The organism is Clostridium sp. MT-14 (assembly GCF_042436595.1).
In the GTDB taxonomy this organism is placed as follows: Bacteria; Bacillota; Clostridia; order Clostridiales; family Clostridiaceae; genus Clostridium_B; species Clostridium_B aromativorans.
In genome coordinates, this window is record NZ_JBHMIY010000011.1 from 1 (window position 1) to 57,671 (window position 57,671).

A 57,671-nucleotide genomic window follows, 5' to 3' on the forward strand; every position below is an offset into this window, starting at 1 on the left:
ATTGACTAAGAAGCCATCCACTTCTATAAGTGGTGGTAGTTCACGTTCTGTGATTTTATCTGATGAATTCTATAAATGGGTGAGTTCTATAGTAATTATATCTTTTATTGGAGGGTTTCTTGTCAATATAGTTTTGGGATTGTCTCATTGGATTGGCACTGCGGCTTTTGTCCTTGGAATATTGTGTTTCCGTGGAAATATAGAGTTCGTTTAAAAAGCGTAGAAGCCAGAGTAAAACGCTGCAGTGATTCCTATAAAGCATTATGTGATAGAAAAGATATTATTATAAAAAAATAGATAAAGAGTCTGATGTTGTTGGAATGGTGCAAAAAATTGATAGTAACACCAGAGAAATTAACAGTTTAATTGAGGAGAAAAATAAGCGTATTGATGGTGTAAAAAGAGAAAAAGACATGAAGTGGAAAGAATCAAGCGGCGAACGTTCCAGAGAAATTGAAAGCGGAAAGAATGATCTAACCGGAAAATTTTCAGAAAAAATAAATGAACTGGAGAACAGATACAAAAATAATTCATTTTTTTTGGAAAATGAATGTGAAGTGACAGAAGAATATCAGAATGAAGAAATTCTTAAAAAACTTATATCATATTTAAAAAATGGCAGGGTTTTTAGTAAGAAAAGTGCAATTGATTTATATGAAGATGAAAAAAGAAGGGATATGGAATTTCAAGCAAAACTTGCTAGAGAAAGGGAGGTGTTTGAATTTAAAAAGCAAAGCAATGAGAGGAATATTGAGGAGGATTAATCAGCTGAATAGGGATCTTAAAGAAGGTGCTTGTACACGGGGAGAGTATGATTCTGCAGTGAAAAATCTTAGGAGTGAATATAGGAAAGAAAATGAAAGGCTGAAAAATTATTTTTAATGTACTTTGGGCCAAGGCTGCACTTTGACATAGGAATCATTTGATAATATATAACATAACGGGGTAATATAAAATATAGAAAACTCTATGATCATAAGGAGGAAACAAAGGTGAATACAAAAGTGGACAGATGTTTTGTAAGAAACTCGACTGCATCTTTGAAAAAAGTACTTATGTGCCCTCCTACCTATGCATATTTAAAGGAAAATGCAGGTAGAAATGGCAATAAGGCTAAAATAAACAGTGAGCTTTGCATGAAGGAACATGATGAACTGGTTGAGGCGTATAGGTCAAATGGAGTCGAAGTGGTTTTAATGACACCGAATCGCAATTTGCATGATCAGGTATTTGCCAGGGATTTTGGCGCCTGCGTAAAAGAAGGTTATATACTGGGGAATTTTAGAATACATCTCAGGGAGGGCGAGACAGAAGCCTACGAAAAGAAAATGAAGGAACTTGAAATTCCATGTATTGCAAGGTGCAGCAGAGGACATTTTGAGGGCGGCGACTTCTGGATGCTGGACGATAAGACCATGGCCATAGGCATATTGGAGCGTACTGATGAGACAGGAATTGATGAAATAAGGAAGCAGATAGGAAGTAGATATGGTTATGAAATAATATCCGTTAAATCTCCTGAAAAATGTCTTCATCTGGATATGTGCTTTAACATAGTGGCGGAAAAGCTTGCTGTAATATGCAGTGAAGTCCTTCCAGATGAATTTCTGAACATATTGAAGGACAGAAATTTCAAATTCATAGAAGTGGATAGAGAAAATTTGCTGAAATGCCACTGCAACCTTCAGGCACTGGGAAATGAAAAAGTAGTGTCCTTCAGGGATAATAGAGAAGTCAACAGTGCTCTGAGATCCTATGGAATTGAAGTAATAGAGACTCATATAAGCGAAATGTTTAAGCACGGCGGAGGAATACACTGTATGACTTTTCCTTTGAGCAGAGCATAATACATTCAAGGGCTGTTATTTGTATAAAATTTAAAAATTTTTTTCAATTTTTCTAGTGACTATCATAAAAAACATCATATATACAGTTTATATTTTAATATAATGTTTATACTAAAATATATAGCTGTTACTATTGATGACTGCTGGTTGCAAGTCAAAGCTGTATTTTTTAGACTTTGACTTTCTTTGACCTTTATTGTATTATAGTAACTGTAATAAGGATTGACAGACAATGAGATAATTGAAAACAGCAATTTATGATAATTTAGGAGGTTGTGTATTATGTTTGATATGATTCCATTTAGAAGAGATAATTCTTTAAGCAGGGGTGATGAATTTGAAAAATTCATGAGATCCTTTTTCAACCATGATTTTTTACCTGCTGGATTGAATGGTTTTGGTAGGGATTTTAAGGTTGATCTTAAAGAAAATGATGACTCCTATGTAGTTGAAGCAGATCTTCCGGGAATGAATAAAGATTCTATAGATTTGGGTTTTGAAAATAATTATCTGACTATATCTGCAAAGAGAGAAGATTCCAGGGAGGATAAGAGAGAGGATTTTGTAAGGCGTGAAAGAAGTTATGGAGAATTCAAAAGAAGTTTTTATATTGACAATGTAGATGACAAGAAAATCAGCGCTTCTTTTAAAGATGGAGTTTTGAAAGTAGATCTTCCAAAGTCCGAAAAGCACAAGAACAGAGGAAAGAGAATTGACATTAACTAAACTAATTGCTTTGGCACTGTGATTATTTCACAGTGCCATTTTATGTTATAATTAAATACTATAAAAGTATAATAATTAATTGGAAATCTGTTTTTCGGATTTTTTGTGTGAGTACAGGAGGAAATTTTATGAGTCAGTGGGAAATGATAATTAGGTTGGTTCTTTCGGGAGTGCTGGGAGGTTTAATAGGTTTTGAAAGAAGAAGTCACTTCAAGGAAGCAGGACTCAGGACGCATTTTGTTGTAGCAGTGGGCAGTGCCCTTATCATGTTAGTGTCCAAGTATGGTTTTACGGATCTGCTGTATACGAATGCCATATCGGTGGATCCGAGCAGAATAGCTGCCCAGGTAGTGAGCGGGATTGGATTTCTCGGGGCTGGTACTATAATAGTGGAGCATCAATTTGTAAGAGGGCTGACTACTGCGGCTGGATTGTGGGCTACAGCTGGAATTGGCATAGCAATTGGTGCAGGTATGTATATTCCCGGTATAAGTGCTACTTTGCTCATTCTCGTGGCACTTGAAATATTCAATAAATTTAAGAAGACTGTCTCTTATTCTATGGGCAGGGCAGATCTTTCACCGGATGGGATCAATCCTGCACTGGATGCTTTGAAAAATTCAAAAATAAAAATATCCGGCATTCAAGTGAATAGGCATTACAACAAAACTGACAAGAATTTGGAGGTAAGGCTTACCTTCAGAATTTATACCAAGAATCAAAATGAAACAAAAAAAATTATGGTAAGTCTTTTAAAAATACCTTATGTAAAAAACGTGAATATAGAATGATATAGTAGTAGAATATAGGAGAAAGTAATAATAATTATTAAGACGGGTGTTGCCATTTTATATGCCGGTTGGATGGAGAAGGTGTAAAATATATGATTATTAATTGTGATGAGCTATTAAAGGAACATAAGACTATAAAGACAAAAAAAGCGGCAAAAAGAGTGAAATTCATAGGAATATTTAACAAAGATGTGTATAATATAACAGCTCCTTTTTTAAATAATGGAAGGATTGTAATAGCTGGAAGAGTTGAGTCCAAAATGGGAAGAGATTCCATGGTATTGTTTTTTGAAAAATATAAGGACGCCTGGTGTCATGTAGTTGAATCACCTATTATGGAATTGGAAGATCCTTTTTTCACCAAGATAGGCGATGAGCTGGTGATAGGCGGCGTAGAAGTGTTTAACAGTATAAATAACCCTTATAATCTTATATGGAGAACCATAATGTATAAGGGAAAGGATATTTTTCATCTGAAGCTTTTTTTTGTAGGCCCTGACGGTATGAAGGATTTGCGTATAGCTGAGCTCAAGGATGGAAGTATAGGAGTTTTGACACGTCCACAGGGAGCCAAGGGAGGAAAGGGAAAAATAGGTTTTACAAAAATCAGGAGATTGAATGATCTGAGTATGGGAGTTATTGAGGATGCTCCAATTTTGAATGACTTCTTACATGATGATGAGTGGGGCGGAATAAACAGTATATATCCTATTGATGAAAATAACATTGGATTACTGGGACATATAGCTAAAATGGATGAGGACGGGATGAAGCATTATTATTCCATGACTTTTGTATTGGATATGAATTCTATGAGATACAAGGATGTAAAAATAATTGCAACCAGGGAGGATTTTTTGCCTGGACCAAGTAAGGACGGAAGTTTGTACGATGTTGTATTTAGCGGGGGGCTTGAATTTAAAGATAAAAAAGCGGTGTTGTATGCCGGAATAAGCGATATTGAAGCCCAGACTCTCGAGATAGATAATCCTTTTTATGAATATATGCGTAAAAAAGGAGAAGTGTCATGATGAATATAAAAAGGTGTAAATTTAATCCCATCGTAACCTGTAAAGATGTTGTTCCCTCCAGCAGGGATTTTGAAGTCATAGGTGTGTTCAATCCTGGTGCGGCCCTCTATAAAGGTGAAATAGTACTTGCCATGAGGGTTGCGGAGAGATTTAAGGACAATAATGATGGGCATATAAAAATTCCGTTTATAGACGGGCAGAGTGCTGCTCTGAAAACTGTAGATCTGGATAGGGAAGATGGCAGATATGACTTCAGTGATTCCAGGGTAATTAAAGGGAAAGGCAGTTGCTGTGATTTTATGTATCTCACTTCCATGTCCCATGTAAGGCTCGCCAGAAGTACGGATGGAGTGAATTTTAAAATAGAGGACAAACCTTTCATATTTCCGGAAAACAAATATGAAAGCTTTGGTATCGAGGATCCGAGAATAACTGAGATAGACGGCAGCTATTTTATAACCTACAGTTCAGTATCACAATATGGAATTGTAACTGGTCTGGCCGTAACTTCTGATTTTAAGAATTATAAGAAGCTCGGGAACATTTTTGAAACGGAAAACAAGGATGTAGTGATTTTTCCTGAAAAAATAAATGGCAGGTACTTTGCACTGAACAGGCCCGTATCAAAAAGTACAGGTGATCCTGTCATCTGGATATCTGAATCCTATGATCTTCTCCATTGGGGGAATCACAGAGTATTGGCATGTACTAGAAAGGGTCACTGGGATTCTGAAAAAATAGGTGCCGGGATACCTCCTGTCAAAACAGATGGGGGCTGGCTGGAATTGTATCACGGGGTGGATGATCAGGGACATTACAGCATGGGAGCTCTTCTGCTCGATATCCACTGCCCTTCAAAAATTATTGCCCGCAGTGAGGAACCGCTTCTTGATCCCAGGATGGATTATGAAACAGGTGGGTTTTTTTCAAATGTGATTTTTCCCTGTGGTGCAGTAAAAAAACATGAAAAATTGTATATATATTATGGTATATCGGATAATTCCATTGGGCTTGCAGCTGCAGCATTAGAAGATATCTTAAGCACCCTTGGCTAAGATCAAGGGTGGCTGGGTGGCTATCCCCCCGGTCAGGTTATCCCCGGCCAGGCTGCTCCTGCAGCTCAAGCTGTTGCCGGGGGTTGTAAATAAATTGTAAATAAATTGTAAACTGTGAATTGTCAATTGTGCATTGCCTAAAGTTCTGCTGTGATATTGCCCGTTTCTGAAAGATCATAGCCTCCTATACCTGCAAGCTCCTGCTTGAATTTATCCGACTTGAGTATTTTGGTTATTGAGTTAAAAGGAGGATTATCCATGTCATCTTTTTTTATGACAAGTTCATATCTCTCTTTTTGAAGTGGTATAAAATCTATGTTTTGAATTTGAAGGCTGGTTTTTTCATTTCCAATGCCGACATCTGCTTCTCCCCTGGCCACGGTGCTGGCTACGGCAAGGTGGGAAAGACATTCCCTGTTGTAGCCTGATATGTTTTTGCCCTTTATATTGAGCAGCCTTAGGTGCTCATCCAGGAGTATTCTGACGCCGCATCCCTTTTCCCTGTTTATTAAATTGATATCCGGTCTTTTAAAATCTTCCCAACTGTGAATATTTTTAGGATTGCCCTTCGCAACATAAAAACCTTCCATGCGGCAGGCCAGGTGGATTATAACGGTGGGAATACCGGGAATCAGCCTCCTTACAAAAGGTATATTGTATTTCCCGGAATCTCCATCCCATAAATGGGCGGTAGCTACCTGTACTTTTCCCATGTAAAGCCCCAGTAATCCCTTGTAACTTCCAACATATGAACGAAATGTCCTGGTTTCAGGATAGTACATCTCTATATAACGGGACAGTATATCCAAAAGCATATCCTGACCGCAGATTACAAAATCATCCTCTCTGGTATTTCCCGGGTAAAGAATATCTAAAAGTGAAGAATTGTCCTTTTTGCGCGTATTTGTTTGCCGCCTGCCAGTATTCTTTTTCCTGTTTTTATATTCCTCCACATCTCTCGTATCCACTCTGATTTTTTTACCTACTTTATAACCTTTTAACTCCCCTCTTTTTATCAATTCGTATACTGTGTTCTTGGCTATTTTCAACATATCTGCGACTTCCTGCGGAGTTAAAGCAGTGTTTCCTGACATAATATTCCTCCTCATACTATTCTAACGATAATTTTAGTACATATTTTTTAGAAATACAAATTGATATTAGAAACTGTGTTAAAATAAATTATGACAAGGAGTGAAACAATATGAAAATAGCAATTATTTCTGATATACACGGAAATCTGGAGGCACTCAGGGAGGCTTTTTCCAATATAGAAAAAAGGAAGGCGGATACTGTAATATGCCTTGGAGATTTGGTGGGCTATGGTCCTTATCCCAATGAAGTTGTGGAATTTATAAGAGAAAAGCGTATATTAAACATACTGGGCAACTACGATGCAGCGGTGCTGGAAAAAAAGTTCAACTACATAAGAAACAACAGGATCAATGAATTCTGCATGCCCTGGACAGCTGGTGAACTTAAGGAGGAAAACAGGGCCTATTTGAAATCACTTCCGGGGGAAATAGATCTTCAGTTTTTGGATAAAAAAATCTGTTTTGTACATGGAAGCACCAGATCCATAAATGAATATCTTCTGGAAAATTCAAGAGAAGCATCGGAAGTCATGGAGACTTTTGCAGGAGATGTGCTTGTGTGTGCACACACACATATACCCTGTGAAAGCAGATACGGTTCTAAAATACTTATAAATGACGGCAGTATCGGAAAGCCCAAGATAGGCAGGCCCAATGGCACTTATGTGCTCATGGATGTAAAAGACGGTGGTGTATATGCAGAACTGGTGGAGTTTACCTATGATTATGAGAAAACTGCAGCTGCCATGGAGCAGAAGGGCATAATAAAAGCCTGCATTGACAACATAAGAACCGGAATGGAATAAATTCAAAAAGTTCAAAGTTTAAATATGAAATGATAAAGGTTTTCGGCATATGCCGAAAACCAGCTAGATCTGATATTTGTTTTTTGTACTCTGAACTTTCTGTTAAAGGTTACTCCTTATTCAAGTTGTTCAGGGCATCTGTGAGTCTTACATATAGATCGTATATTCCGCTGTTGCTGTTTTGAACATCTGCAATATCGTTCATTTCATTGCTTAAGTTCTGTAATTTCTGCGATCCCGTCTCTATTTTGTTTTGATCCTTTTCAGCTATTCCATCTTTAATGGAATCCAGTATTTCTATGCAGCTGTTTGTATAGCCTATGGATTGATTTACAGCATTTATCTGTTTATTTATGCTGTCTATATACTGTTTGTTTAGGGGTTCCAGGCCTTCCGGAACGGATAACTTGGATACATCATCTCTAAATGTTGTCAGGTTATTTTTATAAGTTGTAAGATACGAACTTCCGGTGGTAAGCACCTGGATCATCTGATCAAGATACTGCTGCATCTCCTCGGCACTGCTGGCGGAATCTAGCTCTGACATTGTATTTGTGGCATTGGTATAGGTTTGATTTAGTTCGTCTGCAGTATTGTAAGTCTCATTTTCATAGGATTCACAATAATCTTTTAAATTATTTACATAATCTTTTTCAGACTGCGGCACTGCCGATGGAGATTTTAAAAGGTATTCCACAGGTAAATCTACAGAACCCAATCCTCCGAGAAGGTATATGTTCCTGTAATTTTTCTCATCTATAAAACTTTTTTGGTTTGATATATCGCTTCCATCGGTTAAAATTATAGGTGCATTCAATTTGGCGGCCAGTGCGCTCCCGGAAAGTGCATCGGGAAAGTTTTTTCCATTTGCAAGTATTGCTGTATTTGAGTCGAAGCTGAAGTTTTTGCATATGCTCATGGATGTATCATATCTTGTAGCTCCGCCTAGTCTTTCTATATTGTCATCATTTAGATACGGCAGCTGGGATTTTAACTCATCTACGACGGTTTCAGATACAGAAGCTTGTCCGCCAATCACGTACACTCTGGATGGTTCTATAGATGAAATCAGATCCCTGGTCTCTGAAGGCAGGCTGTCTGTATTTACCATGAATATAGGATATCCCTTTGAAGCAGCTATGCTGGATATGCTCAAGGCATCAGGAAAACCCCATCCATTTGCCAGAACTATTGGAGTTCCGGTTGAAACTTTCAGTGAATTGATTATATATTTGTTGGTGTCAAATCTGTTGGATCCGCCCAGTCTTGTAAAATTGGCATTTTCATAACCCATTTCCTTAATATGATCTAAAATGTCCTCGCTTATGGATGAATCGCCCCCGAGAACATAGATGTTTCCGGAAGAATTCAAATGATCCTTTATATATTCGAAGACATCTGAATTGTTATCTATGCTGTCGTTCAGTAAGAGTATGGGAGCGTTGTATTTTTTTGATAAAACGCTGCCGCTTAGAGCATCCGGGAAATCTTTCCCGCTTGCAAGTATTATGTTTTGAAGATTTCCGGTTTTAAAACTAGATGCAATTTTTATAGATGTTGCGTATCTGTCAGTACCTGCAAGTCTTGTTACATTGTACGTAGTCTTGGCGTAGGCTGGAGCTGCGGTACAGAATAACATGGTTAGACTTACAGCTAATCCTACTATTTTTTTCATTATATGTATTTTCCCTCCCTTAAAAGTATATACCTAAAGTTTAGCACAAATATGGGAAAAACTATATAGGGAAAACATGAAATTTACACTTGATATCATGTAAAATTATAGCTGTATCTATGGAAATGTATATGTAATTATGGTAAAATTAGTTCACTGGTAAGATATTGGTAATACGGATAGTTGCTTGGAATACCGCAAGAATGAGAAATTACTGTAGTGTGTGAAAGGGGGAAAATATGAACAAAATAAAAATATTTGCTGCAGCGGTTATAATTATATTTTGTACAGGCACCTCAGTTTTTGCCCAGGGAAATACCCTGGATATTGATGCTGCCATTGATGCTGCGGTAAAAGAGTCTTATGAAGTGAAAAGTGCTGATATTTCAACACAGCAGGCTCAAAATTCGTACAATCAGGCAGTTAAAAATGCTGCTAACTATGGAGATCAGCTGGATGAGGGCGGAGACAATTTGGATAGATATACCAGGCTTACACTTCTGCAGGGCATAGCAAATCCTCCGGCAGAAGCTAAATTTTCTATTTATAAATATTCTAATATGGGCAAAGTTGCTGAAAATCAGGTGAAATTGTCCGCTTACACCCAATACACGGCCCTTATGGATTTTAAGGATGCACTTGACCTCGAAAAGCAAAAATTTCAAAGTGCCAAAGATCAATATAATATTTCACAATTGAAACTAAAGCTGGGAACGGCTTCCCCGGCAGATGTAAAACAGGCAGAGGCAGATTACTACAGTGAAAATTTAAATCTGAATAAGGCCCAGAGACAATATGATCTTGCAGTTATGAAAATAAATCAGATTTTGGACAGGGACATATATACGAAGTACGATGTGCTTCTCAGGGATAAGATCACAGAGTCGCCTTACATAAGAAATTATGATGACTATGTAAGTGATGCGCTGAAAAACAGGGCGGAAATTTTAAATGCACAGGAAAATGTAAATCTGAAAAAATTTGAATACAATATTATAAAGGGAGTGTTTCCCTCTAAGTATGACACTATGAACCAGATTGGGCAGTATGGTGTAAATCAGGCACAGGATGCACTTGACATTGCTGAAATAAATATACCTGTTGAAATAAACAGTCTGTATAGTGATTTACAAAACAAGTCCAAGATGCTTGATTCCAAAAAAGATGCTTTTAATCTGGCGCAGAGAAATTATAATGTTGCCAGAGTCAAATATAATGCAGGTGTGATGAGCAAAGTGGATTTTGATGTTCAGGCAAGCGATTTAAAGGCAGCGCAGAATGATTTGAAATCCTTTCAAAGGGATATATGGATGGCACAGCTTAAATTGAATCTGGCCTGCGGTGTTGGAGATGACACGTCAAAGCTCAGCAATTGATATAAATTAAATTATGCAGGGGGGAAAAAAAGTTGAAAAAAAAGTTAAGCGTCATAGTTGGACTTGCTATGTTATTCAGTGTGGGAAGCACTTGTTTTGCAGAAACTAGCAGTGCTGCAGTTCCTGCTGATACCACGGCTGCAGTCAGCACTTCAGATACGGCAAGTACAACCCTTACCCTAGATCAGGTATTAAGCAGCATAGAAAAGAATAATATGGAAATTAACATGTACGATCAGAAAATACTTCTCTATCAGAGACAATTTGACCGGGACCATCAAAATGCAATGCTCAATGCTGATAAAAGTCCTGTCAATTATCCGGCAGGTCAGTATGCAGCTGTAAAAATTGCAATAGATGTAGTACCGAAGCAGGATGAACAGAATATCAAAGATGCCAAGCATGACAGGGACGATACACTGCAGAATTTGAAGTTTTCCGCAGAGCAGCAATATCTAAATGCCATAAATGCCCGGGATCAGATAACTACTATAAATGCCCAGATAGCAAATGTGGATAAGAAGATTGCACAGACAGAGGCTAAGATACAGCAGGGCCAGCTCACAAATGATGCCCTTCAGTCTCTTCAGGTTCAAAAGAGCCAGTTGGAGGCCTCTCTCAATACTCCCAAATCCCAGCTTCAGCAGTCTGAACTCAATATAAAACAGATCATAAATATGGATTTGAATACTGATGTAAATCTAGTTCTGCCTGCATCAAAGCAGTTTGTAAAATTTGATGACAGCAGTATCCAGTCAAAAATTGACAATGCAGTGAACAATTCCTATGATATGGCAAAGATAACTAATAATATTGCCATACTTAAAATTCAGGAAGATATATACAAGCAGTATTCCTACAATGACGCCACAGGAGAAGTGAATACCGGACTCAGCATACAGAACCTCCAGAACAGTCTTTACAGTACACAGCTCAATCTTAAAGTCAATTTGTGGAACAGTTATTATTCTTTGAAAAACAGTGAGGATCTGGTGAATACGGAAAATATAAAGGTTGAAAATGCACAGATGAATTATGACAACACTTTGACCAAGGTTAAAGCAGGGGTACTCACTGAAGTGGATCTTGATTCTGCCGCTCTTGCACTTCAAAGTGAAAAGATAAGTTTAAAGAGTGCCCAGGACAATTACATGATAGCTTCAGAGCAGTTCCAATACAATCTTTCCAAGTAAATTTTTTATGAATAACTTAAAGGACAGCTGTTAAATTGCAGCAGGTATGATAGAATATAATCTGTAAATCAATTATAGTTGTATAGGAGAGATAATTTGATGAGAGGAAAGATTAAATCACTGGGAATTACTGCAGTTATTATGATGCTGATTGTATCTTTTGCAGCTTGTTCTTTTGGAAATAACTCTGGACAGCAAAGTGACAATACCAAAAAAACTACACAGACTTCTAAAAATACAAAAGGACCTAAAATTACTGAGGATGCAGACAAAACTGCGCAGCTTAAGAAAGAAAAGCCTATACTGAATGGAAAAGTATATGTGCAGAGCAACAGGGCTATAGCGACTATGGTAATTAAAAGTGGTGTGAGTGATAAAGAGGCTAAGGATCTGGCACAAAAATATGCCAATGATTTAAAAAAGAAGTATAAAAATATGCAGGTCAGTGTAATGGCAGTAAGGGATAATAAAAACATAGCAAATATAACCGTGAAATGATTCAGCGGTTAAAAAATGGATGGTGTATAGTTAAAAGCGAGGAGGATTTCCGACAAATGCCGAAAATCAACCCTGATTATTAACTATGCACTTTTAATTTTTAACTGAAAAAGGTATTTTTATAATAGAAGGTTTTAAGGTGTTTCCGTCTTTATCTCTTATAGTGTATTTATTGTTGTTCAATATGGTGATGGTATAATTATGGGAGGTCTCATATCCATCATAGGGTGGGTTTACTGCTATGGTTTTTGGATCCTCCAGTTTGAATGAAGCATTTACGTATTTCCCGCTGCTGTCTGTCACCTTGATATTGTCTGTCATTGTCATGTCTATGTCATTTATCACGGTATCGTCATCTTCATTTTTGACTGTCTTGTCGTCAATTGGCTTGCTGAATTTTATTCTCCAGGTTTTAAGTGGATCTTTTGTAGTAAGAGCTGTCATTAATTTTACATCTGAATTCTTTATGATGCTGCATTTATTGTCCTTTAAAACTGCGGCAGTGCCGTCATTAAAGGATGAAGCATTGTCAAAATCATAGGATATAAAAGTAGATCCCAGTCTGTCAATATAGCCCCATTTTATATATTTCTTACTGAAATCTGTGTCCCCTGAATCCTCAATATTTGAAGAGCCTGTATTTTTTTTCACCGCTGCATAGCCTTCATTAAAATCCAGGGCATTGTCAAATATGGTATCTATCACGATATCTCCATTGCTGTTTATAAAACCCCATTTTTCCCCCTTTTGAACTCTGGCAAGTCCTTCACTGAAAGCATATATTTTGTCAAACTGGGACAGGTATTTTATTTCTCCCGATGAATTTACAAATCCGTATCTTCCATTGGATGTTATAATGGCTTTTCCTTCCTTATAATTGTCTATCCAGTCCAGCTGCGGCTGAAGGACTATTTTTCCGGAGGCATCTACAATGCCGCATTTTCCAGATCTGACTATTTGAGAGAAACCGCTGCCTATAGATGTGATGCTGTCGTAGCCCGTATCGAGGATCAGGCGGCCGTTTTTATCGATGAGTCCGTATTTATCACCGCTGGACACTTTTATCAGATTATTATTCAGATAGAATATGTCCTTGTATTTGGGTTCCAGTACTATTTTGCTGTTCATATCGGAGAGACCCCATTTGCCCCCGGATTTTACAGGTACGAGTCCCAGTATAGGTGATTTTATCTCGTCGAAGTTGAAAGCTTTGAAATTACCCTGGGTGTCTACCAGACTCCAGGAGTTATTCAACTTTACAGCAGCATAGCCCTCCTGAAAATCATAGGCATTGTCGTACTTGCAATCCAGGAATATATTTCCATGAGCATCTACAAATCCATATTTTCCATCTTTTCTCACTTTTGCGAAACCCTGCTGAAAACCATATATTACATCAAATTGGGGCTCTGTGACGACACTGCCTCTGGTGTTTATAAATCCCCACTTTGAATTTGCGCTCACTGCCGCCAGACCGTCTTCAGAAAAATCTCCTGCATCTTCATACTGAGGTTGTACTATAACTGTCCCATTTTCATCTACAAAGCCGAACTTTGTACCTTTGGAAACTTTTGCGCAGCCGTTTTTGAAAGAGCCGATGGAAGTAAATTCAGGTTTTGTTTTTACTGTGCCATTTTTATCCATTAACCCGTATAAACTGCCGCTCTGAAATTTGACCAGGCCATTTTGAAATGAATATATATTGTCTGCAGTTATGTCCGAATCTGAAACTGTGTATTTTCCGGCTGATGCACCAACTTTTGGTGAATTCCATATGAATGTACTGCTGAAAGTGAATAAGAAAACCAGTGCTAATCCAAAATATCTTTTAAAATACTTCTGCAAACCCCTTACCCTCCTATTATATATTTTTTAGATTATTATACCATCAATAGAAATGAATAACTATATTTTTGGCTTATAATCTGAAATTTTACCCGGGAAAAAGTTAATAAAAAGTAAACTTGAAACTTTTGGCTATATACTAGTAACTCTGCACTTATATATATTTGATTTTATAAAATCCTTATGATATATTAAGTTAAGATAATCAATAGTTGTATTGTGGATAAATGAGCTATTATAAAGAATTTTGGAGGTTTAATATGGTAAAGAAAACACAAGATGGCAAAAAAAATAACAAAAAAGAATATGTTTCTACTGTGCTTTCACTTTTGGATGAAGAGGAAAATGTAGTTTCAGATGTACAAAAAGAAATTTTTATAGATGAGATAAGGGAGCTGCCGCCTATAAAGGAAGGGGAGCTCAACGTGTCAGGTGTATATGCCTATGATCTGGGAGATAAGGTCGAAGTTAAGGTCTATGTGAGAAACGGACTTTCCACTAATTTGAATCTGCAGAAAATACCTTTTCTGATTGTAAATTCTAAGGGAGAAACTCTGGCATCCCAGACCTTCAACCTCTCGTCACTGGGAAAACTGCCCCCTCATTCTGCCAGACCTGTAAAGCTTTATTTTGAAAAGAAAAATCTTAAAGTGGATAAGATACCTGCAGATGACTGGAAGATTGTATTGAATGGTGAATTCAACATAACTTCAAAAGTGAGACCGAGATATGAAGGACTGCCTGAAGGAATATCCGTTAAGGACAAGCTTGTTTTCGATAAGTTTCTGGATGAGCTTCCTGAAATGGAAGAGGGAGAATTCAGTATATCTACTTTCAGTATAGGACTTCAGACAAATGGGAACATACTTATAACGACAGTTATGAGAAATGCTACAAACAAGCCGATTACCATCAATAAAATGCCTATGACCGTGCTTGATAAAAACAAGCGGGCGGTAAAATCACAGGACTTCAATTTGAAGGATTTCACAGTGAGCCCCTATAGAGCTAAATTGTGTAACTTTGCATTTCCGACAGATGTTCATCCAGAATATGATCAAGCTCTGGATGGGTGGTCGGTGATTTATAAACTGGTAAATATAAATGGCGGCAAAAATATAAAGAGAATATAATTTGTAAATATGTTAGGACTATGGAATTGCTTTAGTTGAAAAAGTTAATTCCATATTTTTTTTGTGAATTTCAGATAATGTCTAAAAAAATTTGGATTACAGACGAATACTAAATAATAAGAGGACTTATAGCAAATGAGTCATGAGCTATTGGAAATTATTTATTTTAATAGTATAATATAGATGTGTCAAATTTGTTAACAACAGGGGTATAAATTAAATGAGACGTTTGTTTATTTTAAGTTCTTAATTAAATATGAATGGAGGTAATACATATGCAAAAAAATGGCAAGAAAGTTTTATCGGTTTGTGGTGTGGCAACCTTGTTAATTGCAGGGACAGCATTACCATCAACTGTAAAAGCTGATTCATCCAGCAGGGTAAACAGACTTGGAGGTCAGGATAGATATGAGACAGCTGCAAAGGTTGCACAGGATGGATGGACTTCTTCAGATTATGCAATAGTGGCAAACGGTGAAGGCTATGCAGATGCACTTTGTGCAGCACCACTTGCGAAGGAAAAGAACGCACCTATACTTTTGACTGCCGGAAACAGTTTGAATCAGAATGCATTGAATCAATTAAAAGATTTGAATGTAAATCATGTAATTGTAGTAGGTGGTACAGGCGTGGTTCCTGAAAGTGTTCTAAATGAGATAAAAGCTCAGGTCCCAGATGTTCAGGATGTTCAAAGATTAGGTGGACAAGATAGGTATGAAACTTCTGTAAGAATAGCAGAGGCTCTTAAGACAAAGCCGGTAAAAGCAGTTGTAGCAAGTGGTGAAGGTTTTGCGGATGCACTGTCGGCAGGCCCTTCTGCAGCTATAAATGGTATGCCGATACTTTTGACGAAGCAAAACAGCCTTCCTGATGCTGAAGCAAATTATCTGAAAGCAAATTCAAGTATAACTGAAACTTATGTAATTGGTGGAACTGGATCTGTGAGTGATTCCGTTAAAAATCTGTTTACTTCACCAAAGAGACTTGGAGGAGCCGACAGGTACGAAACCAATACAGCTGTACTTAAGGAGTTTGTATCAAGCTTTAATTTTGGCAATATCTATGCAGCTCTTGGCAAGGGACCTATAGGTAATGAATTTGCAGATGCCCTTACAGGCAGTGCACTGGCAGCAAAGAACAAGAATCCTCTTATAATAACAGGATATACACTGAGTTCTTCTACAAAAGATTTTCTTGATGAAAATGTACCTAAGAACAGTACTCTTACAGTACTGGGCGGAACAGGCAACATATCCGATTCACTGGCTGACGAGATCAAAGACGCCTTTGGCAAAGCATCTAACGGCGGTGGCGGCGGTGGAAGCACTGAAACTAACCTTGCATCCACAATACAAAGTAATTATTCTTATAAAGACATTGTAGACAGCATAAACAACAGCCAGTATTTTAGAATTTTAAAAGATGGCGATAGTGGTTATAATGATAGTGTTATAACTGTACAATTGAAGAAAGCTGGTATAAATACTCCTAAGGGAATATCTACGGATGCTGAAACAAGGTATAAAAATGCAGATGGCACTTGGAACGAAACGCAAATAGAGGATGATATTTCTAAAATACAGTCTAAATTGGATATAATTAATAGTAAAAATATTCTTATAGGCGGTGAACATTTAAATAATTTCTTAGCTAAATTGGGATCGAGATATATTGATTCTACAGGTAAACTTAAGTCAGATGCCATAGTAACTGAAATAGAAACTAAAAATTCTGCTTCTTATGCATACGATGAGTTCAGAGAGGATCTTATTAACAAAATAGAATACTATTTTGTTAATAATGGCAATGCACCTGATTCATTAGAGCTTAGTGTTTTAGGATCTAGAGTAAATAACATTAAAAAGGGAAGCACAGTTTTATTTGATTCTTCTTTAGCACCAAAAGATGCTGCAAGTGATTTGGTAGAGAAAGTATTGTTACCGGATGGAACTTATGATCTTACTGGAACATACACAGTTAATGTAGCTGGTAATAGTTATGTTAATGTTACAATAAAATAAAAACGAAGTAAAACTTAAACGCTATAGTGCAGAACTCAGGCCAATCCCCTGAGTTTTGTTAGCAAAAAGCAGAGTACAGAAATTGTGCATTATGAACTGTGAATTGTGAATTGAATAAAGGTGGTGTTTTTATGATAAGAAAAAATAAAATATTTTCGGCATTGGTTATTGGAATATTTCTGGCTTCCTCTGCAGGCATTGTACTGCCGCGAAGTGTCTCTGCAGCGGTGCCGAGATTGGGCGGTCAGAACAGATATGAGACATCCGCAAAGGTATCTCAGAGCGGATGGGACACTTCAAGTTATGTAATACTTGCCAGCGGAGAGAATTATCCCGATGCTCTCTGTGCAGCACCTCTTGCCAAAAAGTATTCTGCTCCCATACTCTTGACCACCAGCGGAGCTCTTGATGCAAATGCCAAAAATGAAATAATAAGGCTCAAGGCAGAGCATGTAATGGAAATAGGCGGAACGGCGTCCATATCCCTGAATATAGAAAATGAACTTAAAGAGATGGGACTTGATACCCAGAGAATTGGAGGGGCTGACAGATTTGAGACTTCTGTAAAAGTGGCAGAAGCACTTAAAACTTCCACAAATGTGGTGGTTACTTCAGCTTACGGCTTTGCAGATGCTCTTTCCATAGCACCTGTGGCTGCCAGTGAAAACATGCCCATACTTCTTACAGGAGCTGGCTCCCTGCCGGATTCAGTAAAAAAGTATATAGCTCAAAACAGGGCTTCCATAGAAAATTCCTATGTAACTGGAGGCAGCGCTGTTGTAAGTGACAGTGTGCTTGCACAGCTTCCATCTGCTGAAAGAATCAGCGGCCAGAACAGGTTTGATACCAATTTGAATGTACTTGATTATTTCAAAAGCAAGCTCAAATTTGACAATATATATGTTGTCCAGGCTGACGGACCTACGGGAAAGGAATTTGCAGATGCACTTTCGGCTTCAGCTTTGGCGGCAAAGACGGCTTCTCCACTTGTTCTTACCTATAATTCTGTAAGTATTGGAATAGAGGATTTTCTAAAATCAAATGTGCCGGGTGATGTCAAAGTTATTGCCGTAGGGGGAACTGCAGCAGTGCCCGAAAGCATTGTGAGCTCACTTCAGAGTTTGCTTGATGGGAATACCACAAATCCTGGAGCTGGAGGCGGCGGCTCTCAGTCTGACTATGATCTTTTCAGTTCGGTGCTGACAAAACTCAAAACAATAGATATTTCAGGTACATCAACACTCAATGCTGATCAAAAAGAGATAATATCCGATGTAATAGATTCAATGGAAAAATATCTGGCGGATCAAAATTATGATTACAGTCAGGATGCTAAAACTGTGAAAGCCCTTTTTGATAATCTTTCAGATAAAGAAAAGACTGATCTGGAAAATGCTGTATTTGATTCGGGAGTTACAATTTCAGAAGGCCTTGCTCTTGAAGCTAAATTTGGAGTATAGTGGGATATATTGGTTCCATTGTTAATTTTAAATTTACACATAAGTTATTCTGGGATATGTTATAATAAATAATATATTTCTGGATAACTTATAATTTTTTGAGTGACTTTATATAAAAACTTTATTTTAAATTTTGGGAGAGCATATATGAAAAATTCAAGTAAAAGTAAAAAAACAATATTTTTAGCTGTGGTTATTGTTTTAATTCTGATAGCAGCAGTTTTTGGAAGACTTCTTTTCTGGCAGTCATCCTATAGTGTACCTGAATACAAATTTACAGTAGGGCTCTTTGAAAAGATAATAAAAGCCCAGGATACGGGAGGAACTGCACAGCTTACAAAAGATGAGGTGAATCAGATTATATCTCTGTATTTTAAAGAGTACAGGGGCAGTGATATTACTGTGAAAGCGGTGGAAGCGGATTTTGACGGAGACAACATAAAATTTTATGTACCTTCAGCCTATAAGGGTTTTGACGTCCTTGTTACATCGGAAGGCACCCTTTCCAGGGAAAATGATGAAATCAGGTATACTCCAAAATACTTTAAAGCCGGGAAAATCACCCTGCCCAAATCCTATATTCTGAAGAAACTGTCTACAAGGTTGAAAAACAAGGGAGCCGTCGAGCAGAATTCCATAGTGGTGAGCACAAAGGGATTTCCTGTAGGTATCACTGCCTTGAGTGTGAAAGATAATAGGCTTTTAGTTACCCTTGAAAAGAGAAAACTGAACATTGAGGATATACTGAAGGGTAAACTTCAGTCCATAGAAGACATCATAAAAAAATATTCCAGCCTAAAGAATTCCAATTTATCTACGAAAACTAATGTTGTAAGTGGAGAGGGTACTGGTACTGGAAATTCTGGCAGCAGTACAGGTACATCTTTGGGATCAGCCAGTTCAGGAGAAAGGCAGCAGGCACTTGCCAGGGTGATAAACGGATTGAGTGCAGCCTCTGGAGCTGTAAATACAGGAGCTCAAAAAGCGGTTATATCCCAGATGATGTCTGTGGTGGGCAGCATGAAAGATCCTTCCTATAATCCTTATTCGGCAGAAAGCAGTGTTAGGTCAATGTACAGTAAATTGTCATCCAGTGAGAAGACACAGCTTAAAGCTGCGGTATTTTCAAATGTGGATGCATCTTCTGCCAGCATACTTTACAATATGATTGGAAGATAGCGGATATCCTGAAAGTGTTAGCCTTGATGCAAAACAATTACTGAAATATAGGAGGAATAACTAAGTGGAAGAAGAAACAACGCTGGATCTGAGAGATTTTTATAATATATTGAAAAAGAGAAGAAAACTTATAGCACTTATGGTTGTAATATGTACTCTGGCATCTGGATTACTGAGTTTTTTTGTGATAAAGCCGACTTATGAAGCAAGTACCACAATAATAATAGGAAAACTTGCTGAAGACGGGAAGAGCAATACCCAGTACAATGATGTGATGATGTATCAGAATCTTATAAAGACATATGCACAGATTGCAGGTTCCAATGTTGTTATGAAAAATGCCTCTAATAAATTGAATGGGGCTTTTACTCCAAAAAAACTTAAAAAAGTGGTTTCCATAGAGCCCCAGCAGGGAACTCAGATTTTACAGATAACAGGGCAGAGCAAGGATCCATCTGAGGCTGTAAAGATGGTAAATGCAGTGAGCAGTTGTTTTATAGCAGAATCGAAGAAAGTATTTCCTACAGGTGGAGACATAAATATAATGGACAAGCCGCAGTTTCCAGATAAGCCTGTAAAGCCCAAGAAAATGCTGAATATGGCTATTGCATTTTTTGTAGGTCTTTTGGTTTCTGTGGGATTTTCCTTTATGCTTGAATATATGGACAACACTATAAAGACCGAAGATGATATAAAAAAACAACTGGGAATTCCAGTGCTGGGGATAATACCAAAAGGACGAGTTTAATCAATTCACAATTGACAGTGCACAGTTTACAATTGTGCAGGATTTTTCTTTGCTTTATTTCAGAAATTGTGAATTGACAATTGATTGTAATCTGTAAATTGGACAAAAGGTGGTGATATTTATATGATAGATATACACAGCCATATACTTCCGGGTATAGACGATGGTTCAAAATCCATAGAGCAGACCTTGAAAATGCTTAAGCTTACGGAAAAGGATGGAATAAAAGCCATAGTGGCGTCATCACATTTTTACCGTGGTTGTTATGAAAACAGCTGCGATGACATAAAAAAACTTCTGGAAAAAGTAAAAGGCAGAGCCGGAGAAGAAAATATAGATGTGAATATTATTCCCGGTCAGGAGGTAATGCTTGATCATTACAGCCTTGAATATTATAAAAGTGGGAAAATAGGCTGCATTGGCGATACAGATTATATGCTGGTTGAATTCCCCATGATGAATATGCCGGAAAATGCCCTGGATATAATATATGAACTTGAAATTAGAGGGGTGCATCCAATTGTGGCCCATCCTGAAAGATACAGATATATTATAGACAACCCATCCAAGATAAACGAATTCCTGGATGAAAAATGTCTGGTCCAGGTAAATACAGGAAGTATAAGGGGTATATTTGGGAAAAAAGTGAAAAATACTGCCAGGGTTCTGATAAAAAACGGAATCTGTAGTTTTATAGCATCAGATGCTCATTCCACTGGTGGGCGGCATCCGGGCATCAGCAGTGCACTTGAAATGGCTTCTCAAGTCAATCATGATATTTATATGTATATGGAAAAAAATTGTGAGAGATTGTTGAAAAATCAGCTTATAGACCCCGTAAGCGGGAGAATAAGAGAGAAAAAGAGAATTTTCAGCCTTTTTAGAACATAGTAATAAGATTTGAGACACAGATGGAGTGAAGATGATGGATAAAGTACATATAGTCACTATAAGAAACCCAATGGATCCTATTGCAGAAGCTTATAGGACATTGAGAACAAATATTCAATTTTCTTCTTTTGATAAGAAAATACAGTCTATAATGATCACGAGCTCAGGACCTGGGGAGGGTAAGTCCACTACTTCTGCCAACCTGGCAGTGGTCATGTCGGAAACGGGTGCCAAAACCTTGCTTGTGGATTGTGATCAGAGGAAACCCAATCTGCATAAAATATTTTTGACATCTAATGAAAGCGGGCTTTCGAATGTGCTGGCAGGGCAAATTAGTTTTGAAGATGCGGTTAAACAAAATATAGTTGAAAATCTGGATCTTCTCACATCTGGTATAAGACCCCCCAATCCGGCAGAACTTCTGGCCTCCAGGAAAATGGAAATTTTTTTGCAGCAGTTGAAAGAGAAGTATGAATATATAATACTGGATACTCCTCCTGTAGTGGCAGTGACGGATGCCCAGCTTTTATCCCGCTGCGTGGACGGCTGTCTTCTGGTAATATCGTCTTCTCAGGTGGAAAAAGAGGCAGCTGTAAAAGCCAGAGATCTTTTATCGAAAGTAGGTGCCAATATACTTGGAGCGGTTTTAAACAAGCTTGAGATAAAGGAAAAAGGATACTATGGGTATTACTATCAGTATTATTACGGAGAGGACGGCAGCAAAGTCAAGAAGAGTAAGAAAAAGAGCAGAAGGAGAAAATAGACTTAAAAGGTATAAAGATTTTGAAATGATCTTTATATCTTTTATTTTTTTTGTAAAAAATCTTGCCTATTTTTGAAAAACTGCATATATATTATTTGAAGGGAGGTGATGAGGATGGCTGCTAAAACTACTTTATTGAACACTTCAGTGATATTGAAATATAAAGATGGTCTGGATGAAGAGGGAAAAGATATAATCAAAAGACAGACCTTTTCAAATATAAAAATAGATGCTGCTGTTCAGGATATTTATGATGTTGCCGGAGAAATAGAAAAGCTTCTCGGAAAGACTTTAGAAGAGCTCATAAGGCAGGATGAAAGTGGTATAACAAACGCTTAGACAAATTAATAATTGACAATGTACAATGAACAATTGTGGACTGTGTATTGTGAACCGTGAATTGAAAAAGGGGGTGAATTATATGTCCAAATCATTGATTATGAGTTTTCTGACTGAAGAAGGTAAAAAGGCTTCTATAAGGATCTCCAATGTAAAAGAAGGTATAACGGATCAGGAAGTAAAAACTGCCATGGAAACAATTATTGCAAAAAATATATTTACCACTAAAAACGGGGATTTAAAAGCTGTAGATTCTGCCCATATACAGGATACTTCTACTGTTGAGCTTGAGGTGAAATAGTAAGTAGTGCTCATATAGGGTCTGGCTTCAGATATACTTGTTCCAGACCCGCTTTTTATCCGAACGTTGCTATTTACAAGTTCTGCCTGAATTTAAGGATTAATTGATGAAAAGTCTGGCAGAAAGGCACGAAATTTTGAATTTGTAATAAAATATTTAAGACAGGAAATATATATTTGAAGTGCAATAGGTTCAATTTGAAATCATAGGGAGAGAATGTTATGGGATATAAATTCAAACCCGATTATATTATGGACAAGCATTCCCCAGAAATTGTGAATACAGATTACAGCCGCCTGAAAAAGACTCACCTCGTGGAACTTCTTGTAAGAGCTAAAAATAAGGACAAATCTGCCATAGGTGAAATCTGCAGAAGGTTTGACGGAATGGTTATAAATCTTACCAGTTCCTTTTATATAGAAGGGTACACTCTTGAGGATATGGTGCAGGAAGGAAGGCTTTCACTTATAAAGTCCATTTACAAATACAACATGAATTCCAAGTGCCATTTTTCCACTTATGCCGCAGCTGCCATCAAAAAGAATTTCTACTGCAAAATAAGGAACAGTGTGAAAAAATATTTTTGCTGCAGCCTTTATAGTGTGAACAGCGGCGGTGATGAACTCGTGGACACGGTGGAGTCAGAAGAAAATATCGAGGAAGAGTTCATAGAAAAACAGCAGTATTCTGATCTGTGGAGAGCTGTAAGAAAACTTTCTGAGGAAGAAAAAAGTGCAATAGTCTGGTATTATATATGGGAAATAAGCTTAAAAGAATATGCAGTAAAGGAGAAGATACCATATAGGACAGCAGCTGCCAGGAAAAAAAGAGCTGTAGATCATCTGAGAAGTATAATGAATTTTGGATGATAATATGTGAAAATATTCAGCCAATACTATATGCCAAAGTGATTTTTTGGAATATGATGTTGGCTGTTTTGCGTAAATGACAATTTACAGAGCCTAATTTGAAATGTGGATATAAATGTAAAATCAAAATTTATAGGGAAAAATGTAATAAAAACTCACATCATATAGACATAAAATAGAGAATTTTAAATCTATTTTAATACATATAAAATTATCATTTTAAAATACGATAATATTTTAAAATGATAAAATTGGACAAATAAATGGGACTTTTATGGTTGTCTGCCAAATGCTGTGGTGTTATAATAAATGTAATATTTATGTGAATTTTGTTGGTATTAGGGGGAGATATATTGACAGAATTGGAGGATAAAATTGTTAGTGTACTAGTCGATAATAAAAATGAAAAGGAAGATGAGTACGGTAAAAGTTGCAGTTATTATTTTTCAGCTCTAGGGGTGGTTAGGGCATGATAAGGGAAAATCAAAAATATTTAAATAAGCTGCTGATTTTGTCAGATGGGTTTATTATTTTTCTATCTGCATTATTGTCCTATTTCGTCAGATTTTATCTAGATCTTGCTATTTATTATAATAAGAATGTAATTCCTCTAGATACATATGTTTGGTCTCTGGTATTTATTATTCCAATGTATTTAATATTATTTAATATATTTGGGCTGTATTTACCTTACAGGTTCAAAACTATCCCTGATGAAACTCTAAGGATAATAAAATCAAATATTCTGGGGACTATTATTTTTATAGCAGTTTTATATGTTTTTAAATTCATCAATTATTCCAGATATTTGATTTTTATATTTTTTATTGTTCTTACACTGTTTATGTTCCTGGAAAGATTAATTTTAAGAATGAGTTTAAGATTTATAAGGAAAAGAGGATACAATGTAAAGCATGTTCTGTTTATAGGAATAAATAGCATGACTTATAAACTTATAAAACAAATTAAGGAAAACAGACAGTGGGGATATGTAGTTAAAGGAATATTTTATAATAAAAAGTATAACAGGGCCCTTGATGAAATAGCTGCAGATTCTTTAGTAGATAAGACTATTTTACATAAAGAAGATATTATAGATGATGTCAGTGTACTTGAAAAATATTTATTAGACCCCAATGTAGATGATGTTTTTATAACTTTGAATTTTGATGAATATTACAAAATGAAGGATATAATCAGAATATGTGAAAAAGCTGGAGTTAAGGCTCAAATAATACCTGATTTTTCTGATAAGATATCTTCAAAACCTTATGTTGAAGAAATAGGAAATATACCGGTAATAGGAATAAGATATATACCCCTTGAGGATTTATTTAATAAAATGCTAAAGAGAACTTTTGATATATTATTTTCTATGTTCGCAATAATAATTTCATCACCTATAATGATTTTAACTGCAATTATTATAAAATTGACTTCTCCGGGACCTATTATATTTAAACAGGAAAGAGTTGGACTTAATAAAAAAATATTTACTATGTACAAGTTCAGATCCATGCGTGTTCAGAATTCAAATAAAGAAAAACTTGAATGGACGACAGAGGATGATCCTAGAAAGACCAAATTTGGTTCTTTTATCAGAAAGACAAGCATTGATGAACTACCCCAGTTTTTTAATGTTTTAAAGGGAGATATGAGTTTAATCGGTCCAAGGCCTGAAAGACCATATTTTGTAAATAAATTTAAAAATGAAATTCCCCAGTATATGGTAAAACACCAGGTGAGGCCTGGAATAACAGGATGGGCCCAGGTTAACGGATGGCGAGGAGACACCTCAATAAGCAAGAGAATTCAATGTGATATTTATTATATAGAGAACTGGAGTTTTATGATGGACATTAAAATAGTATTTATGACTATATTTAATGGGTTTATAAATAAAAATGCATATTAAATATTAAAAACTACATTATTGGGGGGAGGGAAGAATAGAGAATGGAAATAATAAAAAATGATTTAAGTGGTTTGGATATAATTGAAAGTCTAAATGAAAATATAGATAGGGCCGATATTAATAAAAAAGTGTGCATATTTGGACAAGGATTTGTAGGACTGCCTCTTACGCTGAGTTTTGCACTGAGGGGGTGTAAAACTATAGGTGTCGATGTAGATGATTTATTAGTAGCAAATACCAATAGGGGATTAACTAATCACACTGAGAAATTTTATAAAGCAGGTATACAGGAAATATTAAATATGCAGATAAAAAAAGGTAATTATAAAGCTACAGTAAATGGCGAAGCAGCAGTAAAAAAGTGTAATAATATAATTGTAACTGTAGGCATACCGATAAAAAACGGTAAATACATAATGGATTATTTAGAAAATGCGTGCATAACCATAGGAAAGAATTTAAAAAGGGGTGATTTAGTTGTTATAAGGAGCACAGTGATTCCGGGAACTACTGAGGAATTTATAATGCCTATACTTGAAAGAAAATCAAAGATGAAGGCGGGAGTGGATTTTTATCTTGCCTATGCTTCGGAGAGAATTGCAGAGGGAAAAGCCTTTGAAGAATTTGCAGATATGCCTACACTTGTAGGGGCAATAAATGCAAAGAGCTTGGAAAGAGCGGCATCGCTTTTAGCTGTAGTTTGTAAAGCTCAAATAGTAAAGGCTTCCTGTATAAAAGCAGTTGAAACTTCAAAGGTATTCGAAAATGTCCAGAGAGATGTGAATATTGCTATGTCTCAGGAATTTGCAAGATTTGCAGAGTCTTTGGGTATAGATATTTTTGAAGTCATAAAACTTGCCAATACACATAAAAGAGTAAATCTTTTAACTCCGGGACCAGGTGTAGGGGGATATTGTATCCCAAATGCGTATCATTACATAGCTCCCAAAGCAGAAAAGATGGATGTATCTATGGATATATTAAAAATTGCAAGAAAGAAAAATGCCTTGATTCCCAAATTTATAGTGGATAAAGTTGAGGAACTTCTAAATAGTGAAAATAAAGATATAAGAAATTGCAAAATAGCGGTTTTAGGACTAGCTATGAAAGATTATTCTAATGATGACAGGATAAGTCCTCCTGTAGATATATGCAAACTTCTTGTAAAAGCAGGGGCGAATGTAAATGCTTTTGATCCCATAGTACCTACAAAATATGATTTCAGGGTTGAGAGCGAAGAGGAAGCTTTAGAAAAAGCTGATGCAGTATTGATTCTAGCAAAACAAGATGATATGAATTATGATGATTGCGAACACATGTCCAAGCTTATGAATGAAAACCCTGTATGCTTGGATACTAAAGCAGTGGTTAATGCTGTAGAAGCTGGAAAATATGGTTTTTTGTATTGGAGAATATAAAATATGAGTTTTTTATATCAATGTCATGTACATACAGAATATTCTCCGGATAGCTGTGTTTCTCTTGATAGGTTATATAAATGTTTATTAAGGAATAAAATTTGGGGAATTATTATAACGGATCATAATACTACTGAGGGAGCACTTAAATTCAAACAAAAGTATGGCTGTAAGCTGGATGTTATAATTGGTGAAGAAATAATGACTAAAAAGGGTGAGATCATTGGTATGTTTTTAAAAGAAGAGATACAAAAAGGTTTAACTCCTGAAGAAACCATAAAAAGAATTAAAAAGCAAGGTGGGCTAGTGTGTATACCACATCCATTTGATAGAAAAAGGTATAAAACGTGTTTAGAACTAGATTCTATAATAAAAAATAAAGACAATATTGATATAATAGAAATTTTTAACGGAAGAGCTGTAGAAAATGAATTTAATAAAAGTGCTGAAAAATTAAGTCATGATTTAAATAAGCCATGCGTATATGGAAGTGATTCTCACAGTTGTTATGAACTTAAATATAATTGTTGTGATTTTAAGAATAATTTAACCAGGGGAAATTTTATTGAATCACTTAAGTATATAAATATTTATAATAAACGAACTAATAAAAGTATTCATTATTATACTATCTATGTTAAAGTGAAAAAATTGATAAAGGCAGGAAAGATAAGTGAAGCATTTAACTTTATCTATAAAGGATGTAAAAAGAGATTGCTTAGAGCTTTCAAAGTTAATAGATAAATCAGGTTTTAGGCCTGATTGCGTTGTGTATATAAAAACGGGAGGTTATTTAGTAGGGAAATACATAGCTGAATATTATAAAATTCAATTAAGAGGACTTAGAATTTTAAGAGAAGGAAATGGTATTAAGTCAAAATTTAGTTTTATATTAAGGATACTTCCTAAGTTTGTTAAAAATCTATTGAGGGAATTGGAATTTAAATCCGGAATACATGCAAAGAGAAGTAATAGAGTTGTTACAGAAATTGATGAAAATTTGTTGTATGGAGAAAATATACTTTTGGTAGATGATTCTATAGATACAGGTAATACTATAGTTTCTGCATTAGATTTTTTAAAAAATAACAGTAACTTAGATTTAAATATAAAAGTATTAGCTTTAAATAAGTTTAAATTAAGTGAAAAATTAATGAAAACTGATTATTATCTGTATGAGGATAGTATTATAATATATCCTTGGTCTAAAGATTCTAAGGAATATAAAGATTATATAAAAGAGGAAGGGCTATGACTCAAAAATTAAATATAATTATAGCTAATGATTATGCTCATATAACAGGTGGAGCAGATAAAGTTGCTATAATTAGTGCTATATCATTGGCTGAAAAAAATTATGATGTTTACTTTTTTTCCTCAGTAGGACCTGTTTCTGAAGAACTAAAATGTAGTAATGTAAATGTAATTTGTTTAAACCAAAATGATATATTGAGTAATAAAAATAGATTTCAAGCTGCGATTTATGGAATTTGGAATATTAGAGCAAGACTAAAATTTAAACTATTATTGAAAAAACTTAACAATAAATTCACTATTATTCATTTACACTCTTTTACCAAGGGATTGTCAACTTCAATAATAAGAGAAGCTATAAATGAAAATTTTAAATTGGTTTTAACTTTACATGATTATTTTGCTGTATGTCCTAATGGTGGCTTTTTTAATTATAATACAAATGAAATATGCCATTTAAAGCCTATGTCAAGAAAATGCATTTTATGTAATTGTGATTCTCGAAAATATGTACATAAAATATGGAGAGTATTAAGACAAAATAAACAAACAAAAAGAGGGTTACTACCATCTGGAATAGATAATTATATTTACATATCTGAGATGAGTAAAAATGTATTAGTTTCCTTTTTACCACCAAATGCAAAACTTTATTATGTAAAAAATCCTGTAGATATTGAAAAAGGAAAATCTGTAAATGTAATAAAAAATAATTCATTTGTATATGTAGGACGATTGAGTAAAGAGAAAGGATGTTTATTATTTGCCGAAGCAGCTAAAGAATTAAATGTTAATGCTGTGTTTGTAGGAGATGGTGAACTTAGAGATGAAATAAAAAGAATTTATCCTGAAAGTAGGATTACTGGTTGGGTAGATAAGATGCAAGTTGTAAATGAACTTGATTCTACAAGAGCATTGGTATTTCCATCGCTTTTATATGAGACATTAGGCCTTACAGCACTTGAAGCACAAGCTAGAGGAATACCAGTTATTGTGTCTGATGCTTGTGCTGTAAGGGAAGTTGTTAAAAATAGGAGAACGGGATTATGGTTCAAAAGAGGAGATCTAGAAGATCTAGAAGAAAAAATGAAATTATTAATGAATGATAAATTAGCTAAAATTTATGGACAGAATGCATATTTAGATTACTGGGAAAATGATTTTAGTATTGAAAGTCATATAAATCAACTTGAAAAAGTTTATGATGATATTTCTAAGCGGGGAGAAAAATGAAAAAAATTATTATGGCAGAATATTTAGAATATAATAGCGATTTTAAAGTTGGTAATCATCATTATGCAATGATGTTTTCAAAAAATGGGTATGAAGTTCTATGGCTGTCACCGGTTTATAATCATATAACGAAAATTATTAATAGTAGTATCTATAATCAAAGAAGGAATTTAAACAAAAAATTTTTTAAAAAATTGGATAAAAATATATTTGGATATTCGCCCTATTCTTTGATTTTATATGGAAGATTACCAGTATTAAATACAAAGTTTGCTAATAAATTAAGTATTAAATTAACTATACCTAATTTGAAAAATAGTTTTGAGCGAAATAATTTTAATAATGTTGATATATTATGGCTTACTAATCCTAAATATTATTACTTAACCAAAATAATTAAATATAGAAAATTAATTTATAGATGTGCTGATGATTTAACAGGTTTTAGTCAAGCGTGTAGAACAATGTCCTATTTTGAAAAAAGAATAATTAGGAAAGCTGATCTAGTCTTTGTTACTGCACATAGTTTAATTGAAAAAAAACAATGCTTGAGAAAAGATTTGATTTATTTGCCTAATGGAGTTGAGTTAGACAACTTTATTAGAAAAAAATATATTTTCCCAAGAAAATTTCAAAGTAATAAAAGAAAAAGTTGTATTTATATAGGTGCAATCGATAATTGGTTTGATCTGAATTTATTAAAGTACTGTATAGAAAAATTGAATAAAATAGATTTTTGTTTAATTGGTCCATGTAAAATAAATTTATCTTTACTAAAATTATATAAAAATGTTCATATATTAGGTAAGATAGATTACAAACAAATACCTAATTATTTGTACTATAGTGATGTTGGAATTATACCATTCAAAGTAAATAAGTTAACAGATTCAATAACTCCAATAAAACTATACGAGTATATGAGTGTAGGGCTAAATGTTGTTTCTACTAATTTCAAAGAAATGGAATATATAAATAGCCCAGCTTATGTTGCTAAAAGTTATGATGAATTTTGTGAAGATATAGTAAAAGCAATTGATAATAAAGATAAAGATAGGAAAAATAATATTGAATTTGCAAAGGAAAATACGTGGGAAAAAAGATTTGAAAAAATACAAAAATATGTTGAGAGAGATTAATATGAAAAATTATTTTGAATATGCAAATAAAGATTATAAAAATACTCTATTTTTAAAATTAATTATAGTTTCATTGCCCTTTAATGCTTTACCGTATTTTTCAAATATATTTGGTGAATTGGCACAAGAAGGTGCATTTTATGTACTTGTAATTGGAATTATTGTCAGCATAATTAAAATGGACAAGATTTATTTACCTAAAAATAATAGCTATAATGCATTAATTGTATTTTTGGCATTAATAATATTGTCTTTTATTTTTAATTATAACTCGATATTTTCAAATTTTACAAAAGGTAGATCCGGTATTGAAAAATTTGTGTTTCAGTATATGGTATTATTATTTGGATTTATAAGTTCAATTTATATTTATAGTATAGTTAGAAAAACCAATAATACTTTAGAAATATTGAGAAAGTATGTGATGATATCAGCTTATATTGTAGGGGCATATTGTGTTATCGAAATTTTATCTTTACATAATGTGAATTTTGCTAAAGTAATTGTAGATAATGTTTCTCTGATTATTAGGGGTGAAGAAGATGCAGGTTCAAATTACCTTAGATTAAGAGCAGTGTGTGGTGAAGCATCTTTTTTTGGAATATATTCTTCATTTGTTATACCGTGGATGTTTCTATCTATAAATAAGAATAAAAAGATTAAAAAATTTAATCTTATATTTTTTATATATTATATATATTTAATAATTCTGTCGAAATCCAGATTGGCTTATGTAACTATTTTAGTTGAAATTACTTTTATAATAGCTTTTACGAGTAATAATTTTAAAAAGAAACTTAAAGTAGCTATTATAGTGTTAATGTGTTTATGTTGTGTTATATTGGGGAAATATTATATATCAAGTGATGTTCCAATAGATATTACAGGAGTATATACATCATTAACAGATAGTGATAATATGTCAAATATAGCTAGATATGGTTCACAAAGAGCTGCTTTTAAAATGGGAATTGGTCATCCAATATTTGGAGTGGGATTAGGACAATATGGATTTAATATGCCAAATTATGTTGATGATGATGCTATGCAATCAACGGAAATTTTAACATGGATGGATAGCAGTGAACAAACACCTTGGGCACCAGTTCATGGCTTATTTGCAAGAATTTTTGGAGAACTTGGATTTGTTGAGCTATTTTTATGGTTATATTGTTGGCTTTATCTTTTGTATAAGCTTTTTCAAAAATATAAGTTGAATAAAAAGTTGAAAAAACAGACAACAACATTAATAGCACTTATTTCTAGCATAATTGGTTTACTTCTAGTTGGGTTTGATTTAGATACTTTCAGATATTTTGGTTATTGGATTTTACTTGGAATATCGTGGAATGAAATTAGAGAAACAAGAAAATTTAATATTTAGTGAATATAGTGTGGACAATATGGAATATTCGAGAGGCATTTATGAAAATAATTTTAAAATTTCAAAAGCTGAAATATATTACATTAAAACAACTTATAAAAAAGATAAATAAAAAAATTTATTATTTTTTTAGAATGATAAAAATTAAAAACAATCCGATTATATTAAAAAAACAATACTTTCATAAGTTTAATTCAAAATGTAATTTTCTATATAATATAGTGGACAAGGAAAAATTTAAAGAAAAATTATATGAATATAGTTTAAGTATAAATATAATTACATCAGCTGATAATATTTGTAATCATAAATTTGATTTGCTCGGTTCAGGAAAAAAATATTTAGGTAAAGATTTGTCTTGGAATAAGGATTTTAAAACAGGGTATGTATGGAAGAATGGATTTTATAAAAATATAAAAATTGTGAATTTGTCAAATAATTCAGATGTGAAAGTTCCTTGGGAGCTTTCAAGATTTCAGCATATAATTACTCTAGGAAAGGCATATTGGATAACTGATAATGAAAAATATGCCATAGAATTTAAAAATGAAGTTATTGATTGGATAAAGAATAATCCTGTTGAAATGTCAGTTAATTGGGTCTGTACTATGGATGTGGCTATAAGGGCTGTTAATCTAATTTGCGGATATTTTTTCTTCGAAAAATCTAAAAATATTGATGATGATTTTTGGGTCAAATTTAATAAATCTCTTTATCTTCATGGTAGGTTTATATATAAAAACCTTGAAAATGAAGGCCAACATAATGGAAATCATTATTTATCAGATTTATGTGGACTTATATGGCTTGGAATATATTTTAATGACTTTATTGTAGAAGATAAGAAAATGGAAAATAATTCGAAAGTCTGGCTTGAATTTGGAATTTCTGAATTTGAAAATGAAATGAAAAGTGAAGTAAATTTGGATGGAACGGATTATGAGGCATCTACTTCATATCATAGGCTTGTCACTGAATTGTTTTTAATTACAACGATTTTATGTGATAAAAATTATATCTATTTTTCAAATAAATATATGCAAAAGCTTGAGAAAATGTGTGAGTTCACAATGGATATAATCAAACCTAATGGGTTGTCACCTATTATTGGTGATGCAGATGATGGGAGATTACTGATAGTGTCAAATTATGAAAATTGGAATAAAAGAGATTTCAGGCACATTTTAGCTGTTGCAGGAGAGTATTTTGATAGAGATGATTTTAGATATTTTGGCAGGAATTATAGGGAAGATGCATTGTGGATAACGGGAAACTATAAGAAATCAGATGTGGCACTTAAATTGCATTCTAAAGCTTATGATAAAGGTGGTTATTATGTATTAAGAAATGGTAGAATTTATTGTATTATAAGGTGCGGGGAATTATCCTGTAGGGGTGAAGGGGGACACAGCCATAATGATCAATTGAGTATTGAACTTAATGTTGATGGTGAAGATTTTATTATAGACCCGGGGACCTATGTGTATACTTCTGATTATAAAATGAGAAATTTATTTAGGAGTACAGGTATGCACAATACTCTACAGATTGCTAATTATGAACAAAATGACTTTAATAAATATGATTTGTTCTATATGAAGGAACAGAGTTTTGCAAAATGTATAACTTTTAGTGAAAATACTTTTTCAGGTGAGCATTATGGATATAGAAGAAAATGTGATGTAATACATAAAAGAACCATTAAATTGCAAAGTGATGGAATAATTATTGAAGATAAGATTTTGCCAGATAAAATTAATGATAACATATATGTGAATTTTATATTAGATTATGGTGTTGATGTAGTAGAAAGAAAAAATGGGATAGAGCTTATTAGGAATAATAAAAGTGTATTCATGAAATTTTATAATTCATATTCAATAACTAGTACTTGTGTATCATATGAATATGGACAAAAATTGAATACAAAAAAGATCAGAATAGCATTAGAAAAAAATTGTAATAAAGTAAAATTGGTGTGTTGCTAAGGAGTTGATAATTTGAAACAGATACTTATAAAAAAGGGACAGGCTATAGTATCAGATATACCGGCACCGCTAGCTTCAGATAATGGTGTTTTGGTGAAGGTCTTATATTCTTGCATCAGTGCAGGAACAGAAATCATGGGAGTTAATGAATCAGGCAAATCCATTGTGAAAAAAGCTATGGAACAGCCTGAAAAAGTGAAGAAAGCTTTGAATATGTTAAAAAATCAAGGGCTTAATGCTGTTTTAAATAAAGTTACAGATATGGAATCTGGAAAACCTACAGGTTACAGTACCTCTGGTGTAATAGTAGGGCTGGGTAAAAATATTAAAGATTTGAAAATAGGTGATAGGGTAGCTTGCGCAGGTGCTGGTATTGCAAATCACGCAGAGTACATAGATGTTCCAAGGAGCCTTGTTATGAGGGTTCCTGATGGGCTTAATATGGATTTAGCATCTACAGTTACTGTTGGTGGTATTGCGATGCAGGGAGTAAGAAGAGCTGATTTAAGGCTAGGTGAAATTGCAGCTGTAATTGGAATGGGGATAATGGGGCAGCTTGCAGTGCAGATATTAAAAGCTTCAGGGTGTAAAGTTATAGGTATAGATATTGACGATAGAAGATTAGGTATTGCAAAGAAAACAGGGTGCGATTTTATTATGAATTCTTCTAAGTTGGATGTGATTAAAGAGATTGATAAAATTACAGAAGGATTTGGAGTTGATGCTGCAATAATAACAGCTGCTGCAAATTCCAATGAAATACTTTCCCAAGCGTTTAATATATGTAGGAGAAAAGGCAAGGTTGTGCTTGTAGGTGTTGTGGGAAATGAATATAAAAGAGAAGATATGTATCAAAAAGAATTGGACTTTATAATTTCAACATCCTATGGACCGGGAAGGTATGATCCTGTGTATGAAGAAAAATGTATTGATTACCCTTATGCATATGTAAGATGGACAGAAAATAGAAATATGGAAGAGTATTTAAAGCTTTTGTCGGAGAAAAAGATAAATTTACAGCCACTTATTGAAAGAATATATCCTGTAGATGAAGCAGTAAAGGCTTATGAAGAATTAAAAACTTCGGATAATAAACCACTTATTGTATTATTGGAATATAATAATGAAAATAGCAATAATATAGAAAGAAAAGTTTATATAAATAATAAATTATTAAAAACAGGTAAAAAAATAAATGTAGCGGTAATAGGTGCGGGAGGGTTTGCCCAATCAATGCATCTTCCTAATTTGAAGAAGTTAAATGATATTTATAATATTTATGCTATTATGAGTAGGACGGGTACTAATGCAAAAGCAATAGCAGAACAATATGGAGCTAGGTATGCTACTACAGATTATAATGAAATATTAAATGATGCCGATGTAGATATGGTTATGATATGTACGAGACATAATCTCCATGCAAGTATGTCCATAAAAGCTATGAAAAAGGGTAAAGCTGTATTTGTTGAAAAACCTATGGCTCTTAATAAAAAAGAAATGGAAGAAGTATTGCAAGTAGTAGATGAGACTGGAATGCCATATACTATAGGGTTTAATAGAAGGTTTTCTAGGTACGCTTTTGAAACTAAAAAACATATTAAAAATAGAATAAATCCTATGATAATAAATTACCAAATGAATGCGGGATACATTCCACTAGATTGTTGGGTACATACAGAAGAGGGAGGTGGACGTATTATAGGAGAAGGATGCCATATATTGGATTTGTTTGACTATTTTACAGATTCGAAAATACTGAGTGCATCTGTGGATAGTATTGCTCCTAAAACTAAAAATATATCCCATAGAGATAATGTGGTAGTTACTTTGAAATATGAAGATGGTTCATTATGTACACTTACGTATACATCACTTGGAAATAGTGTCTATCCCAAAGAGCTTTGTCAGATTTATTGTGATGGTAAAATCATAACTATTGATGATTACAAAAAAATCAATGGATATGGTGTGAAAGTATCTAATATTGAAAGCAAGGATTCAGAAAAGGGACAATATGAGGAACTTAGAGAATTTGCAAAAGCAATAAAAGATGGTACGAATTATACTATACCTATCTGGCAGATAGAACAGGCAACAGGTATAAGTTATTTAGTAGAGTTGGAGCTGAGAAAATGAAAGGGTATAATATTGCGGTTATAGGGGGATATCCGCCACCTATAGGTGGTATATCTGTTCATATAAAAAGATTGATAAAAAAACTTGATGATAAATACTTACAGTACGTACTTTATAATACGTCTAAAAATAAAATAAAAGTAAATTATAATATATTTAATGTGAATAATTTAAAGCTTTGGTTAATAAAATATTTTTTTTGCTGTAAAGATAAGATAATTCATTGTCAGGAAAGAAATTGGTATTTATTATTTATTTTATGTTTGATAAAAAAAATCCATAAATCAAAATTAATATTAACAATTCATAGTTTTAGGGAAGAACCAAAAAAATTTAATTTTTTAAAAAAACTGTGCTTCTATTATTCTATGAAAAACGTAGATCAGTTTATACCAGTTGGTGAAAATGAGAAGTTAAAATTAATAAAATATAATTGTGATATAAGTAAAATTGATGTAATACCTGCATATATAAATCCCGATTATGATGAATCTGACGATAAATTAATTCCTAATTATATATGGAATTTTATGAAAGATAATGATTTTAATATTGTAGCTAATGCATATAAAATATCATTTTATAAAAATGAGGATTTATATGGTATAGATATGTGTGTAGAATTATGTTCTAGGTTAAAGAAATATTTTAGATTTAAAAAAATAGGTTTTGTTTTCTGTTTACCTGATATAGGAGATTATGAGTATTATAGTAAATTGAAAAATATTATAGGCAAATTACAGATAAGAGATAGATTTTTGTTAGTTAATGAAAAAATACCTCTCTGTCCAATATTGAAAAAAAGTAATTTGTTTTTAAGACCAACTAATACAGATTCATATGGAATTTCAATAGCTGAAGCTTTATATTACAAAGTTCCATCTATTACTAGTGATGTGTGTAGAAGACCAAAGGGAGCAATTTTATTTAAAACAAGAAATATTAAAGATTTATATAATAAGACTGTTGATGTAATAGAAAATTATAAATTTTACAAGAAAAAATTAAAGAATATAAAAGTAGAAGATAATTATGAGAAATTATTAAATATTTATAGAAAATTAGTGAATATATAAATTCCTTATAAATTATAAATAGAATTTTGAGAAGGAGATAAAATGTGTTCAGAGGATATTACGGTTAGCGTTGCGATGATTACATATAATCATGAAAAGTATTTGAGAAAAGCATTGGATAGTATATTAATGCAAAAAGTTGATTTTAAATATGAAGTGATTGTGGGAGAAGATTGTTCTCCAGACAACAGTAGAGAAATATTAAAAGAATATAAAAGAAAATATCCAGATATTTTTAGAATGATTTATAGAGACAAAAATATTGGCGCAACTAAAAATAGTTATGATGTTTTTACTAAATGTAAAGGTAAATACATTGCGATTTTAGAAGGTGATGATTTTTGGACAGATGAATTTAAGTTAAAAACTCAGGTGAAATTTTTAAAAAATAATGAAGAATATTCAGGTGTATATCATAAAGTAACTGTTTCAGATGAGTTTGGTACTATAATTAAGAATATGCCTAGTGATAAATTTATTATTCAAAATAATATTCATGAAATTGGATCACCAAAGCGATTTATAGAATTGTGTTATGAAACTATGGGACAGGTATTTCACGTTCAGTCATTGATCTTTAAAAATATATTTTTAAAGTATAATAATTATGGAAAAATTAAAAATTTACTTACTACAGCAGATTATATTTGTGATACTCAACTAAAACTTTTAGTTTTGGAAAGAGGAAAGATTAAATTAATTAATAAGGTTATGGGTAACTATAGATACATAAGAAAACGAAATGAAACTTCCTTTTCTTCACAAAATATTTTGGTACATTACAGCAATATAAAAAATGTTTGGAAGGCTGTAGATCAATATTTTGATTATAAATATGGATACTTAATAAAAAAATTGATAATTAAAGAAAAATATATGGTTATATTTGATAGATTTAAGAATAAGGATATGAAAAATGTATTTATATTATTTATTAATGAGTTGAATTTCAAGGGTAAAATTGGGTTTATAAATTATTTTAATAAAAGATTGATTACTAAAATAAAAAAATGCTAAATTGTACTTAAATTCAATGGTATATATGAGAACTAGATATAAATTGTAAAATGGGGAAAAAGGCATTATGATAATTGAAACTACAAAATCAAAAGTTATTTCCTCTCTGTTTTGGAAACTCATGGAGAGAGGCGGAACACAGGGAATACAATTCATAGTTCAAATAGTATTGGCTAGATTACTTGTACCAAATGATTATGGTATAGTTGCACTTATATCAATATTTATTATCATAGCTAATGTATTTGTACAAAGTGGATTTAACACTGCACTTATTCAAAAAAAAGATGCTGATGAAGTTGACTTTTCATCAATATTCTATTTGAGTTTATTAGTAGCTAGCTTGTTATATATAGTTCTTTTTTTCACAGCACCGCTTGTAGCTGATTTTTATAATATTTATCAAATTACATTAGTGCTTAGAGTATTGTCTATTACACTATTTGGAGGGGCAGTTAATTCTATCCAAAATGCTGTAGTATCTAGAAGTATGCAATTTAAAATGCTTTTTTATAGTAGTTTGGGAGCAATACTAATGTCGGGAATAGTTGGAATAGCTTTGGCATATTTGGGACTGGGGGTATGGGCATTAGTAACACAGCAGTTAACCAATCAATTTATGATTACTGTAATTATGTGGTTTACGGTAAAATGGAGGCCTAAGTTGATATTTTCTTTTGAAAGAATAAAGGGGTTATTTTCATATGGCTGGAAACTATTGGTTTCTTCATTAATTGATAATCTATATATGAATTTACAAAGTTTGATTATAGGTAAAATATATAATCCGGCTATGCTTGGATTTTATAATAGGGGAGATCAGTTTCCTAAGGTTATTGTTTCAAACATTAATGGCTCAATACAATCAGTTATGCTGCCTGCTTTGGCCTCAGAACAGGATAATAGAAAAAAAGTTAAAAATATGGTTAGACGTTCAATTGTCACGAGTTCTTTTGTATTATTTCCTATGATGTGCGGACTAGCTATTATCGCAGAACCTTTAGTGAAAATCTTACTAACAGATAAATGGCTATCTTGTGTACCATTTTTGCAAATTTTTTGTGCTTCATATGCTTTGTGGCCTATACATACCGCAAATTTGCAGGCAATTAATGCTTTAGGCCACAGTGATATTTTTTTAAAATTAGAGATTATAAAAAAGATTATAGGGCTTATAATATTGGTAATATCTATTCATTTTGGTATTTATGCGATTGCTGTAGGAACATTAATTAGTGGAATAATTTCTACATTTATAAATGCCTATCCAAATTTGAAATTACTTAACTATAGTTATAAGGAACAAATTAAAGATATAATGCCTTCGTTGTTATTGTCTTTAATAATGGGCGCTGTTGTTTATAATTTTAAATGGCTTCATATGGTGTCATGGTTAACTTTGATAATTCAAATATGCTTGGGAATTATTATATACATAATTATGGCTAAGGTATTTAAACTTGAATGTTATGAATATCTACTTGGAACATTTAAGGATATTTATAGAAGAAGAAAAGGGATAGTGTGATTAAAATAGAACAGTTTAATTATATTTATATTTTAGTTTTATAAAGTGATAGATGATTTATTAAAAAACAGGAGGTATTAAAGTGAATAGTTTTTATACATTTGATGAATTAGATAAATTGGGTTTGGCTAGTATTGGAAGTAATGTCTTAATCAGTCGTAAAATAAGCATTTATGGTGCAGAAAAAATAAATATTGGAAGTAATGTTAGAATAGATGATTTTTGCATTCTTAGTGGAAAGATTACTATTGGCAATTATGTACATATAGCAGCTTATACTGCTTTGTATGGTGGTGATAAGGGAATTGTAATTCATGATTTTGCAGGGATATCATCTAAGACAACTGTTTATTCTGTAACTGATGACTATTCAGGAGAGGTCATGACAAATCCAATGATACCTGATAAATATAAAAAGGTAATAAGTAAGAAAGTAATCATTGAACGGCATGTCATAATTGGATCTGGATGTGTTGTTTTGCCTGGTGTTGTATTAGAAGAAGGTGCTGCATTTGGATCCATGAGTCTTATTAATAGAAGCTCAGAATCTTGGAGTATAAATGTTGGAATCCCATTTAAAAAAATAAGAGATAGAAGTAAAGGACTTTTGGAATTAGAAAAAGAATTTAGAAAGGAGGACTTAAAACAAAATGAGTAATACAATTCAAGTAACACGTTCCTCAATGCCGGATTTTGAGGAGTATGTTGAGGAAATTAAAGATTTGTGGAAAAGCCACTGGCTGACTAACATGGGTGTAAAACACAAGCAGTTGGAAAAAGGATTGCTGAAGTATTTAGATGTTCCTAATATTGCTCTTTTTGTGAATGGACATCTTGCATTGGAAAACATAATTGCAGCATTTAACCTTACAGGGGAAGTCATAACTACACCTTTTACTTTTGCTTCTACCACTCATGCAATTGTAAGGAATGGATTAAAACCGATATTCTGTGATATTAATCCTGAAGATTATACTATAGATGTGGACAAGCTAGAAAGTTTAATAAATGAAAAAACATCTGCTATTCTTCCAGTACATGTTTATGGAAATGTTTGTGATGTAAAGAAAGTTGAGGAGTTGGCTAAGAAACATAATTTAAAAGTTATATATGATGCTGCTCATGCTTTTGGTGTAACAGTTAATGGTGTAAGTATTGCTGATTTTGGCGATGCTTCCATGTTTAGTTTTCATGCTACAAAAGTTTTTAATACTATTGAAGGTGGGGCTGTAATTTTTCATGATGAAAAATTATATAAGAAATTGAATGAACTGAAAAATTTTGGGATTACCGGTCGTGAATCTGTTGAGTATATAGGTGGCAATGCAAAAATGAATGAATTTCAGGCAGCTATGGGGATTTGCAATCTCCGTCATGTTGATGATGAAATTGAAAAGAGAAAATCTGTAGTAGAAAGATATACTGAAGGGTTAAGTGATGTTAAGGGAATTAAACTGTGTAAACCTCAAAAGGGAGTAAAGAGCAATTATGCATATTTTCCTGTAATATTTGATGGATATAAATTAAATCGTAATGAAATATTCGAGAAGTTAAAAGCGCAGGAAATATTTGCACGTAAATATTTTTATCCACTTACCAACAGCTTTGAATGCTATAGAGATAGATTTGATATTGGGGAAACGCCCGTAGCAAAATATATATCAGATAGAGTACTTGCACTGCCTCTTTATGCTGATCTTAGTTTAGAGGATGTTGATAGAATCTGTGATATTATTTTGGATAAATAATTTATTTTAAAGATTGTTAATAGTTTTATTGTAGATTGGAGGATATGAAAATGAAGGGGATAATTTTGGCAGGGGGGAAGGGGACACGTTTATATCCAATGACACATGCTGTTTCAAAACAACTTCTACCAATATATGATAAGCCGCTTATTTATTATCCGTTATCTGTTCTTATGCTGGCAAGTATCAGAGATATACTTATTATATCAACTCCACAGGATATGCCTATTTACAAAAAACTTCTTGGTGACGGTTCTGCACTTGGAATTAAACTTGCGTATGAAGTACAGGAAGAGCCGCGGGGACTTGCTGATGCGTTTATTATAGGGGAGAAATTTATTGACCATGATAATGTATGTTTGATACTTGGTGATAATATATTTTATGGGCAGGATTTAACAAGGATACTTAATCGTGCTAAGAAATTGGACATTGGAGCAGAGATATTTGGATATCCGGTTAAGGATCCACGTTCTTTTGGAGTGGTCGAATTTGACAAAAATAATAAAGTGATTTCCATTGAAGAAAAACCTAATAGACCAAAGTCAAATTATGCAGTTCCAGGACTTTATTTTTATGATAATCAGGTTGTAGAAATAGCTAAAAATATTAAACCTTCTGCCCGCGGAGAAATAGAAATCACTGATATTAATAATGTATATTTAAAAAAAGGTGAACTCAGTGTAATATTACTGGGTCGTGGTATGGCATGGCTGGATACCGGTACACCGGAGGGAATGCTAAAGGCTGCAGAATATGTTGAGGCAGTTCAATCAAGGCAAGGATTTTATATAGCATGTTTGGAGGAGATTGCATGGCGTAGGGGATTTATTAATAGAGAACAGTTAAAATTCATTGGAGAAAGTTTAAAAATGACTGACTATGGACAATATATTTTATCTTTGCTAGATGAATAGATATTTATTAGTGGAGGAAAGGAATATAAAGATGAAAACTATTTTAGTTACAGGTGGAGCTGGTTTTATAGGAAGTAATTTTATAAGGTTTATGCTTGATAAGTATCCAGATTATAAAATTATAAATGTAGATGCGTTGACTTATGCAGGTAATTTAGAAAATTTAAGGGAGATTTCAGATAATCCAAATTATATATTTATAAAGAGTGATATAAGGGATAGGGTAAAAATTGATGAAGTGTTTTCATCCTATGATATAGATGGTGTTGTAAATTTTGCAGCGGAATCTCATGTAGATAGAAGCATTGTTGAACCTGAAATATTTTTGACAACCAATGTGCTTGGAACCCAAGTTATGCTTGATGCGGCTAGAAAGCACTGGAGCATTGATCCTTATGATAAATACAGTAGAGAGTATAAAAAAGGAGTTAAATTTTTGCAAGTATCCACGGATGAAGTGTATGGTGCATTGGGATCAAAGGGAATATTTGTGGAAACAACTCCCCTTATGCCAAACAGCCCTTATTCCGCATCAAAAGCAAGCGCAGATATGATGGTAAGAGCCTATTATAAAACTTTCGGCATGCCCATAAATATTACCCGCTGCAGTAATAATTATGGACCATATCAATTTCCTGAAAAATTAATACCGCTTATGATAAACAACTGTTTAAAAAATGAGGACTTACCCGTGTATGGAAATGGTATGCAGATAAGGGATTGGCTGTATGTATATGATCATTGTTCTGCTATCGATACTGTTTTACATAAAGGCTTAATTGGAGAAGTTTATAATATCGGAGGAAACAATGAAAAAGCAAATATTGATATAGTTAAACTTATTGTAAAAACAGTTGGTAAGTCACAATCTTTAATTAAACATATAAAGGATAGACCTGGACATGATAGAAGATATGCCATTGACAGCACCAAGATAAAAACTCAGCTGGGCTGGAAACCAAAATACACTTTTGAACAGGGAATGGAAGAAACAATTAGTTGGTATTTAAAGAATACTAAATGGGTTGAAAATATAGTGTCTGGAAATTATAAGAAGTATTATAAAAAGATGTATTCAAACTTTGATAGTAATGCAGAAGACATTAAAGAAGTTAAAGAAAAGTAAAATTTGAATAGGGGGAAGATGTATGGAACATATTTTGATAACTTATAGCATAGAATGTGCGGAGAAAGGGCATGTGGATCCTGATTTTACTCAGCTTGTGTATGGTAATAGCGGGAAAAATGGAGATATAATAAAAAGGCATATTGTTCCGGGATCTTATATATTCTTTAATGCTAATATTGAGCAAAAAAGATTTATTACGGCTTATTTTGAAATAGAAAAAGTACTTGTTAAAGGGCAGCAGGATAGTGAAATTAATGCTCTTAAGTGTGATGCAAGGTCAGATGAAGTTGTGGTAATTGGCGATAGAAATCGTTCAAAGGTATTAACAGCACCGTTATTATTCGATAGGAAATTAATTGGAAAATTAACAACATATAAGGCGGATGACACTTACTTTGATGGAAAACTTGCATCAGGATGCTCTGAGTTGGAGGCAATCAAGGATAAGACTTTAAATCCAAAGGTAATTAGTGAACAAGAAAAGGAACTGCTAATCAGTCTGTGCAGGAACAGAGGTTAAACAGGTGCAGCAATAAAAAAAGGAGGTATGAAGATGTTGGATAAGGGCAGTACGTATTCTTTTGATGGAGATGAGGGTTTTATAGAATACCTAAGATCACTGGGTACTCTAAGTGAAAAGTCCATAAAAGATGACATGTCCAGAATTAATTCCATGAAATCCCGGGGAATAGACTATACTAGCGGAGAAAAATATGCTAGAGATTATCTGGAAGAAAGTGATTTGTCGGATTCAACGGTGAAAAGTTGTCTGAGATTTTGTAGAAGGTATGAAGAGTATATAAAATCGTGGGGACTGACCCCATAACATTTTTTGGAAATAAACTATAATAAGTATTGTTTTAATGTAAGGATAAATTATGGTTTAGGTCTGAATATTTCAAGGTGGCGGGCCGCATGTTTCTTTTCAGAGAGCCACCTATTCTTTATGGAGAGCCAGTAAGTGATATTATGGTGCAATGAAACCGTATGACCGGACAAAGAGGAAACATATATTATTTGTTATTCACTTATCGATTTATCCAAGCCATATACTTTCCGTATAGATAAATCCTTTGATGAATCTACCGGTTCGATATTGATTTTATATAATTATGGGTAAAAATAATAGAGGTGTGTTTTTATGTATATATCGCATATACAAATTAGTAATTTTAGATCATTTGGTGAAAATGTAAATATTGACTTTAATGAAGGAATAAATGTTATTATTGGACATAATAATGCAGGTAAATCAAATCTTTTAAAAGCACTAGGATTAGTATTCGATTGTAATAGTCATAAGAAGTTGGGAATTAATGATTTTAATAAGTATATAGAAATTCAGAAATTAAAAGAAAAACCTCCTAAGATAGAAATATCTATAACTATTAAAGAGTCAGAGGATGAAGATAAATATTCTGATGATCTTGCAACAATAGGAGAATGTCTTACTAAAATAGACAGCCCATATGAAGCAAGGCTTACATACGAATTTTTTTTGCCTGAAAAGGAAATAGAAAATTATAAGAGAATTATGTTAATGTTATCTGGTAAAGATGCTAATTTTTATTGGAAAGCTATAGAAAACAATTTTATAAGAAAATATATTTATAAAATTTACTGCGGTGATCCAGAATATAAAACTGAAGTTGACAGTGAAGTACTTAGAAAATTTGATTTTCAGTTTCTTGATGCAATAAGAGATGTAGAAAGAGATTTATGTACAGGCAGAAATGCACTCCTAAAAGAAATATTGGATTTTTTTATGGATTACGATATAAAAAATGACTCTGAGAAGGATAAAGATGAAAAAATTAATGAAATAAATTCTAAAAAGAAACAATTCTCTAGTAATGCAGGTGGTTTAATAAAACAACTTCAGGGCAGAATGAAATCCGGAAAAGATGAAATGTTGAAATATGCTAATAAAACGGGTGCCAGTTTTGATAAATCAATTCTGGATTTTGATGGGAATGTTTTAGACACTCAATTGTATTCAGCACTACAATTAATAGTTAAATATGAGTCAGATATAAAAATTCCTGTTTGTAACAATGGATTAGGATATAATAATTTGATTTTTATATCACTTCTATTGGCAAAAATGCAAAAAGATGCATCAGGTGAGTATTTGGGCAGTAATTCAAAGGTATTTCCTATTTTAGCTATAGAAGAGCCGGAAGCTCATTTGCATCCAGCTATGCAGTATAAGTTTTTAAAGTTCTTAAGAGAAAATAATCATGAGAATGCAAGACAAATATTTATAACCACACATTCACCTAATATTACAGCAGCAGTTGAGTTAGATGAGATTATAGTATTGAATTCAAATAATCATAAATTAGATGTAGGATATCCTGGTAAAGTTTTTAATATTTCAAATCAAGATGATAGAAAGGCTAAGTCATATATAAGAAGATTCTTGGATGTTACAAAATCAGATATGCTTTTTGCTAAGGGAATTATTCTTGTAGAAGGAATTGCAGAACAGCTTCTTATACCTGTATTCGCAAAATGTCTTAAGATAAATCTAGAAGATTATCATATATCTGTTATTAATGTTGGAGGAAGGTATTTTCAACATTATTTAAAGTTATTTAATACTAAACGTGAAGGGGCAATTGACAAAAAGGTTGTCTGTATAACTGATTTAGATCCTGAGCGTAAATGTAAAACTGAAAAGAATGCTAAGTTTAAAAAATGCTATCCTTTTGAACTTAATGTAGATACCGATAAATATGATTACAAACCATGTTCTAATAATTTTATAACAGAATTTGAAGATAAAATAAAAAATGGTGATATTTCTGATAATATAAAATATTTCACACAAAATATAGGAGGAGGAAAGACTCTTGAATATGAGATAGTATTGTCTAATCCTAATTGTAAAGATTTAATTACTAATAGTATAGGTAATGCAGAAAAATTAGAAAAATTGTCTGAATATTTTAATGAAGATAAAGATCTATCTTGTATGTTGGACGAGCTTAGTAATAGCGGTGAAGATAGAAGAATAAAAGACAGTATAATTAATTCATCATGGGATGATGATAAAAAAAAGAGAAAACATTTAATAGCGGCTAAATATTTAAATTCAGTAGGGAAAGGTGAAAATGCTATGGAGTTATCTGATATATTAGAGAATAATTTAAAAAATAAAAAATTTGACTTTAAACCTCCTGAATATATAAAGAAGGCTATAGAATGGATAATAAAGTAAATCAAAAATTTGAATATATAAGTTCGGATTCTCTTATAGATATAGAGTCAGATTTTAAGGTAGAGGCAGGGCCTGGTGCCGGTAAAACAACGTGGCTTGTTAATCATATAAAAAATGTATTAAATAAATCTGCTAGATTGAAAAAATCCAGGAAAATTGCATGTATTACATATACTAAGGTAGGAGTTAAATCCATAATTAATAAACTTAAGGATACAGGAGATCAAGTTGAAGTAGGCACTATACATAGTTTCCTTTATAGACATATAGTTAAACCTTATATACATTTAATAAAAGATGATTATGATCTAAACATAGAAGAATTGAGTGTAAATGATGAAAATGTTTTTAGTTATAGAAAGATGATTGCGTGGATAAAAGACGGTGGGCATAAACTACACTATCTTTTGGCCGATTGTAAATTAACTCAGCAAAATTTGGTTAATTTATATTGGAAATTGGAAGGTGATAAATGTGTTTTGAAAGTTAGAAAGCATGCAAATTATAATAAAAAATATTATATTAAAGAGAAAGAAATGTATTTTATTCGCGATTATTCAAGACATCAAAAAGATTATTTGAAATATAAAAAACAGTACTGGAAAGATGGAATGCTCACTTATGATGACGTTTTATTTTTTAGCTATGAATTAATAAAAAAACATCCCGAAATATTGAGAATTTTAAGATCAAAATTTCCATATTTTTTTATTGATGAATTTCAAGATACAAATCCTATACAAACTGAAATTATAAAATTATTAGGTGAAGAGGAGACAATAGTTGGAATAATAGGAGATTGGGCTCAGTCAATATATGGATTTCAAGGTGCAGATGTAACTCAATTCCAAAAATTTTCATTAGGAGATATGAAATACTATGAAATTAAAGATAATAGAAGAAGTACACGGCAAATCATAAATATTTTAAATATTATAAGAGGTGATTTGAATCAAAAAAGTCCTGAAAATAAAATAGGAGACGAACCTTATATAATAATAGGAAATCAGTTAAACTCTTATAAGAAAACCAAGAAGATATTAAATGATAAAAGTAAAAATTTATATTCTCTAAGTTATGCTGATATTACTTCAAATGAAATGAAGCTAAATAGTAAAGAAATCAAAGTAGATGAGAGTGTTTTAAGGAATGATATTGTAAATGAAATTATTAATGAAGAATCAGGGAATAGACCTAAACAAATTGTAAGAGTTATAAAAGCTATTGAATATGCAAGACAGAATAATTTTAATGAAGCTGTAAAAAATATGACTAGAGTTTATGGGGCGGAGAAAGATAAAGAAAACATAAAAAAAGCTTTGATTGCATTAAATAATTTATTGAGTACTTATGATAAATTTAAAAATAGCAGTATAACAGAATTTCATAATAAGTTAAAAAATAATATCAAACTCGATATAAAAAAGATCTCAAAGGGGAAAATAAAGACATTTTATGACTCTATTAAATATACAGATGTTGTATTATGGATAAAAATAAATGAAGATAACAGCCTTCATAGAACAATTCATAAATCTAAGGGTGATGAATTTGATAATGTTATGGTAATTGTTAAAAGCAAAATTGATAAAGAATTTAATGAAGATGAGGATTTAGCATTTTTATTGAATCCTGACTTAAGTCAAGAAAATCAGAGAGTGTACTATGTAGCTGTAAGTAGAGCAAAGAAAAATTTATTTATTAATGTCCCTGAACTTTCTAGTGAGAATGCAAAGAAATTAAAAAACTGTGGATTTAATGTTGTACATGCATAAAAGTAAAAGGGCGTCCATAGATTTGTGTAAAACTGAGTATTTCGCTTCAATAGGTTCATCCGTAAATTTCCGTTTTTCTGTATTTCTTCATAAAATAAAATGATATAATAGACATATCAAATTTGAAAGTGGTGTATGTTAATGCTTGCCATAAATGCTCTTGAAATAAGCTCATTTTTCCCTAAAGATTCATTTATCGTAACTGATATAGAAAACAATGATAATGAAATTCTCATCAAGTTGAAATCCAAAGCCAGCAGCTGTGAATGTCCTAAATGTCACACAATATCAAATCATTATCATGGAACGTATATAAGGAAAACCCAGGATCTTCCTATACTTGGGAAGAGTGCTTTATTGGAGATTACATCTCGTGATTATTGCTGTGATAATGAAGACTGTGATGTGGTCACTATTGCTGAAACGTATCATGGATTTCTTAATCCATACAGACAGAAAACAGAGCGACTGGAAGATTTTATTTGCACATTAGCACTGGAGACAAGTTGTGAAGGGGCTTCCCGCATTTGTAAGTTAATAGGTATTGATATCAGTGGAGATACCATTATTCGCCTTTTAATAAATCGTTATGAACAGCAGCCTGAATTTGAATATGGATCTGTAATTGGTATAGATGATTTTGCATTCAAGAAGAGACATACATATGGGACAATTATAGTTGACGAAAAAAGTCATCGCCCCGTTGCCATACTGGATGGCAGGGATGGAGAAAGCTTATGGCAATGGCTGAAAAACAATAAAAAAATTAGGACGATTACAAGGGACAGGGCCAGTGCTTATGCAAAGGTCATCGCCGAAGAACTTCCGGATATAATGCAGGTCGCAGATAGATTTCATTTACATCAAAATCTTCTGGAAGCAATCAAAAAAATCCTTAATCGAGAAGTGTCTGCCACCATTGCCATTCCGCATGAAAATGAAACTGTATCCACAGGTTTACGGGAAGAAATTGCGGATGACAGTAAAAAAAATGATATCTGATGTGGATAATTTTCACTCTTTTAATAACAAATGTTATCAACTTATTCTTCAGATACAAAAATTCAGTCAAAAAGGTTGTAGTGGCCGTGAAATAGCACGGCGATTAGGTATTGGCAGAAGCACAGTAAGTAAATATAGAACTGGAGATCCTAAACTGCTTTATCAATATGGAATCCGCCAAAGCAAGTTAGACGTTTATCGTGACTATATTGTACAATGTCTTAACAATGGTTATAGCAAGAGCAAAACTATAAAATCAATATATGAACAGGGTTATGATGGTGGTATGACAAATGCATTTGATTATCTTAAAAAGATGGAACAGGAATCCGGTAAAAACTTTGAGCCACAACCATATGTGAGAACAAATACGGAAGCTCTGGAATATAAAACAGGTTCTAAAGGAAGAGATTGTGATTATATTACAAGGAATGGTGTATTCAACCATCTTTGGATGAACAATAAATTGGCTGACAGCCACTACAAGTATATATTTGACAAATATCCAATACTGCACCATATACATAAGTGTATCAGAGAATTCCGTAAAATCTTTGAACTTAAGAGTATTCCGTTACTACATTTATTCATTGAAAAATACAAGGACAGTGAAATGAGCGAAATTAAGTCTTTTGCTAAAGGTTTAAATAGGGATTGTGATGCAGTTGAAAATGCAGCAGCGTATGATTTTAGCAATGGTTTTGTTGAAGGAACTAATAGTAAACTTAAGATGATAAAACGTACGATGTATGGACGCTGCAGCATCTCGTTACTCAAGGCAAAGATGATGTTGGCAAAATCCGATATAACGGATAATTGCGGATGAACCTATTTATTCGAAATATACAACTAGAAGAACTTTTTTAAAAAATAATCCTACAAAAAATGTGTTCATGATGAACACATTTTTTGTATTTTGCTATATGAATAATTTTTATAATTTAAATCCTAAAAAATATTATTTTTCATAGTGTGTCTTACATTGAGCTATTTCAATTTGATCATTTTCAATACGATATACTAAACGGTTAACTCCATCAATTCTTCTGCTCCAGAATCCCTGTAGTTCATATTTTAAAGGCTCTGGTTCTCCAATACCATCATACCCATTTCGATCAATATCTTTAATAAGTTTATTTATTCTTTTTAACGTTTTTTTATCCTGCGATTGCCAATAAATATAATCTTCCCAAGCTTCATCAGACCATAGTTTCTTCATTCTCAACCTCAACAATATCGTGTATTTTACCTTTACCCTCATTAAGCTGATCTATAGATTTTTTCAAATGTTTCATATTAGATTCACTGTAAAATGGTTCACTGGCAGCAATATCAAAAGGTATCTTTCTTTCTCTCACAACTGCCTTTAAAAAAACATTAATTGCAGTAGTTGTATTCATACCAAAATCTTCAAATAGACTTTCTGCTTTTTCTTTTAATTTTTCATCAACACGGATATTAATTGTCCTAAGAGCCATATAATATCACCTCTTTTTTATTATATTATATAACAAAAAACTAATTTTGTAAATACATTATGTATACATTATGTGCATATCGTATTGCTTTTATACACATAAATAGATAAAAGTCCCTTGGAATCTTTGGTTTGAATATTCCGATAATTTTGAGCCAGTAAATCCGATGCACAAAGCCATGCAATCCGGTGCCAGGGGTATTAAAAAGAGATTCCGCTATGGAGAGCCACAGAACAGAAGTAAGTATTACAATAAAATTACGGTAATGCCGTAATACTTACGAAAGGGGGACATATTTATATGTCCAAAGAAAAACAAATTTTACAGCTTCGCGGTAAGGGTTATAGCAAGCGAAGAATTGCAGATACCCTAAAAGTATTCAGAAACACGGTGGTTAAGATTTTCAAGGCACTTCAGGATCATCCGGTCTCCTGAGATTCTCTGAATTCTTTGAATGATCAAGAATTACACCAACTATTATTCCCTGAGGAATCATAGGTACCTGCTCTTGTCACACCTGATTACGAGTACGTCCACAAAGAACTTTTGAAAAGCGGTGTGACACTGAAGCTCTTATGGGAAGAAGAATATGTTGATACCTGCTGCCGTTTGGAAAAGCCTCCATACATGTACTCTCAATTCTGTAAATTATATCATGACTATGTGAACCAACACCATCTTACAATGTATATCCGATACAAACCGGGAGACAAGCTGATGGTGGATTGGACAGGTACTCCCCTGCCTCTTTTCAATAAGTTAACCGGGAAAAGTTGCAAGGTTTATCTATTTGTAGCTACACTGCCATTCAGCATGTACTGTTTTGCGAAGGCCTGCTTGACAATGAAAGAGGAAGACTGGATTAACGTGCATATCAGCATGTATGATTATTTCGGGGTTTCCACCAGGCTGCTTATCTCGGACAATCTTAAAACAAGGATTCTCAGCAATAAGAAATATGAAGATCCTATTGTTAATCGTGCCTATCAGGAATTGGCGGATTATTATCAGACGGCCGTCCTTCCCGCCAGAGTATTGGCACCAGAAGATAAAGCTGCGGTAGAAGGGACAGTGGGTCAGGTAACATCATATTATTGCTAAACTGCGCAACCGACAATTCCTTGATATTAATGAGATGAATGCAGCCATCATGAAGGAACTGGATCGATTTAACCATAATAAATTCCAGAAGAGGGACAGGAGCCGTTATTCTGTATTTATATGAAGAAGAGTTCCCATTCATGCAGCCTTTACCCCAATATCCTTATGAATTTGTGCAATGGAAAACTGCTACCGTGCAGCTGAACTACCATATAGCAATAGATTATCAGAATTATTCCGTTCCCTATGAGTATGTCAAGAAAAAAGTGGATGTAAGATACACTAAAAACATGATTGAAGTCTTCTACAAGGGTTCTCGTATTTGCAGTCATAAACGCCTTTACGGGAGACGTGGACAAGTATTCTACGGTAATTGATCATATGTCGGCAAACCATCGGCTATACAGTGAGTGGGATTCTGTACGTTTTCTGAGATGGGCTGCGGGTATTGGAGATTCCACAAAAGAAGTTGTGCGAAAGCTGTTTGATTCGTACCGGGTAGAGGAACAGGCTTATAAGGGCTGCCTGTCCCTGTTGAAACTGGCAGATAAATACTTCCCTGAACGTCTGGAAAATGCATGCAGAATAGCACTTATCCGGATTACCAATCCCCGATATAAAAATATTAGACTAATACTTGAATCCAGTCAAGATAAAAAGAAGGATGAAACTCCCCAATCTCATTTCTCATCATCGACATCCAACAAGTATGCCTGTGTAAGAGGTGCATCTTATTATGGGGGTTACAATAAGGAAATTGAAAAATATGCGTCTTCTCGGACATGCATCTGAACCATGACCTCATGGAAAGCTTTGCCGCTAATGAATATATCCGTCAGAGCCTCAATGTCATCCTTATAGGTGCCACTGGATGTGGAAAAACATATATCCTCTAATGTACTTGGTGTTGCAGGTTATAAAACAAGATACATACGCCTTCCCGAATTGTTCAGCGAATTTGAAGCTGCACGAATTCAAGGAAAATATCAGCAACTCATGAGGCAGTATCGGAAATGTTCCTTAATGATTTTGGATGAATTTCTCTTGATTCCTGTATCTGATACAGAACAGAGAGACTTGCTCGAACTGATGGAATTCCGATGCGGGCAATCATCTACTGTCATCTGCTCACAGTTTATTCCAGAAGGATGGCATGAAAGACTGGGAGGTGGTGCCCTGGCCGACTCCATTTTGGATCGGATTATACCATCAGCATATACCACGATAATTAATGAAGAGGTTTCCATGCGTCAAAGGAAACGACAAATAGCCGAATAATATGGCCAATTAAGGAGCCATCCACATGGTGGTGGCTCCCATTATCAACTCTATGGCTCTATATTACGGATTATGTGGATCTATTTCAGGAGATTTGCTGGTTTTGTCACTGCATAATATTCATCATAATTTAATTACCCAGGGCTTATTGACTTACAGCTAAAGACAGAAAGCTGAAAAAAGAGCTGCTGGAAGATGATGAAGCTATAAATGAAATAATTCTACTCCATTTTATGCAATTATGGACTTCTGATTATATTCTTTAAGTTCCGTATTCAACGATAAAAACAATGAATGTCTTGGCCTGCTGGTTTTGGTGATTTCAAAACAGTACAATTTATAGTCTTTTAAAAGAGATAAAACATCAAAGTCTCTATTACAGAAGTTCCTATCATTTCCCATTCTGCAGTAATGTACAAAAATTCTGTATAAATCTACAAGAAAATATTTGTAAACGGAATAATGTACTTAGATTATAATATTTTTAAATACAGGAAAAAACTTCAAAAAATGTAACAGTAAAGACATTTTTTACAATAAGGATGTTTTATATAAAGTTAAATAATTAACTGAATGGAGGACGGTCATGTCAGATGAAATTGATATGAGTTTAATAGGTGAAGAATTTATTGGCAGTTTAGAGTATTTACTGGATTATGTTTTTATGTCAAGTTTTCAAGGAGAGAGAACTTTGGCACCTTTCTTTTTCTGGTATATAGATGAAATATTGAATTGTTATTTCAATGAAGACACTGAATGGACCTGATGCAGTTATTAGATTTTCTGAATTACCGAAAAATATATCCGGATCAGGCAGTCTCATGTGGAAATATTATATAAAGCCTATGTTGAATTATATATGCAGAAGATTTGATAATAGATACATACCTATTGATCAGCAGATGAATACAATAGATACTGTGCAAAATATAGATGACAAATTGAAATCCATATATAAAAGAATATATGATAATCATAAAAATGATCTTTTTAAGCCTGCTAATGTATATGTTTCTAAAAAAAGTAGGGTCTGACCCCATAACAAAAAATGGAAATTGTACAGACATGGTAATGCGGATTCAGGGGCGAAAACTTGAAAGAGTTTCAAAAGTCCCTGTTGTAAATTACCTTCTGGCAATCATAAAAATATTTTTATCCACAGTGTGGATTATTTTAATATGTTTTGATAAAATGAAGGTAATGAATGAGTGTTTCAATGTATAAGAACTTATGTTCTGGTAAATATTTATAATATAGTAATATATTATTAGGAGAAAAATGATATGCCGGAGGATAGGGTTCACCATGAACACGATGTAGGCTACAAGTATATATTTTCCCACAAGGAAACATTTCTGGAGCTGTTGAGGAGCTTTGTCAAAAAGGATTGGGTTGATCTTATAAAAATTGAAGATCTAATGCTTATAAATAAATCTTATATACTTGAAGATTTCAGTGAAGAGGAATCGGATATTGTATACAAGGTAAATATAAGAGGGCAGGAAGTGATATTTTATATACTTCTTGAGTTCCAGTCCACTGTAGATTACAGGATGCCCACGAGACTGCTGTTTTATATAGTTGAGATATGGAGAGAGATACTGAAGAATACCTCAAAGGATGACAGGCTCAGAAAGGATTTTAAACTTCCTGCAGTTGTTCCCATGGTGCTTTACAACGGTAAAAATAGATGGACTGCTTACAGAAATTTTAAAGATGTATTGAGTGGCGGTGAGTTGTTTGGTGAAAATATAATAGATTTCAGGTATATATTGTTTGATATTTACAGATATGATGAAAGCCAGCTCGAGAGTATGGCTAATATGGTATCTACTATATTTCTGCTGGACAAAGAAATAAGTAAAGAGGATTTGATGAAGAGGCTCAGACTTACAGCATATGTTCTTAAGAAGATAACTCCTGAGCAATTTGACATACTTAAAATCTGGCTCAAGGGTATAATGGAACCCAGGTTGGACAGGGAATCTAAAATAAAGGTAGAACAAATATTGGAAAAATCCAGTCAAGGGGAGGTGGATTCTATGGTATCTAATTTAGGCAAAACTATAGACAATATTATAAGAGAAGGTAGGGAAACAGGGTTGGAAGAAGGCAGAAAAGAAGGCAGAAAAGATGGATTACTCCAGGGATTGAAAAAATTATTAGGTATTAAGTTTTCTGATATTTCCTATATGAGCAGAATAGAAAGGATAGAGGATGAAAATACCTTGAATTCTGTATTCGAGGATGCAGTTAAGAGTAATTCTATTGAAGAATTTAAAGAGAAATTGAGACAAAGAAAATTAAATTGATGTATGGGGGTCTGACCCCCATACAAAAAATGGAAAATAAATTATTTGTGTAATCCCTTAAATAGATCTTATTATTCGATATTCCGTGTGGTAAAATAAATACGTACAAACAATAAAATTTGGAAGTTTTTGGAGCTGAAGGTTTTGAATTTACATGCATTATTTCAATGGCATAAGTTATTACATTTTATATTACCAATAATTATTATTCTTATATTGCAAAAGCGGTTTAAATTATTGAAGATCTGCTTAGTTATATTTATAATTGGTTTTCTTAAAGAGGTTTATGATGTTATAGTAAAGTTGGATCCTCTATGGATGTCGGCAATAGATTTAGTATCAGATATAGTAGGTATAACATCGGGAATTATTGTGAGTAAAATCAAGTTGGTTCACAAATAAAAATATTTATTGACTTATTTAAACGTTTACTATATAATAAAGTTAATAAGAAGTGTAAATCTTCTTATCATAATCCTGATTCAGAAGAGTGCTTGGAAAAGTGTTTTAAAAAAATAAAAAATTTGATAAAATACTATTTTAGTGAGGTTTTTTAAAGACTGAGCAATAAGAATCTATTTATGATAATGCTTTAAGAAAATAAATAACTTTTATAGGCGCTGCCAGATGTGCAGATATAGTTATTGGAATAAGTTATTTATTGAAAGATCAGTTGTTAATTAAGACTATCCATTAAATAAAGATCTCTTGAAAAGTTTTATAATTGACATTTAATGGAATATGGTTGAAAAAAGGTGATGAATATTCAGATAAGAGAAGAGTGCTCGGATGAGTTAGGAGTTTCTTAACCACCAATTAGTATTGCAGCTAGTTGGTGGTTTTAATTTTGCACTGGAATGAGCTCCAATTAGAAACTATTATTGACAAATAATAAAATAAATTGCATTTGGTTGTTAATTGTAATTTTAAATTTACGATAACTTATTGAGTGGGTTAAAAAATTTTTTTATAAATCAAAGTTGTTTCCGTAAGGCATTTTTAATACTGGGGGTAATTAAAAATGGATATTTTTTTAGCAAGACAGCCAATTCTTGATAAGTCAGGTAAAGTTTTTGGATATGAAATTTTATTTAGGGATAACGAGAGTAATAACCAATATGACACGGATGATGGAGATGGAGCTACTATAAAAGTTATGCAGAATACTTTAGTCAACATTGGAATAGATAAGATTGTTGGAAATAAGAAAGCTTTTATCAATTTTACAAAAACAATATTGAAATCGGATTTATTTTCTATTATTTCACCTAAAAATGTAGTGATAGAAGTTCTGGAAAATATAATCCCGACGGAAGAAGTTATAAATTCCTGCAGAGTTTTAAAGGAAAAAGGATTTACGATTGCACTGGATGATTTTGTATTCGATGATACTTATGTTGAACTTCTTAAACTCGTGGATATTGTGAAAATTGATTTTCTTATAACCAGGGACAGTGAAAGAAAGAAAGTAATGAATACGGCAAAAAATATAAATCCTAATTTAAAATTTATAGCTGAAAAAGTTGAAACGTTGAAAGAATTTAATGAAGCAGTATCTCTGGGATATTCCTATTTTCAAGGGTATTATTTTAGCAAACCTCAGATAATAAAGGGAGCAAAAATACCGGTGAATAAGGTAATCTATTTAAATCTTATAAGGGAGTTGAATTCTAAGGAATTTTCCATAGAGAATATTGAAAATTTGATAAAAAAGGATATTTCACTGTCTTATGATACATTAAAATTGATAAATTCTGCAAAATATTCTTTTGAAAATAAGATTAGTTCAATTAAACAGGCTATAGTTTTATTGGGAGAGAAAGAGATAAAAAGGTGGTTATATTTTATATGTATGAAGCCTATATGTGATGACAAACCGCAGATAGTTATGATAGAATCCCTGCTGAGAGCAGAATTTTCAGAGCTTCTGGCTAAAAAGACCAAATTACGGAGGTATTCCTTTTATGCATATTTAA

58 protein-coding genes (1 of these 58 running past the window's edge) are annotated in these 57,671 nt (G+C 33.1%); 52 read left to right on the top strand and 6 right to left on the bottom strand.

Annotated elements, in window-relative coordinates:
- From ACFHWD_RS09650 to ACFHWD_RS09680, 7 genes are all read left to right on the top strand, one after another.
- On the top strand, nucleotides 1–214 hold a 214-nt coding region (locus ACFHWD_RS09650), incomplete at its 5' end, for a hypothetical protein (RefSeq protein WP_378061572.1).
- 106 nt (nucleotides 215–320) lie between these two features.
- A complete protein-coding gene (locus tag ACFHWD_RS09655; RefSeq protein WP_378061574.1) occupies nucleotides 321–764 on the top strand; it encodes a hypothetical protein in 444 nt (147 codons plus the stop codon).
- A gap of 240 nt (nucleotides 765–1,004) precedes the next feature.
- Complete coding sequence (locus ACFHWD_RS09660) at nucleotides 1,005–1,847, top strand: dimethylarginine dimethylaminohydrolase family protein (protein ID WP_378061713.1); 843 nt, start codon at nucleotides 1,005–1,007, stop codon at nucleotides 1,845–1,847.
- 282 nt (nucleotides 1,848–2,129) lie between these two features.
- Nucleotides 2,130–2,573 carry a heat shock protein Hsp18 gene (gene hsp18, locus ACFHWD_RS09665; protein WP_378061576.1) on the top strand — a complete coding sequence of 148 codons (444 nt, stop codon included), beginning with the start codon at nucleotides 2,130–2,132 and terminating at the stop codon, nucleotides 2,571–2,573.
- A 128-nt stretch (nucleotides 2,574–2,701) separates the two neighbouring features.
- The gene (locus ACFHWD_RS09670) at nucleotides 2,702–3,364 is read left to right on the top strand and encodes an MgtC/SapB family protein (RefSeq protein WP_378061578.1); all 663 of its coding nucleotides are present in this window, start codon (nucleotides 2,702–2,704) and stop codon (nucleotides 3,362–3,364) included.
- A gap of 92 nt (nucleotides 3,365–3,456) precedes the next feature.
- Nucleotides 3,457–4,395, top strand: a complete 939-nt coding sequence (locus ACFHWD_RS09675; RefSeq protein WP_378061580.1) for a DUF1861 family protein — start codon at nucleotides 3,457–3,459, stop codon at nucleotides 4,393–4,395.
- On the top strand, nucleotides 4,392–5,450 hold the full coding sequence (locus tag ACFHWD_RS09680) for a glycoside hydrolase family 130 protein (protein WP_378061582.1): 1,059 nt from the start codon (nucleotides 4,392–4,394) through the stop codon (nucleotides 5,448–5,450). The genes ACFHWD_RS09675 and ACFHWD_RS09680 overlap by 4 nt, the downstream gene beginning before the upstream one ends.
- A gap of 137 nt (nucleotides 5,451–5,587) precedes the next feature.
- Here the strand turns inward: ACFHWD_RS09680 and ACFHWD_RS09685 are convergent, their stop codons facing one another.
- The gene (locus tag ACFHWD_RS09685) at nucleotides 5,588–6,544 is read right to left on the bottom strand and encodes a substrate-binding domain-containing protein (RefSeq protein WP_378061584.1); all 957 of its coding nucleotides are present in this window, start codon (nucleotides 6,542–6,544) and stop codon (nucleotides 5,588–5,590) included.
- 110 nt (nucleotides 6,545–6,654) lie between these two features.
- On the opposite strand from ACFHWD_RS09685, the gene ACFHWD_RS09690 reads away from it, so the two are divergent.
- Nucleotides 6,655–7,350, top strand: a complete 696-nt coding sequence (locus ACFHWD_RS09690) for a metallophosphoesterase family protein (protein WP_378061586.1) — start codon at nucleotides 6,655–6,657, stop codon at nucleotides 7,348–7,350.
- Between the two features lie 109 nt (nucleotides 7,351–7,459).
- On the opposite strand, the gene ACFHWD_RS09695 is transcribed toward ACFHWD_RS09690, so the two are convergent.
- Nucleotides 7,460–9,025, bottom strand: a complete 1,566-nt coding sequence (locus ACFHWD_RS09695) for a cell wall-binding repeat-containing protein (protein ID WP_378061588.1) — start codon at nucleotides 9,023–9,025, stop codon at nucleotides 7,460–7,462.
- A gap of 239 nt (nucleotides 9,026–9,264) precedes the next feature.
- On the opposite strand from ACFHWD_RS09695, the gene ACFHWD_RS09700 reads away from it, so the two are divergent.
- The 3 genes from ACFHWD_RS09700 to ACFHWD_RS09710 all read left to right on the top strand — a co-directional run bounded on the left by ACFHWD_RS09700 (nucleotide 9,265) and on the right by ACFHWD_RS09710 (nucleotide 12,092).
- Nucleotides 9,265–10,401 carry a TolC family protein gene (locus tag ACFHWD_RS09700; RefSeq protein ID WP_378061590.1) on the top strand — a complete coding sequence of 379 codons (1,137 nt, stop codon included), beginning with the start codon at nucleotides 9,265–9,267 and terminating at the stop codon, nucleotides 10,399–10,401.
- A gap of 32 nt (nucleotides 10,402–10,433) precedes the next feature.
- Complete coding sequence (locus ACFHWD_RS09705) at nucleotides 10,434–11,594, top strand: TolC family protein (protein ID WP_378061592.1); 1,161 nt, start codon at nucleotides 10,434–10,436, stop codon at nucleotides 11,592–11,594.
- Nucleotides 11,595–11,693: 99 nt separating this feature from the next.
- On the top strand, nucleotides 11,694–12,092 hold the full coding sequence (locus tag ACFHWD_RS09710; RefSeq protein ID WP_378061594.1) for a hypothetical protein: 399 nt from the start codon (nucleotides 11,694–11,696) through the stop codon (nucleotides 12,090–12,092).
- Nucleotides 12,093–12,185: 93 nt separating this feature from the next.
- Here the strand turns inward: ACFHWD_RS09710 and ACFHWD_RS09715 are convergent, their stop codons facing one another.
- Nucleotides 12,186–13,937 carry a WG repeat-containing protein gene (locus ACFHWD_RS09715; RefSeq protein ID WP_378061595.1) on the bottom strand — a complete coding sequence of 584 codons (1,752 nt, stop codon included), beginning with the start codon at nucleotides 13,935–13,937 and terminating at the stop codon, nucleotides 12,186–12,188.
- A 260-nt stretch (nucleotides 13,938–14,197) separates the two neighbouring features.
- Between ACFHWD_RS09715 and ACFHWD_RS09720 the strand changes: the two genes are divergently transcribed.
- From ACFHWD_RS09720 to ACFHWD_RS09875, 32 genes are all read left to right on the top strand, one after another.
- Nucleotides 14,198–15,070 (top strand): SLAP domain-containing protein, encoded by an 873-nt coding sequence (locus ACFHWD_RS09720; RefSeq protein WP_229981963.1) that lies wholly within the window; start codon nucleotides 14,198–14,200, stop codon nucleotides 15,068–15,070.
- Between the two features lie 275 nt (nucleotides 15,071–15,345).
- The gene (locus ACFHWD_RS09725) at nucleotides 15,346–17,091 is read left to right on the top strand and encodes a cell wall-binding repeat-containing protein (RefSeq protein WP_378061598.1); all 1,746 of its coding nucleotides are present in this window, start codon (nucleotides 15,346–15,348) and stop codon (nucleotides 17,089–17,091) included.
- A 131-nt stretch (nucleotides 17,092–17,222) separates the two neighbouring features.
- Entirely contained in the window at nucleotides 17,223–18,551 is a 1,329-nt protein-coding gene (locus ACFHWD_RS09730) for a cell wall-binding repeat-containing protein (RefSeq protein ID WP_378061600.1), read from the top strand.
- Between the two features lie 147 nt (nucleotides 18,552–18,698).
- Nucleotides 18,699–19,730 carry a DUF2140 domain-containing protein gene (locus ACFHWD_RS09735; RefSeq protein ID WP_378061602.1) on the top strand — a complete coding sequence of 344 codons (1,032 nt, stop codon included), beginning with the start codon at nucleotides 18,699–18,701 and terminating at the stop codon, nucleotides 19,728–19,730.
- A gap of 64 nt (nucleotides 19,731–19,794) precedes the next feature.
- Nucleotides 19,795–20,478: a YveK family protein gene (locus ACFHWD_RS09740; protein ID WP_378061604.1), complete on the top strand. Its 684-nt coding sequence runs from the start codon at nucleotides 19,795–19,797 to the stop codon at nucleotides 20,476–20,478.
- A gap of 123 nt (nucleotides 20,479–20,601) precedes the next feature.
- Nucleotides 20,602–21,369, top strand: coding sequence for a tyrosine-protein phosphatase (locus ACFHWD_RS09745; RefSeq protein WP_378061606.1), 768 nt, complete (start codon nucleotides 20,602–20,604; stop codon nucleotides 21,367–21,369).
- A 34-nt stretch (nucleotides 21,370–21,403) separates the two neighbouring features.
- Nucleotides 21,404–22,132, top strand: a complete 729-nt coding sequence (locus ACFHWD_RS09750; protein WP_378061608.1) for a CpsD/CapB family tyrosine-protein kinase — start codon at nucleotides 21,404–21,406, stop codon at nucleotides 22,130–22,132.
- 114 nt (nucleotides 22,133–22,246) lie between these two features.
- On the top strand, nucleotides 22,247–22,471 hold the full coding sequence (locus ACFHWD_RS09755; RefSeq protein WP_150357594.1) for a DUF1659 domain-containing protein: 225 nt from the start codon (nucleotides 22,247–22,249) through the stop codon (nucleotides 22,469–22,471).
- A gap of 82 nt (nucleotides 22,472–22,553) precedes the next feature.
- Nucleotides 22,554–22,772 carry a DUF2922 domain-containing protein gene (locus tag ACFHWD_RS09760; protein ID WP_150357592.1) on the top strand — a complete coding sequence of 73 codons (219 nt, stop codon included), beginning with the start codon at nucleotides 22,554–22,556 and terminating at the stop codon, nucleotides 22,770–22,772.
- A gap of 221 nt (nucleotides 22,773–22,993) precedes the next feature.
- Nucleotides 22,994–23,641 carry a sigma-70 family RNA polymerase sigma factor gene (locus tag ACFHWD_RS09765; protein WP_150357590.1) on the top strand — a complete coding sequence of 216 codons (648 nt, stop codon included), beginning with the start codon at nucleotides 22,994–22,996 and terminating at the stop codon, nucleotides 23,639–23,641.
- A 469-nt stretch (nucleotides 23,642–24,110) separates the two neighbouring features.
- On the top strand, nucleotides 24,111–25,556 hold the full coding sequence (locus ACFHWD_RS09770) for an undecaprenyl-phosphate glucose phosphotransferase (RefSeq protein ID WP_378061611.1): 1,446 nt from the start codon (nucleotides 24,111–24,113) through the stop codon (nucleotides 25,554–25,556).
- A 41-nt stretch (nucleotides 25,557–25,597) separates the two neighbouring features.
- Entirely contained in the window at nucleotides 25,598–26,974 is a 1,377-nt protein-coding gene (locus ACFHWD_RS09775; RefSeq protein ID WP_378061613.1) for a nucleotide sugar dehydrogenase, read from the top strand.
- A 3-nt stretch (nucleotides 26,975–26,977) separates the two neighbouring features.
- Nucleotides 26,978–27,718 (top strand): PHP domain-containing protein, encoded by a 741-nt coding sequence (locus tag ACFHWD_RS09780; protein WP_378061615.1) that lies wholly within the window; start codon nucleotides 26,978–26,980, stop codon nucleotides 27,716–27,718.
- On the top strand, nucleotides 27,648–28,229 hold the full coding sequence (locus ACFHWD_RS09785) for a phosphoribosyltransferase (RefSeq protein WP_378061617.1): 582 nt from the start codon (nucleotides 27,648–27,650) through the stop codon (nucleotides 28,227–28,229). The genes ACFHWD_RS09780 and ACFHWD_RS09785 overlap by 71 nt, the downstream gene beginning before the upstream one ends.
- Nucleotides 28,226–29,461, top strand: coding sequence for a glycosyltransferase family 4 protein (locus tag ACFHWD_RS09790; protein ID WP_378061619.1), 1,236 nt, complete (start codon nucleotides 28,226–28,228; stop codon nucleotides 29,459–29,461). Before ACFHWD_RS09785 ends, ACFHWD_RS09790 begins: the two co-directional genes overlap by 4 nt.
- A complete protein-coding gene (locus ACFHWD_RS09795) occupies nucleotides 29,458–30,600 on the top strand; it encodes a glycosyltransferase (RefSeq protein ID WP_378061621.1) in 1,143 nt (380 codons plus the stop codon). The genes ACFHWD_RS09790 and ACFHWD_RS09795 overlap by 4 nt, the downstream gene beginning before the upstream one ends.
- Nucleotide 30,601: 1 nt before the next feature.
- On the top strand, nucleotides 30,602–31,984 hold the full coding sequence (locus tag ACFHWD_RS09800) for an O-antigen ligase family protein (protein WP_378061623.1): 1,383 nt from the start codon (nucleotides 30,602–30,604) through the stop codon (nucleotides 31,982–31,984).
- Nucleotides 31,985–32,025: 41 nt separating this feature from the next.
- Complete coding sequence (locus tag ACFHWD_RS09805) at nucleotides 32,026–33,972, top strand: alginate lyase family protein (RefSeq protein WP_378061625.1); 1,947 nt, start codon at nucleotides 32,026–32,028, stop codon at nucleotides 33,970–33,972.
- Nucleotides 33,973–33,984: 12 nt separating this feature from the next.
- The gene (locus tag ACFHWD_RS09810; protein WP_378061627.1) at nucleotides 33,985–36,111 is read left to right on the top strand and encodes a bi-domain-containing oxidoreductase; all 2,127 of its coding nucleotides are present in this window, start codon (nucleotides 33,985–33,987) and stop codon (nucleotides 36,109–36,111) included.
- Entirely contained in the window at nucleotides 36,108–37,187 is a 1,080-nt protein-coding gene (locus tag ACFHWD_RS09815; RefSeq protein WP_378061629.1) for a glycosyltransferase family 4 protein, read from the top strand. Before ACFHWD_RS09810 ends, ACFHWD_RS09815 begins: the two co-directional genes overlap by 4 nt.
- Before the next feature lie 42 nt (nucleotides 37,188–37,229).
- Nucleotides 37,230–38,204, top strand: coding sequence for a glycosyltransferase (locus ACFHWD_RS09820; RefSeq protein WP_378061631.1), 975 nt, complete (start codon nucleotides 37,230–37,232; stop codon nucleotides 38,202–38,204).
- A gap of 67 nt (nucleotides 38,205–38,271) precedes the next feature.
- Nucleotides 38,272–39,732 carry a lipopolysaccharide biosynthesis protein gene (locus tag ACFHWD_RS09825; RefSeq protein ID WP_378061633.1) on the top strand — a complete coding sequence of 487 codons (1,461 nt, stop codon included), beginning with the start codon at nucleotides 38,272–38,274 and terminating at the stop codon, nucleotides 39,730–39,732.
- An 82-nt stretch (nucleotides 39,733–39,814) separates the two neighbouring features.
- Complete coding sequence (locus ACFHWD_RS09830) at nucleotides 39,815–40,390, top strand: acyltransferase (protein WP_378061635.1); 576 nt, start codon at nucleotides 39,815–39,817, stop codon at nucleotides 40,388–40,390.
- Nucleotides 40,383–41,480, top strand: a complete 1,098-nt coding sequence (locus ACFHWD_RS09835) for a DegT/DnrJ/EryC1/StrS family aminotransferase (RefSeq protein ID WP_378061637.1) — start codon at nucleotides 40,383–40,385, stop codon at nucleotides 41,478–41,480. The genes ACFHWD_RS09830 and ACFHWD_RS09835 overlap by 8 nt, the downstream gene beginning before the upstream one ends.
- 50 nt (nucleotides 41,481–41,530) lie before the next feature.
- A complete protein-coding gene (gene rfbA / locus ACFHWD_RS09840; protein WP_378061639.1) occupies nucleotides 41,531–42,397 on the top strand; it encodes a glucose-1-phosphate thymidylyltransferase RfbA in 867 nt (288 codons plus the stop codon).
- A gap of 31 nt (nucleotides 42,398–42,428) precedes the next feature.
- Nucleotides 42,429–43,523: a dTDP-glucose 4,6-dehydratase gene (gene rfbB, locus ACFHWD_RS09845; RefSeq protein WP_378061641.1), complete on the top strand. Its 1,095-nt coding sequence runs from the start codon at nucleotides 42,429–42,431 to the stop codon at nucleotides 43,521–43,523.
- A 22-nt stretch (nucleotides 43,524–43,545) separates the two neighbouring features.
- Nucleotides 43,546–44,046: a hypothetical protein gene (locus ACFHWD_RS09850; RefSeq protein ID WP_369869202.1), complete on the top strand. Its 501-nt coding sequence runs from the start codon at nucleotides 43,546–43,548 to the stop codon at nucleotides 44,044–44,046.
- A gap of 27 nt (nucleotides 44,047–44,073) precedes the next feature.
- Nucleotides 44,074–44,352, top strand: coding sequence for a hypothetical protein (locus ACFHWD_RS09855; protein ID WP_378061643.1), 279 nt, complete (start codon nucleotides 44,074–44,076; stop codon nucleotides 44,350–44,352).
- 315 nt (nucleotides 44,353–44,667) lie between these two features.
- Nucleotides 44,668–46,749, top strand: a complete 2,082-nt coding sequence (locus ACFHWD_RS09860; protein ID WP_378061645.1) for an ATP-dependent endonuclease — start codon at nucleotides 44,668–44,670, stop codon at nucleotides 46,747–46,749.
- Nucleotides 46,734–48,524 (top strand): UvrD-helicase domain-containing protein, encoded by a 1,791-nt coding sequence (locus tag ACFHWD_RS09865; protein ID WP_378061647.1) that lies wholly within the window; start codon nucleotides 46,734–46,736, stop codon nucleotides 48,522–48,524. The genes ACFHWD_RS09860 and ACFHWD_RS09865 overlap by 16 nt, the downstream gene beginning before the upstream one ends.
- A gap of 141 nt (nucleotides 48,525–48,665) precedes the next feature.
- Nucleotides 48,666–49,526 (top strand): transposase, encoded by an 861-nt coding sequence (locus ACFHWD_RS09870; RefSeq protein WP_378061649.1) that lies wholly within the window; start codon nucleotides 48,666–48,668, stop codon nucleotides 49,524–49,526.
- On the top strand, nucleotides 49,501–50,352 hold the full coding sequence (locus tag ACFHWD_RS09875) for a transposase (protein ID WP_378061651.1): 852 nt from the start codon (nucleotides 49,501–49,503) through the stop codon (nucleotides 50,350–50,352). Before ACFHWD_RS09870 ends, ACFHWD_RS09875 begins: the two co-directional genes overlap by 26 nt.
- Before the next feature lie 132 nt (nucleotides 50,353–50,484).
- Here the strand turns inward: ACFHWD_RS09875 and ACFHWD_RS09880 are convergent, their stop codons facing one another.
- Nucleotides 50,485–50,745, bottom strand: coding sequence for a Txe/YoeB family addiction module toxin (locus tag ACFHWD_RS09880; protein WP_150356326.1), 261 nt, complete (start codon nucleotides 50,743–50,745; stop codon nucleotides 50,485–50,487).
- On the bottom strand, nucleotides 50,726–51,004 hold the full coding sequence (locus ACFHWD_RS09885) for a type II toxin-antitoxin system RelB/DinJ family antitoxin (RefSeq protein WP_150356325.1): 279 nt from the start codon (nucleotides 51,002–51,004) through the stop codon (nucleotides 50,726–50,728). Before ACFHWD_RS09885 ends, ACFHWD_RS09880 begins: the two co-directional genes overlap by 20 nt.
- 300 nt (nucleotides 51,005–51,304) lie before the next feature.
- Here ACFHWD_RS09885 and ACFHWD_RS09890 point away from each other — a divergent pair, with 300 nt between their 5' ends.
- The 5 genes from ACFHWD_RS09890 (at nucleotide 51,305) to ACFHWD_RS09910 (ending at nucleotide 53,383) form a co-directional block, all read left to right on the top strand.
- Complete coding sequence (locus ACFHWD_RS09890) at nucleotides 51,305–51,439, top strand: hypothetical protein (RefSeq protein ID WP_268905667.1); 135 nt, start codon at nucleotides 51,305–51,307, stop codon at nucleotides 51,437–51,439.
- Between the two features lie 282 nt (nucleotides 51,440–51,721).
- Nucleotides 51,722–52,105: a DDE-type integrase/transposase/recombinase gene (locus ACFHWD_RS09895; RefSeq protein ID WP_207707999.1), complete on the top strand. Its 384-nt coding sequence runs from the start codon at nucleotides 51,722–51,724 to the stop codon at nucleotides 52,103–52,105.
- 140 nt (nucleotides 52,106–52,245) lie between these two features.
- The gene (locus ACFHWD_RS09900) at nucleotides 52,246–52,482 is read left to right on the top strand and encodes a hypothetical protein (RefSeq protein ID WP_378061654.1); all 237 of its coding nucleotides are present in this window, start codon (nucleotides 52,246–52,248) and stop codon (nucleotides 52,480–52,482) included.
- Nucleotides 52,400–52,897, top strand: a complete 498-nt coding sequence (locus ACFHWD_RS09905) for a hypothetical protein (protein WP_378061715.1) — start codon at nucleotides 52,400–52,402, stop codon at nucleotides 52,895–52,897. Before ACFHWD_RS09900 ends, ACFHWD_RS09905 begins: the two co-directional genes overlap by 83 nt.
- Nucleotides 52,898–52,978: 81 nt before the next feature.
- On the top strand, nucleotides 52,979–53,383 hold the full coding sequence (locus ACFHWD_RS09910) for an ATP-binding protein (RefSeq protein WP_378061656.1): 405 nt from the start codon (nucleotides 52,979–52,981) through the stop codon (nucleotides 53,381–53,383).
- A gap of 231 nt (nucleotides 53,384–53,614) precedes the next feature.
- On the opposite strand, the gene ACFHWD_RS09915 is transcribed toward ACFHWD_RS09910, so the two are convergent.
- Entirely contained in the window at nucleotides 53,615–53,785 is a 171-nt protein-coding gene (locus ACFHWD_RS09915) for a DUF1643 domain-containing protein (RefSeq protein WP_150356324.1), read from the bottom strand.
- A 184-nt stretch (nucleotides 53,786–53,969) separates the two neighbouring features.
- On the opposite strand from ACFHWD_RS09915, the gene ACFHWD_RS09920 reads away from it, so the two are divergent.
- The 4 genes from ACFHWD_RS09920 to ACFHWD_RS09935 form a co-directional block, all read left to right on the top strand.
- Nucleotides 53,970–54,149, top strand: coding sequence for a hypothetical protein (locus ACFHWD_RS09920; protein WP_150356323.1), 180 nt, complete (start codon nucleotides 53,970–53,972; stop codon nucleotides 54,147–54,149).
- Nucleotides 54,127–54,417: a hypothetical protein gene (locus ACFHWD_RS09925; RefSeq protein WP_378061659.1), complete on the top strand. Its 291-nt coding sequence runs from the start codon at nucleotides 54,127–54,129 to the stop codon at nucleotides 54,415–54,417. Before ACFHWD_RS09920 ends, ACFHWD_RS09925 begins: the two co-directional genes overlap by 23 nt.
- A gap of 249 nt (nucleotides 54,418–54,666) precedes the next feature.
- A complete protein-coding gene (locus ACFHWD_RS09930) occupies nucleotides 54,667–55,695 on the top strand; it encodes an Rpn family recombination-promoting nuclease/putative transposase (protein ID WP_229982166.1) in 1,029 nt (342 codons plus the stop codon).
- Nucleotides 55,696–56,716: 1,021 nt separating this feature from the next.
- Nucleotides 56,717–57,671 carry the 5' portion of an EAL and HDOD domain-containing protein gene (locus tag ACFHWD_RS09935; RefSeq protein WP_150356320.1) on the top strand. 272 nt of this gene lie beyond the right edge of the window, so only the first 955 of its 1,227 coding nucleotides appear in the window; it begins with the start codon at nucleotides 56,717–56,719; its stop codon lies beyond the right edge, outside the window.

Coding starts and splice junctions, on each gene's coding strand:
- ACFHWD_RS09655 (WP_378061574.1), top strand. CDS start 321: ATGGTGCAAAAAATTGATAGTAACACCAGAGAAATTAACAGTTTAATT.
- hsp18 (WP_378061576.1), top strand. CDS start 2,130: ATGTTTGATATGATTCCATTTAGAAGAGATAATTCTTTAAGCAGGGGT.
- ACFHWD_RS09670 (WP_378061578.1), top strand. CDS start 2,702: ATGAGTCAGTGGGAAATGATAATTAGGTTGGTTCTTTCGGGAGTGCTG.
- ACFHWD_RS09675 (WP_378061580.1), top strand. CDS start 3,457: ATGATTATTAATTGTGATGAGCTATTAAAGGAACATAAGACTATAAAG.
- ACFHWD_RS09680 (WP_378061582.1), top strand. CDS start 4,392: ATGATGAATATAAAAAGGTGTAAATTTAATCCCATCGTAACCTGTAAA.
- ACFHWD_RS09685 (WP_378061584.1), bottom strand. CDS start 6,544: ATGTCAGGAAACACTGCTTTAACTCCGCAGGAAGTCGCAGATATGTTG.
- ACFHWD_RS09690 (WP_378061586.1), top strand. CDS start 6,655: ATGAAAATAGCAATTATTTCTGATATACACGGAAATCTGGAGGCACTC.
- ACFHWD_RS09695 (WP_378061588.1), bottom strand. CDS start 9,025: ATGAAAAAAATAGTAGGATTAGCTGTAAGTCTAACCATGTTATTCTGT.
- ACFHWD_RS09700 (WP_378061590.1), top strand. CDS start 9,265: ATGAACAAAATAAAAATATTTGCTGCAGCGGTTATAATTATATTTTGT.
- ACFHWD_RS09710 (WP_378061594.1), top strand. CDS start 11,694: ATGAGAGGAAAGATTAAATCACTGGGAATTACTGCAGTTATTATGATG.
- ACFHWD_RS09720 (WP_229981963.1), top strand. CDS start 14,198: ATGGTAAAGAAAACACAAGATGGCAAAAAAAATAACAAAAAAGAATAT.
- ACFHWD_RS09725 (WP_378061598.1), top strand. CDS start 15,346: ATGCAAAAAAATGGCAAGAAAGTTTTATCGGTTTGTGGTGTGGCAACC.
- ACFHWD_RS09730 (WP_378061600.1), top strand. CDS start 17,223: ATGATAAGAAAAAATAAAATATTTTCGGCATTGGTTATTGGAATATTT.
- ACFHWD_RS09735 (WP_378061602.1), top strand. CDS start 18,699: ATGAAAAATTCAAGTAAAAGTAAAAAAACAATATTTTTAGCTGTGGTT.
- ACFHWD_RS09745 (WP_378061606.1), top strand. CDS start 20,602: ATGATAGATATACACAGCCATATACTTCCGGGTATAGACGATGGTTCA.
- ACFHWD_RS09750 (WP_378061608.1), top strand. CDS start 21,404: ATGGATAAAGTACATATAGTCACTATAAGAAACCCAATGGATCCTATT.
- ACFHWD_RS09755 (WP_150357594.1), top strand. CDS start 22,247: ATGGCTGCTAAAACTACTTTATTGAACACTTCAGTGATATTGAAATAT.
- ACFHWD_RS09760 (WP_150357592.1), top strand. CDS start 22,554: ATGTCCAAATCATTGATTATGAGTTTTCTGACTGAAGAAGGTAAAAAG.
- ACFHWD_RS09765 (WP_150357590.1), top strand. CDS start 22,994: ATGGGATATAAATTCAAACCCGATTATATTATGGACAAGCATTCCCCA.
- ACFHWD_RS09770 (WP_378061611.1), top strand. CDS start 24,111: ATGATAAGGGAAAATCAAAAATATTTAAATAAGCTGCTGATTTTGTCA.
- ACFHWD_RS09775 (WP_378061613.1), top strand. CDS start 25,598: ATGGAAATAATAAAAAATGATTTAAGTGGTTTGGATATAATTGAAAGT.
- ACFHWD_RS09780 (WP_378061615.1), top strand. CDS start 26,978: ATGAGTTTTTTATATCAATGTCATGTACATACAGAATATTCTCCGGAT.
- ACFHWD_RS09790 (WP_378061619.1), top strand. CDS start 28,226: ATGACTCAAAAATTAAATATAATTATAGCTAATGATTATGCTCATATA.
- ACFHWD_RS09795 (WP_378061621.1), top strand. CDS start 29,458: ATGAAAAAAATTATTATGGCAGAATATTTAGAATATAATAGCGATTTT.
- ACFHWD_RS09800 (WP_378061623.1), top strand. CDS start 30,602: ATGAAAAATTATTTTGAATATGCAAATAAAGATTATAAAAATACTCTA.
- ACFHWD_RS09805 (WP_378061625.1), top strand. CDS start 32,026: ATGAAAATAATTTTAAAATTTCAAAAGCTGAAATATATTACATTAAAA.
- ACFHWD_RS09815 (WP_378061629.1), top strand. CDS start 36,108: ATGAAAGGGTATAATATTGCGGTTATAGGGGGATATCCGCCACCTATA.
- ACFHWD_RS09820 (WP_378061631.1), top strand. CDS start 37,230: ATGTGTTCAGAGGATATTACGGTTAGCGTTGCGATGATTACATATAAT.
- ACFHWD_RS09825 (WP_378061633.1), top strand. CDS start 38,272: ATGATAATTGAAACTACAAAATCAAAAGTTATTTCCTCTCTGTTTTGG.
- ACFHWD_RS09835 (WP_378061637.1), top strand. CDS start 40,383: ATGAGTAATACAATTCAAGTAACACGTTCCTCAATGCCGGATTTTGAG.
- rfbA (WP_378061639.1), top strand. CDS start 41,531: ATGAAGGGGATAATTTTGGCAGGGGGGAAGGGGACACGTTTATATCCA.
- rfbB (WP_378061641.1), top strand. CDS start 42,429: ATGAAAACTATTTTAGTTACAGGTGGAGCTGGTTTTATAGGAAGTAAT.
- ACFHWD_RS09850 (WP_369869202.1), top strand. CDS start 43,546: ATGGAACATATTTTGATAACTTATAGCATAGAATGTGCGGAGAAAGGG.
- ACFHWD_RS09855 (WP_378061643.1), top strand. CDS start 44,074: ATGAAGATGTTGGATAAGGGCAGTACGTATTCTTTTGATGGAGATGAG.
- ACFHWD_RS09860 (WP_378061645.1), top strand. CDS start 44,668: ATGTATATATCGCATATACAAATTAGTAATTTTAGATCATTTGGTGAA.
- ACFHWD_RS09865 (WP_378061647.1), top strand. CDS start 46,734: ATGGATAATAAAGTAAATCAAAAATTTGAATATATAAGTTCGGATTCT.
- ACFHWD_RS09870 (WP_378061649.1), top strand. CDS start 48,666: ATGCTTGCCATAAATGCTCTTGAAATAAGCTCATTTTTCCCTAAAGAT.
- ACFHWD_RS09875 (WP_378061651.1), top strand. CDS start 49,501: ATGACAGTAAAAAAAATGATATCTGATGTGGATAATTTTCACTCTTTT.
- ACFHWD_RS09880 (WP_150356326.1), bottom strand. CDS start 50,745: ATGAAGAAACTATGGTCTGATGAAGCTTGGGAAGATTATATTTATTGG.
- ACFHWD_RS09885 (WP_150356325.1), bottom strand. CDS start 51,004: ATGGCTCTTAGGACAATTAATATCCGTGTTGATGAAAAATTAAAAGAA.
- ACFHWD_RS09890 (WP_268905667.1), top strand. CDS start 51,305: ATGTCCAAAGAAAAACAAATTTTACAGCTTCGCGGTAAGGGTTATAGC.
- ACFHWD_RS09895 (WP_207707999.1), top strand. CDS start 51,722: ATGGTGGATTGGACAGGTACTCCCCTGCCTCTTTTCAATAAGTTAACC.
- ACFHWD_RS09900 (WP_378061654.1), top strand. CDS start 52,246: ATGCAGCCTTTACCCCAATATCCTTATGAATTTGTGCAATGGAAAACT.
- ACFHWD_RS09915 (WP_150356324.1), bottom strand. CDS start 53,785: ATGGGAAATGATAGGAACTTCTGTAATAGAGACTTTGATGTTTTATCT.
- ACFHWD_RS09920 (WP_150356323.1), top strand. CDS start 53,970: ATGTCAGATGAAATTGATATGAGTTTAATAGGTGAAGAATTTATTGGC.
- ACFHWD_RS09925 (WP_378061659.1), top strand. CDS start 54,127: ATGAAGACACTGAATGGACCTGATGCAGTTATTAGATTTTCTGAATTA.
- ACFHWD_RS09930 (WP_229982166.1), top strand. CDS start 54,667: ATGCCGGAGGATAGGGTTCACCATGAACACGATGTAGGCTACAAGTAT.